The organism is Paraburkholderia sp. BR10872 (assembly GCF_040965835.1).
Lineage (GTDB): Bacteria > Pseudomonadota > Gammaproteobacteria > Burkholderiales > Burkholderiaceae > Paraburkholderia > Paraburkholderia nodosa_A.
The window spans coordinates 1-43,220 of sequence record NZ_JBFRCN010000064.1; the positions used below are offsets into that span (position 1 = coordinate 1).

Here is a 43,220-nt window from a genome sequence, read left to right on the forward strand (position 1 = left end):
CACGAGCTCGCCCACCGAGAACGAGAGCCAGCAGGCAATGCTGGCCACCGTGAAGAGCGCGATGCCGCCGAGCAGCACGGGGCGGCGGCCGTAAGCGTCGGAAACCGGGCCGTAGAGCAGCATGCCGATCGAAAAGCCGGCCATGAAGCTCGTGAGCGTCGAGGCCGCAGCGGCAGCGCTCACGCCGAACGACTGCGCGATGGCGGGCAGGCTCGGCAGATACATGTCGGTGGCGAGCGGGCCGCAGGCGGCGAGTGCGCCGAGCAACAGAATCAGCCGGCCATCGGGCCGGCGGCGCGGGGAATGGGACATGGTGTGTGTGGCGGCGAAACTCGCGCGGCTCGCGCGGTCTCGATGTCAGGGGCCGATTCATCCGTCGCTGCAGGAGCGGACGAAAGCGGACAAAAACAGCAACGGAGTGCCGCCGAATTGTACCTGACACCCCTTGCCCCCCATCTGCCGCCCTACATGCGGCGGCGGCGCGGCTTTGCGCTAAGCTGCCCGCTTTCGCTCAACTTGCCGCGTTGCCGACATGACCGCCTTCCTGCTCATCTGGAGCCCCAAGAAGTGGCCCTGGCCCGAACTGCCCGACTTCGCGCGCCGTGTGCGCGCCGGGGAAGCCGTCGCCGACACCTGGGGATGCGGCTTCGCACGCGGCATCCTGCCGGGCGACCGGGTGTTCCTGCATCGTGTGGCTGCCGAGCCGCGCGGGCTGTTCGGTTCCGGCTACGTCACGCGTGCACCCTACGAAGTGCCGGACGCCGCGTACAAGCGCGGCTACCGGCTGTGTATCGACTTCGTCTACGACTGGCTCGTCGACGCGGGCGAGGATGTCGTCATCGCGCGCGACGACTTGCGCGTGCACCCGTTTTCGATCCAGACCTGGGACGCACAGAGTTCGGGCACCGTCATCAAGCCGGCGGCCGAAGGCGCGCTGGAAAAACGCTGGGCCGGACTGACCGGGCGGCGGCCCATGCCGGCGCCGGCCGTCGCGGCCATGCAGGCATGGCACGACAATCTGCGCGACACGGCGCCGCACCTCGCGCCGCCAGCCCGCAAAGGCAGAAAGTAGCAGGCAAAAAGGGGCCGTCAGCGCGCTGAATCCGGGCGCGCCGGGGGCCCTCCAGGCCGACCCGGGGCGCCGGCCCGATCCGCGCGACTCCGGTACAATTTCAGGAGAACAGCCCCATCGCCCGCGCCCCTGCGGCGCCGCATGGGTCCGTACGCCAGCCCGTTTCGTCAGCGCCGCGCGCCACACCACTTTCGCAGGTCCAGCACTCATGTCCAACACCCAGTCCAGCACGCAGAACCGCAACGAAGCCCTCTTCGAACGCGCCCAGCGCACCATCCCGGGCGGCGTGAATTCGCCCGTGCGCGCGTTCCGCTCGGTCGGCGGCACGCCGCGCTTCATCGAGCGCGCGCAAGGGCCGTACTTCTGGGACGCCGAAGGCAAGTGCTATATCGACTACATCGGCTCCTGGGGCCCGATGATCGTCGGCCACGTGCATCCGGAAGTGCTGGAAGCCGTGCAGCGCGTGCTCGCGAATGGCTTCTCGTTTGGCGCGCCCACCGAGGCCGAGATCGAGATCGCCGAGGAAATCTGCAAGATCGTCCCGTCGATGGAGCAAGTGCGCATGGTGTCGAGCGGCACCGAGGCGACCATGAGCGCGCTGCGTCTCGCGCGCGGCTTCACGAAGCGCGACCGCATCGTGAAGTTCGAAGGCTGCTACCACGGCCACGCCGACAGCCTGCTCGTGAAGGCCGGCTCGGGGCTGCTCACGTTCGGCAACCCGACGTCGGCGGGCGTGCCGGTGGACATCGCGAAGCACACTACGGTGCTCGAATACAACAACGTCGCGGCGCTCGAAGAAGCATTCAAGGCGTTCGGCGACGAGATCGCCGCCGTGATCGTCGAACCGGTCGCGGGCAACATGAACCTCGTGAAGGCCACGCCCGAGTTCATCGGCGCACTGCGCAGCCTCACGGCGAAGCACGGCAGCGTGCTGATCTTCGACGAAGTGATGTGCGGTTTCCGCGTCGGCCTGCGCGGCGCGCAGGCGCTCTACGGCGTCGAGGCCGACATGGTGTGCCTCGGCAAGGTGATCGGCGGCGGCATGCCGGCGGCTGCCTTCGGCGGCCGTCGCGAGATCATGGATCACCTTGCGCCCAACGGCTCGGTCTATCAGGCAGGCACGCTCTCGGGCAATCCGATCGCGGTCGCGGCGGGCCTGAAAACGCTGCAACTCATCCAGGCGCCCGGCTTCTACGAACAGCTCACCGCGAAGACCGAACGTCTCGCGAAGGGGCTGTCGGCCGCGGCGCGCGAAACGAAGGTGCCGTTCGTGGCGGATTCGGTGGGCGGCATGTTCGGCCTCTATTTCGCCGACAACGTCCCGGGTAGCTTCGCCGAGGTCACGAAGAGCGACATCGCGCGCTTCAACCGCTTCTTCCACCGCATGCTGGACGCGGGCGTCTACTTCGCGCCGTCGGCCTACGAGGCGGGTTTTGTCTCGAGCGCCCACGACGACGCGATCCTCGACGAGACCATCGCCGCGGCGCGCAGCGCGTTTGCAGCGGAAGCCGCGGCGGAAAACGTCACGCAATAAGGCATCACGCCAACGACCGCCGGCGCGGCGCGCGCCTCGCCGGCCCCATCTGACCGCCGCCCGGGAGAAAGCCCGACGATGTTTTCGCAATCCGATTTCGTCCACATGGAGCGTGCGCTCGCGCTCGCCCACCGCGGCCTGTACACGACCGACCCGAACCCGCGCGTCGGCTGCGTGCTGGTGAAGGACGGCGTGGTGATCGGCGAAGGCTTTACGCAGCCGGCCGGCCAGGATCACGCCGAAATCCAGGCGATGAAGGACGCCCGCGCGCGCGGGCACGACCTGCGCGGCGCGACCGCGTATGTGACGCTCGAGCCGTGCAGTCACTTCGGCCGCACGCCGCCCTGCGCGAACGCGCTGATCGAAGCGAAGGTCGCGCGCGTGATTGCAGCGATGGAAGACCCGAACCCGCTCGTGTCGGGGCGCGGGCTTTCGATCTTGCGCGACGCGGGCATCGACGTGCGTTGCGGGCTGCTGGCCAACGAGGCGCGCGAGCTGAACATCGGCTTCGTTTCGCGCATGACGCGCAAGCGTCCGTGGGTGCGCATGAAGGTGGCTGCATCGCTCGACGGCCGCACCGGCCTGCCCTCGGGCGAAAGCCAGTGGATCACGGGCGAAGCCGCGCGCGCCGACGGCCACGCCTGGCGCGCGCGCGCCTCGGCCATCCTCACGGGCATCGGCACGGTGAAGGAAGACGACCCGCGCATGACCGTGCGCGCCGTCGACACCCCGCGCCAGCCCAAACGCGTGCTGATCGACAGCCGGCTCGACGCCTCGCCGCTCGCGCAGATTTTCGTGGGCGCGCCCACGCTCGTGTTCTGCGCGGCGCTCGACGCGAGCAACGAAGAACGCGCCGAAGCGTTGCGCGTGCGCGGCGCCGAAATCGTCGCGCTCGGCAACGAGCAGGGCAAGGTCGATCTGCCGGCCATGCTCACGGAGCTCGCTGCGCGCGGCGTGAACGAACTGCACGTGGAAGCGGGCTACAAGCTCAACGGTTCGCTGCTGCGCGAAGGCTGCGTGGACGAACTGCTCGTGTACGTGGCGCCGTCGCTGCTCGGCACGAATGCGCTCGGCATGATCGACATCGCTGCGCCCGCAACGCTCGACGAGCGCACGCGCCTCGCCTTTCATTCCGTCGATCGTCTCGGCAGCGATCTGCGCATTCTTGCGCGTGTCGTCACGACGCAAGACGCCTGACCCTCACTGAAGCACTGAACACAAGGAACAGCACGATGTTTACCGGAATCGTCGCGGCAGTGGGCCGCATCGAATCGATCAAGCCGCTCGGCACGGGTGCCGACGCAGGCGTGCGCCTCGCCGTCAATGCAGGGAGCCTCGGCCTCGACGACGTGCAGCTCGGCGACAGCATCGCGATCCAGGGCGCGTGCATGACCGTCATCGAGAAGTCGGCAACGGGCTTCGACGTCGATGTTTCGCGCGAAAGCCTGAACCGCACCGTGGGCCTCGCGGCGACGGGCGAAGTGAACCTCGAAAAGGCGCTGCGCGCGAACGACCGCCTGGGCGGCCACATCGTCTCGGGTCACGTGGACGGCCTCGGCACCGTCACGCGCTTCGCGCCCGTGGGCGAGTCGCACGAGCTGCGCATTCTCGCGCCGGCGGATATCGGCCGCTATCTCGCCTACAAGGGCTCGATCACCGTGAACGGCGTGAGCCTCACGGTCAACTCGGTCGACGATCGCACGGACGGCTGCGAATTCTCGATCAACCTGATTCCCCATACCGTGGAAGTCACCACGCTCAAGCATCTTCAGACCGGTACGAAGGTGAATCTCGAAATCGATCTGATCGCGCGCTATGTGGAGCGGATGCTCTCGGCTGAGAAGGCCGCCAATTCGGCCGCGCAGGACTAAGCGCCGCCTGGCCGGCGCCATGCCGGCCCCGCACGCGCGCAAGCACGCGCGCCGGGGCGCTGATAGAATCTAGCCTTTCCCTACGCGCTCGCCGCACGGCGTGCCGCGTTCCCATCACCCGAATCGAACCAGGAGGCACAGTTGGCAACGATTGACACGAGCGCCGCCATGCCGATGGTCCGGGTGATGTTGCACGTTGCGTCGCGTCACGCAGCCGTCCCGCTTCCAGCGCAGCCATAGCGCGTCCCGCGCGGCATGTTTTCAGACGCCGCGCCGTATTCAGCGAATTCGAGGTCAGGCCGTCCGGCAACCGATGCCCGGGCGTGCGAAGCCCGTTTTCGGTCTTAACGCTTCACGCTTGCTTCAGGAGAGTCTTCGGGCATCACGTCCGGAGCATGCTGTCCATGACAGAGCTAAACAACAAACCCGAATCGGGCGGACAAACCTTCCGCAAGGTCCTCGGCTTCACCTTCCGGCACTGGGCGCGCCAACCGGTGCGCGTCACGGCCGTCGCACTCGCCTCGCTCCTCGGCGCGCTCGCCGACGTGCTCACGCCGCACTACGCCGGCCAGCTCGTCGACGCCCTCACGCAAGGCGGCGCAGCCAGCAGCGCCGCCTGGCATGCGGCGGTCGTCGCGTTCTGGGCGCTCACGGCGCTCGGGCTCGGCGGCACGATCATGCGCCAGGCCGCGTACCGCAACATCATCACGCTGACGCTGCGCATGATGAGCGAGATCGCCACGCAAGCCTTTCACCGCGTGCAGCGCTTCTCGACGGACTGGCACGCGAACAGCTTCGCCGGTTCCACGGTGCGCAAGGTCACGCGCGGCATGTGGGCGCTCGATCTGCTCAACGACACGCTGCTCGTCGCCCTCTTCCCGTCGCTCGTCATGCTGGTCGGCTCGACCATCCTGCTCGCGGTGCAGTGGCACGTGATGGGCCTCGTTGTCGGCCTCGGCTCGGCCGTGTATCTGGCGATCACGGTCTCGCTCTCGCTCTTTTACGTCGCGCCCTCGGCCCGGCTCGCGAACCAGTGGGATACGAAGATGGGCGGCGCGCTTGCCGACGCCATTTCGTGCAACGCCGTCGTCAAGGCGTTCGGCGCGGAAACGCGCGAAGAAGCGCGGCTCGCGCGCGTCGTCACGAAGTGGAGCAGCCGCACGCGGCGCACGTGGCAGCGCGGCACGCTCAACGGCGGCGTGCAGGGCGCGCTGCTCGTGGGCATGCAGGCGGCCATCCTCGGCGCGGCGCTGCTGCTCTGGGCGCGCGGTCTCGCAAGCGTCGGCGACATCACGTTCGCGCTCACGCTGTTCTTCCTGCTCAAGGGCTACCTGCGCGATGTGGGCATGCACGTGCGCAACCTGCAGCGCTCGGTCAACGACATGGAAGAACTCGTCGCGCTCGACGCGGCGCCGCTCGGCATCGAGGACCAGCGCGATGCGCCGCCCATCGTGATCGATCAGGGCGACATCCGCTTCGAGAACATGACGTTCCGCTACGGCGATCACGCGGACGCCAGGCCGCTCTACGAGAACCTCACGCTGCGTATCGCGCCTGGCGAGCGCGTGGGCCTCGTCGGCCATTCGGGCTCGGGCAAGACCACGCTGATCAAGCTGATCCAGCGCCTTTACGACGTGTGCGAGGGGCGCATCACGATCGACGGCCAGGATATCGCGCGCGTGCAGCAGGCGTCGCTGCGCTCGCAGATCGCCATCGTGCAGCAGGAGCCGGTGCTGTTCCACCGCTCGCTCGCCGAGAACATCGCTTACGCCCGGCCCGGCGCCACGCACGCCGAAATCGAGCGCGCGGCGAAGCTCGCGAGCGCCCACGACTTCATCACGGCGCTGCCGCACGGCTACGACACGCTCGTGGGCGAGCGCGGCGTGAAGCTCTCGGGCGGCGAGCGCCAGCGCGTGGCGATCGCGCGCGCGTTCCTCGCGAATGCGCCGATCCTGATCTTCGACGAAGCGACCTCGAGCCTCGACAGTGAAAGCGAGGTGCTGATCCAGCAGGCCATGGAGCGGCTCATGGAAGGCCGCACGACCGTGGTCGTCGCACACCGGCTCTCGACCGTGCGCGCGCTCGACCGGCTGCTGGTGCTCGAGCGCGGACGCGTGGCGGAGGAAGGCACGCACGACGCGCTCGTGCGCCGCGAAAACGGCCTGTACCGGCGCCTGTTCGAGCGCCAGGCGCTGGAACTGACGAAGGGACTCGCCGACGATGTGATCCTGCGCTGACGCCTCGCCCGTTCGTGCCCCCTCGCGGCCGCGCCCTCCCGCCGCAAGCCGGCTCAGGCGGGAGCCGCGCCCGCGTGCGGCGCAATGCGCGCGAGCACGCGAGATGAACCACGAATAGGAACGTTTCACCCGAATGACGCATGGCGTTACTAGCGTGAAACAGACGCGATTCGCGCCTTCCCGCGTTCTGGGCGACGCGCCCGCCCGCGTGGCGTAAAATGTGGCCTTTCCAGCCAGAATCCCAACATGACGCTCGCCTCCACCCCTGAGATCATCGCCGAGCTCAAAGCCGGCAAGATGGTCATCCTCGTCGACGAAGAAGACCGGGAAAACGAGGGCGACCTCGTCATCGCTGCGGAGTTCGTCACGCCTGAAGCCATCAACTTCATGGCGAAGTACGGCCGCGGGCTGATCTGCCTCACGCTCACCCAGGAACGCTGCAAGCTGCTCAACCTGCCGCTCATGACCTACCGCAACGGCACGCAGTACGGCACGGCGTTCACGGTCAGCATCGAGGCCGCCGAAGGCGTTACGACCGGCATTTCCGCCGCCGACCGCGCCCGCACGATCAAGGCGGCCGTCGCGCACGACGCGCGCGCCGAGCACATCGTGCAGCCCGGCCACGTGTTCCCGATCATGGCGCAGCCAGGCGGCGTGCTCGTGCGCGCGGGCCACACCGAAGCGGGCTGCGACTTCACGGCGCTTGCCGGCCTCACGCCGGCCTCGGTGATCTGCGAGGTCATCAAGGACGACGGCACGATGGCGCGCCTGCCCGACCTCATGGAGTTCGCGCAGGAGCACGGCCTGAAGGTCGGCACCATCGCGGACCTGATCCACTACCGCAGCCGCACCGAATCGATCGTCGAGCGCGTGGCGGAACGCACCATGCAAACCGCGCACGGCCAGTTCCGCGCGATCATGTACGTCGATCACCCCACGCGCACGCCGCACATCGCCCTCGTGCGCGGCACGCCGAAACCCGACGTCGATACGCCCGTGCGCGTGCACGAACCGCTTTCGGTGCTGGATCTGCTCGAAACGGGTTCGTCCACGCACTCGTGGACGCTCGACGCCGCCATGCGCGAAATCGCCTCGCGCGACGTGGGCGTGATCGTCATGCTCAATTGCGGCGAACCCAAGGAACATCTGATCGACGTCTTCAAGGCGTTCGACCAGAAAGAGCGCGCGGAGGCGCTCGCCCGCCGGCCCGTGGACTTCAAGACTTACGGCATCGGCGCGCAGATCCTGCGCGAACTCGGCGTGGGCCGCATGCAGGTGCTCTCGAAGCCACGCCGCCTCGGCAGCATGTCGGGCTACGGTCTGGAGGTCACCGGCTTCGTGCCGATGCCTGGCGGGGACGCGCAAGCGCCCTGCCCGCCTGAAGCCGCTGACCCAGCCTCGTCGCGCGCCTGAAGTCGCATCGCGCTCTTTTCACGCGTCACCACGCTCAACCGAACTTACGGACACCACATGGAAATCGGACAATACCAACCGAACCTCGACGGCGACGGACTGCGCATCGGCATCGTCCAGTCGCGCTTTAACGAACCCGTCTGCAACGGCCTCGCCGACGCCTGCATCGAAGAACTCGAACGCCTTGGCGTGACGGGCGAAGACGTGCTGCTCGTCACCGTGCCGGGCGCACTCGAAATCCCGCTGGCGCTGCAAAAGCTCGCCGAAAGCGGCCAGTTCGACGCCCTGATCGCGCTCGGCGCGGTCGTGCGCGGCGAGACGTACCACTTCGAGCTCGTCTCGAACGAGAGCGGCGCGGGCATCTCGCGCGTTTCGCTCGACTTCAACGTGCCGATCGCGAACGCCGTGCTCACCACCGAGAGCGACGAGCAGGCCGTGGCCCGCATGACCGAGAAGGGTCGTGACGCCGCTCGCGTCGCCGTGGAAATGGCGAACCTGACGGTGGCGTTGGAGCAGCTCGACGGCGGCGACGACGACGAAGAAGACGAGGAAGACGAAGAGGAACAGCAATGAAGAGCGCGCGCCGCCGCTCCCGCGAACTGGCCACGCAGGGGTTGTATCAGTGGCTGCTGTCGGGTGTGCCCGCCGGCGAGATCGACGCGCAGTTGCGCGGTTCGCAGGGCTACGACAAGGCCGATCACGAGCATCTGGACGCGATCCTGCACGGCGTCATCCGCGAGTCGGACGAACTGTCCGCCGCCATCACGCCGTGCCTCGACCGTCCGATCGAGCAGCTTTCGCCCGTCGAACGCGCGGTGCTGCTCGTCGCGACCTACGAGTTCAAGCATCACGTCGACATTCCGTACCGCGTCGTGATCAACGAGGCGGTCGAGCTCACGAAGACCTTCGGCGGCTCGGACGGCTACAAGTACGTGAACGGCGTGCTCGACAAGCTCGCGGCGCAACTGCGCGCCACCGAAGCGCAAAACGCCCGCAAGTCGTAAGAACGCGAGCCGCCGGGGCGAGCGGGTGCGCCTGAGCGCCCGGCCCCGCGCGCCGCGTGATCTGTCAGTATTGGAAAGACCCGCATGAACACCGTTGCCGAACCGCTGCTGCGGCTAGCCGCGCGCGTCGACGAGATCCAGCCTTTCTACGTCATGGAATTGGCGAAGGAAGCCGCGAAGCTCGAACGCGCTGGACGCGACATCATCCACATGGGGATCGGCGAGCCGGACTTCACGGCGCCCGAGCCCGTCGTCGAGGCGGCCGCCGCCGCGCTGCGCCGCGGCGTCACCCAATACACGAGCGCGCTCGGCATCCACGCGCTGCGCGAGGCGATCGCCGCGCACTACCAGCACGCGTACGGCCTCACGGTCGACCCCGCGCGCATCGTCGTGACGGCCGGCGCCTCGGCGGCGCTCCTGCTCGCCTGCACCGCGCTCGTCGACCGCGACGACGAAGTGCTGATGCCCGACCCCTGCTATCCGTGCAACCGCCACTTCGTGGCCGCCGCGGAAGGCAAGCCGGTGCTCGTGCCGAGCGGCCCGCAAGCGCGCTTCTAGCTCACCGCCGCCGATGTCGAGCGCCTGTGGTCGCCGCGCACGCGCGGCGTGCTGCTCGCCTCGCCGTCGAACCCGACCGGCACCTCGATCGAGCCCGACGAACTCAAGCGCATCGTGCAAAGCGTGCGTGCGCGCGGCGGCTTCACGATCGTCGACGAAATCTATCAAGGCCTGTCGTACGACACGCCGCCCGTCTCCGCGCTGTCGTACGGCGACGACGTAGTGACCGTCAACAGCTTCTCGAAGTACTTCAACATGACCGGCTGGCGTCTGGGCTGGCTCGTGGTGCCGCCTTCGCTGGTCGGCGCATTCGAAAAGCTCGCGCAGAACCTGTTCATCTGCGCGTCCGCGCTCGCGCAGCATGCCGCGCTCGCCTGCTTCGACCCGGACACGCTGAAGCTCTACGAAGGCCGCCGGCTCGAATTCAAGCGCCGCCGCGACTTCATCGCGCCAGCGCTCGAGTCGCTCGGCTTCACGGTGCCCGTGATGCCCGACGGCGCGTTCTACGTCTACGCCGACTGCTCGAACGTTGCGCACCCTGCCGCCGGCGACAGCGACGCGCTCACCCGCGCAATGCTGCACGACGCGGGCACGGTGATGGTGCCCGGCATGGACTTCGGCGTCGCCGCGCCGCATCAGTACGTGCGGCTCTCGTATGCCACGGCGTACGAGCGCCTCGAGGAAGCGGTCGAGCGGCTGCATACGTTCTTCGGACGCTAATGCGCTAGTGGTCGAGAAATGGAAAAAGGCACCCGCGGGTGCCTTTTTGTTTGGTCCGGTCTTTCAGCTCTAGCTGCTCAGGCACCCAGTTCGGACGAAGCGTGCTTCTGGGCCGTCGTGCTGGTGCTGGCGTCGTCCTGAGCGGAACCGCTGTTCGCGGACGACGACTTCTCGACGATCGCGTGGGCGTTGTCGAGCGTCACGTGCACGCGCTTCTCGCCGTTGATGCTCGCCACCTTCTGCGCAGACGTGCTGGCCGTGGTGGTGACGGGCGCCTGCGGCGCGTTGATCGGCACGTTGCGGCCGCGTGCGACGTCACGCAGACGCCCGCGCTCGGCCATCACCTTGGCGCCGTAGCCGCCGTCGTCCGGCGACGTCGAACCGACGTAGAGACGCAGGCCGCCCGGCAGCGAACCGCCGCGTGCGATGCAATCCTTGAGCACCAGCGCGCCGACCTTGATGTTGGCGAGCGGATCGAGCGCCGCGCGCTGACCGCCGAAGTACTGGAACTTGTCCGAGTGCACCTTCGACATGACCTGCATGAGGCCCTGCGCGCCCACGCCACTCTCGGCGTACGGGTTGAAGCCCGATTCGATCGCCATCACGGCGAGCAGCAGCAGCGGATCGAGCCCCACTTCACGGCCGGTGTCGAACGCCGCCTTCACGAGTTCGCCGACCGGCTCCTGTGCGACCCGGTAGCGGCGCGCCAGATAGGTGGCGACGAGCGCCTGTTCACGCGCCGAAACGAGCACGCGGTCATCGCGAGCGTCGGGCGTGACGCGCTGGGGCGGAATCATGCGCGCGAGCGAGCCGACGCTGGTCGGCAGCGCACGCGGATCGAGGCCGTTGAGCGTGACGGCATCGAGCGTGGCGATGCCGCCGTTCGACACCGAGCTCGCGACCTTCGCGACCGTGCCGTTGGAGCCTGCGGGCGAAATGCCCGTGGCGCCGGCGGCGGCAGTGACGCCGGCAGCACCGGCATCGGGCGCGAGCGCCGTGGGCAGCATCGCGCCGTCGGCGTTGTCGTCGTTGTTCGTCACGCCGGGGGGCGCGAACGAGGGCAGCGGGTTGCCTTGCAGCAGACGTGCCGGGCCGGCCTGCACCGCCGCCGAGACGAACGGCATCACGCGAGCGGCGAGCGTGCCACGCAGCGTGGGCATGAGCCAGACGGCAACAGCGAACAGAACGGCACAGCCGCCAACAATGCTGAACAGGTGATGGCTAAGACGCGTGCCACGACGCAGCAGCGCACGCAGGCCAAGCGCTACACGCTCGTCGGCGCGCCACCACGATAACCAGGTATTCATCTACAGATCTCCCATGTTGCATGATCCAGCGGGAGGGTCGGCGCGAAGCAGACGACCAATCGCAGGATCAAGACACCGCGCGCCCTGGCTGGTGCGGCAGCGGCGTCGGGAAAACGGCAAGTCGCCGTGGGTGGAACTCCTTTTGTACGACCAGGCACGCAGTGTGCGCGCGCGGAGTTCTCACGCGAAAAGCCAGCGCGAAGAGGCGCTGACGAGAACAGCCAATCTAAACCGTGGACAGCCGTGCAGGGATGCGGCTAAACGGCGACGCGTTGCGTCTGAAGGACCGGGAAGGTGGCTAAAAATTTCAAAACCTGCAACCAATGTGGACGGATTCTAGCAGCGTTTTATAGATCGTCAATACTATAGAATCCCGAAAACATAACCAATAGTAATAATAAACACTGTTCAATCGGGCGGAATCCGCGTCGCACGCGCGTCCGCGGGCGCTTATGCAGATTGGCACCCAGCGTGCGCTAGCCAACGCAGGTAAAATCGACAATCGTTACACCGCGTCTGCCCGGCCAGATGTCTGATACGTCTTGATACGTCTGATACATCTGATACGGCGCCCGCGGAACCCGTGCCGCCGCCCCATGCGGCCCCCAAGCCGGCCATCCCCGTTGGCCACGATTGGTTCCCGATGAAATACAAAGACCTGCGCGACTTCGTTGGTCGCCTGGAGACGCTCGGCGAATTGCGCCGCGTCCCACAAGCTGTCTCTCCGGTGCTGGAAATGACCGAGCTGTGCGACCGCGTCCTGCGCGCCGGCGGCCCGGCCCTACTCTTTGAGAACCGTTCGACGCACGCGTTCCCGGTGCTCGGCAATCTGTTCGGCACGCCCCGGCGCGTCGCGCTCGGCATGGGCATCGACGCGCCGGAAAGCGGCGGCGACGGCGCCGCGCTCGAGTCGCTGCGCGACGTGGGTCGGCTGCTCTCGGCGCTGAAAGAGCCCGAGCCGCCGCGCGGCCTGAAGGATGCGGGCAAGCTCCTCACGCTCGCCAAGGCCGTCTGGGACATGGCACCGAAGACCGTGAACGCGCCGCCCTGCCAGGAGATCGTCTGGGAAGGCAACGATGTCGATCTCGCGAAGCTGCCGATTCAGACCTGCTGGCCCGGCGACGCCGGCCCGCTCGTCACCTGGGGCCTCACCGTCACGCGCGGTCCCAACAAGACGCGCCAGAATCTCGGCATCTACCGCCAGCAGCTGATTGGCCGCAACCAGCTCATCATGCGCTGGCTCGCGCATCGCGGCGGCGCGCTCGACTTCCGCGAGTTCGCGCTGAAGAACCCCGGCAAGCCTTACCCGGTGGCGGTCGTGCTCGGCGCCGACCCGGCGACGATTCTCGGCGCCGTCACGCCGGTGCCCGACACGCTCTCCGAATACCAGTTTGCGGGCCTGTTGCGCGGCGCCCGCACCGAGCTCGCGAAGTGCCTGACACCCGGCGTCGACACGCTGCAGGTGCCCGCGCGCGCCGAGATCGTGCTCGAGGGCTTCATCTACCCGCAGGCGGGCGAGCCCGGCCCGGCCCCCGCTGGCGCGCCGCCCCGCCCCGCCAAGGGCGCGAGCGCCGCGTACGAACACGCGCTCGAAGGCCCCTACGGCGACCACACGGGCTACTACAACGAACAGGAGTGGTTCCCCGTCTTCACGGTCGAGCGCATCACCATGCGCCGCGATGCGATCTACCATTCGACATACACGGGCAAGCCGCCCGACGAGCCTGCGGTGCTCGGCGTGGCGCTCAACGAAGTGTTCGTGCCGCTCTTGCAGAAGCAGTTTGCCGAGATCACCGACTTCTATCTGCCGCCAGAGGGGTGCAGCTATCGCATGGCGATCGTGCAGATGAAGAAGAGCTACCCCGGGCACGCAAAACGCGTGATGTTTGGGGTATGGAGCTTCCTGCGCCAGTTCATGTATACAAAGTTCATTGTCGTGGTCGACGATGACGTGGACATCCGCGACTGGAAGGAAGTGATCTGGGCGATCACCACGCGTATCGATCCGGCGCGCGACACCGTGCTCGTCGAGAACACGCCGATCGACTATCTTGACTTCGCTTCGCCGGTGGCCGGCCTCGGCTCGAAAATGGGGCTCGACGCCACCAACAAGTGGCCCGGCGAGACGGACCGCGAATGGGGCCGCGCAATCGAGATGGACGCGGCCGTGAAGACGCGCGTCGACCGTCTCTACGACGAGCTAGGCTTTAGCCGCAGCTAGCGCAACCCGGCGCAGCGCCCTCGGCGCCACGCCGGCCGATCCATCCGCGACGCCTTTTCGCGACGCCGCGCTTACCGCGTCACGCCTCGTGCATGGCATGAGCCGCGGCGCCAGTGAACCTGAAGGAGACTCGAGGATGATGCCCGCATCGGAGCGCCTGACGCAACTGAACGACCCCGCCCTCTTCAAGACCCGCGCGTACATCGACGGCGAATGGAGCGGCGGTGCGGCCACGTTCGCCGTGCTCGACCCCGCCGACAACGCCGAGATCGCGAGCGTGCCCGACTTTGGCGCCGACGAGGCGCATCGCGCGATTGCCGCCGCGAACGCCGCGTTGCCGGCGTGGCGCGCGAAGACGGGCAAGGAGCGCGCAGCCATCCTGCGGCGATGGTTCGATCTCGTGATCGAGCACGCCGACGACCTCGCCGCGATCATGACCGCAGAGCAAGGCAAGCCGCTCGCCGAGGCGCGCGGCGAAGTGATCTATGGCGCGTCCTTCCTGGAATGGTTTGCCGAAGAGGCCAAGCGAGTGAACGGCGACGTCCTCGCGAGCCCCGCCAGCGACCGCAAGCTCGTCGTGCTCAAGCAGCCGATCGGCGTGTGCGCCTCGATCACCCCCTGGAATTTCCCGATCGCGATGATCACACGCAAGGTCGCGCCGGCCATCGCCGCGGGCTGCACGATCGTCGTGAAGCCCGCCGAGCAAACGCCGCTTTGCGCGCTCGCGCTCGCCGAACTGGCGCAGCGCGCAGGCGTACCCAAGGGCGTGTTCAACGTGCTCACCGCCGACTCCGCGAACTCCATCGCAATCGGCAAGGCGCTGTGCGAGAGCGACATCGTGCGCCATCTCTCGTTTACGGGATCGACGCCGGTGGGCCGCATCCTCATGCAGCAGTGCGCGCCGACGGTCAAGAAAATCGCCCTCGAACTGGGTGGGCACGCCCCCTTCATCGTGTTCGACGACGCCGACATCGACGCCGCCGTGGAAGGCGCGATGATCTCGAAGTACCGCAACGCAGGCCAAACCTGCGTCTGCACGAACCGCTTCTATGTGCACGACAAGGTGTACGACGTTTTCGTCGAGAAGCTCGCCGCCGCCTCACGCAAGATCAAGGTGGGCAACGGCTTCGAGGATGGCGTGAACCAGGGGCCGTTGATCGACGACGCGGCCGTCGCCAAGGTCGCGCAGCACATCAGCGATGCGACCGCCCAGGGCGCGAGAGTCGTCGCGGGCGGCAAGGTCAGCTCGGGACGCTATGTCGAGCCCACCGTGCTCGCAGACGTCACGCGCGACATGCTGATCGCGCGCGAGGAAACCTTCGGCCCGGTCGCGGCGGTGTTCCGCTTCAACGACGAAGCCGAAGTCGTCGGCCTCGCCAACGACACCGAATTCGGCCTCGCCTCGTACTTCTACAGCCGCGACATCGGCCGCGTCTGGCGTGTGGCCGAAGCGCTCGAGTACGGCATGGTCGGGGTCAACACCGGACTCATTTCGAACGAAGTCGCGCCGTTTGGCGGCGTGAAGCAGTCGGGTCTCGGGCGCGAAGGTTCGAAGTACGGCATCGACGAATATGTCGAACTGAAGTACCTGTGCATCGGCGTTTGAAGCACGCCTGAAGCTGATTTGAGCCGCGACGCCCGCTTGCTCACAGGCGGGCGTGTGCGGTGCGCAGTCCATACCAACAAGAAATCGTTTTCATGTCTCACGTTTCCCTGCTTTCCGACGGCTTTTTTCTGTCGCTTTCGCTTTGCCTCGACATCGGTCTCGTCAACGTCGCCATCATCTCGCTCACACTCACGCACGGCTTCCGCCCGGGCTTCTGGCTGGGGCTCGGCTCGTGTTTCGGCGACCTCATCTACGCCGCGCTCGCGCTTGCGGGCATGGCCGCGCTGCTGCAGTTCTCGGCCGTACGCTGGGTCGTGTGGATCGGCGGCTCGGCCCTGCTGCTCATGCTCACGTGGAAGATGGCGCGCGAAGCGCTCAATCCAGCATTGGCGCCGCCCGTGGAAGGCGAAGCCGATAACGCCGCGCCGCTGCCCAACCCGTGGCGCAGCTTCATGCGCGGCGTGCTGCTTGCCCTCTCTTCGCCGAGTGCGATTCTCTGGTTCGCGGCTGTCGGTGGCGCGCTCATCGCCAAGTCGGGGGCGACGAGCGCCGGCGCGGCCTCGCTCTTCCTGCTGGGCTTTTTTGCGGGCGGTCTCGGCTGGACCTTTTTCCTTTGCGGACTGGCCAGCCATGGCCGCAAACGCGCCGGCACCGGTCTGCTGCGCGCCTGCCACGTGCTTTCGGCGCTGCTATTCGCGTATTTCTCGTACAGCGTGGTCGTGCACGGCTATCGCGAACTGATCCTGCAGGGCGCGGGCGCGTCGTAATCCATGTCGGGCGCAGGTGCGCCTATGGACCGCTCCGCGCGCATCGATCTAGCATGCCATGCACGCGGCGAAAGCGAGCGCCAAAAACAAACAGCGCAACGCGGCGTGAGCCGGCGTTGCGCCGTTCGTGAAAACGCAGCCGGGCGGCGTGCGCCCCCGTCACACTCAATGACGGTAGTAGCCGCGGCCGTAGTAGCCGTGGCCGTAGTAGCCGTGATGCCAGTACGGACGGCCGTAGTAGCCGTAGCCACCGTAGCCGCCTACGACGACGGCGGGCGGCGGCGCGTACACCACCGGCGGCGGCGCATAGACCACGGGCGGGGGCGGCGGTGCGTAGACCGGCGCAGCATAGACGGGATAAGCCGGGGCCACCGGAATGCCAATGCCGATACCCACCGAGACGTGCGCCTGGGCCGCGCTGACGAACCCCACACCCAGCGCCGCGGCAACGATGAACGATACGGTCTTTTTCACTTCTCTTCTCCTGGCGGCCGCCAGCGGCGACGCGCATATGACGGGCAGTGCCCACGCATTCAATGTATCGAAAACGGCGGCCGCCATTGGTAGCCATTTGTTTCGAATTGCAATCCTGTTTTGGGGGCGCTTAATAGCGCGTCAAGCCCGGTGGGCGCGGCAGCCGCGAAAAATCGCCGCACGCGCGCCCGAATACGCCGACATTGGTTACAAAAACCAGGGCACTGTCATTGTTACCTGCGCGAGGGCATCGGGGGGCCAATCTCCCGGTAATGTTTGATTACAAATTGGTTCACCGGACTACGTACGGCCTGCGGTCGCCACGCGCGACGAGGCTGTAAACGACGATGCCCGGTCATGGAACCGGGCATCTCATCCGACCCAGCCGGCGGCACACGAATCGCCGGCCAGACAAGGCAAACTCTCCGCTATCCGACCTTCACGTAGGTGAACTCGCGCGTGACGTTCGGTGGGACATAAGCGCCGCTGATGCGCACACGTGGCGTCAGGCGCTTCTTCTGATCCCACCAGCGGCGACGCTGAAAGGGCGTGAGAAACCGCAGATGCTTTCGGTAAGCGAAGATGCTCATGGTGAACTCCCCGAATCGGACTACCGACAGGAACAAACCCAATTGCACGACTGCAACGACGAAACCGAAACGATGAAAAGTATTGTGCTCAGATTTCTAGACAAAAATGGCAGTGTTGCGAGATAGCCTCACAGGCGCCGTATATGCATTGCGCACTGTTCGTTACGGCTTCCGCGTGCTGGGTTTGAGTTGCGGCGCATAAATGCGCCGCGAGCCAACAGCAGAAATCGTGCCGCGTCAGGCTATTGGCGCGGCGCCGCGGCCAACCCCCTCATTTGTAGTCGCACCATCGGCGCGTGATCGGTACGAAGGCGAACACTTCGTGCGCCGCGCGGCTGTGGCGCAACACTCGCGCCGTCCGGCGCCTTCCCTGCGGTGCCTGTCAGAATCACTGTAGCCGTTCGCCGAAAAGCCTGCCGTGAGCGCAGCCATTTTGCGCGGCGCGCGCGCCGCGAGCACCGGCCGCCGCATCGCGCAAGGCCCTCGCGGCGGCATCGCTCGCGGATACTGGCGAGGCGTAAGCCGTGTTAATGTGGCGACGGCGCGCATCCCAGCGGCAGGCAACGCGCGCCCATGGGACTCACCGACGAGCACGCACAATGATCAAGGTCAGCATCCTCTATCCCTATCGCGAGAACGGGCGTTTCGACAGCGGGTACTACTGCACGCACCACATGCCGCTCGCGGCGAAGCTCTTCGGCGAATCGCTCAAGGGCTGGTCGGTCGACATCGGCATCAACGCCGGGCCGCCGGGCACGCCGCCGCCGTACGTCGCGGCCGGACACTTCCTGTTCGAGACGGTCGATGCGTTCTACGCGGTGTTTCAGCCGCATGCCGACACCCTCCTCGACGACATTCCCAACTACACCGACGGCGGAAATGGCACCATTCTGATCAGCGAGGTCAAGGTGTCCGTCTGACGTGCTCCGCGTGGTTGAACGGGGCAAACGGAACCCCAACTGACCTTTTATCGGCCGCCACCCACACAAGAAGGAAACAACACCGATGTTCGGCGATATCGCCCGCTTTCTGCTCAATACGGTCTTCACGCTGTTCGGCGCCGCCCTGCTGCTGCGCGCCTGGCTCCAGTACGTGCGTGTGCCGCCGTACAACCCCGTGACCCATGCGATCCAGCAGGTGACCAACTGGCTGGTGCTGCCGCTGCGGCACGTGATTCCCGGCGTACGCGGCATCGACTGGGCAAGCGTGGTCGGCGCGCTGATCGCGGCCATTGCCTACGTGCTGCTGATGGTATGGATCGCAGGCGTGGACCCATTGGGTCTTTTGCCGACACTGCTGATCGTCGCGTTGCTCACGCTCGTGAAATGGGCGCTCAACCTGCTGATCTGGCTGACGATCCTGATGGCGCTGCTCTCGTGGCTCAATCCGCGCTCGGCGGCAATGCCCGTGCTGTTCCAGCTGACGGCGCCGTTCCTCAACCCGCTGCGCCGAATCCTGCCGAACCTGGGCGGCCTCGATCTCTCGCCGATCCTGCTCTTCGTGATCGTGCAGGTGCTGCTGATGATCGTCACCCGCGCGGCGGTTTCGCTCACGCTGTTCGGGATTTGAGGGCATCGGCAAACGGTCTGATGCATCTGGCGGCGCGCCTGGCGCGCCGCGTCTCTTGAGCGCGTCATTGCGCAAGAAGGCCAAAAACGCGTAAAATAGCGCGCTCTGCGGGCGTCGTATAATGGCCATTACCTCAGCTTCCCAAGCTGATGACGTGGGTTCGATTCCCATCGCCCGCTCCACGTCGGCTTACCGACCTCTCTTCGAGGCTTGGGCTTCCAGACAGCGCTCCTGCCGGGACACCCTCGGGACGCCAAGCCCGCCCGACCGGCACACGCCGGGCACGACCTGAATTCCTTCGTTGCACAATGCACTCCGGCGCTCCTCGGGTCCTCCCGCACGCGCCGCGAGCTGGTCCGCCGACACGTATTTCGCACGACTTCGTCGTTTCAGCCGATTGAGGCACGGACCGTAGCCTCGCGAGGTACTGCCGCGCCGCCTCAGCCGCCAGAGCCGTGCAAGCGCGCTGATATAATGCGCGACGGCTTCGGAGCCGCTGGGCTTCGAGCGCGCCGCGCCCGCCTGCCGGGCCCAAGGCCGTCGCCGATTCCGCCGAACGCGAAAGCGGCCAACGAGGCGTCCGGCCACGCCGGCCCGCGTAGCCTCCGGCACCGCGTCGCCGCGTATGGCCCGACATGCCTCGCACCGAGCCGAAGGCGCAGCCCGCCCCCATTATCGACAGCCGCGACATCCGCCGCTCTCATACCACCTGCGAAGATGAATCACGATCCCAACGACGACGCCCGTCCCGACTCCACGCAGTCCGACGCACAAGACGCCGCCTCCGACACGAACGCGCACGGCGACGCGCTGCACCACCGCCGCATCCGCAGCTTCGTGACGCGCGCCGGCCGCGTCTCGACGGGCCAGCGCCGCGCGCTCGACGAACTGGGCCCGCGCTTCGTCGTGCCCTACGCGCCCGAAGCCGCCGACTGGGACGCCGTGTTTGAACGGCACGCACCGCGCATTCTGGAGATCGGTTTCGGGATGGGCGCAAGCACAGCGGAAATCGCCGCCTTGCGCCGAGAGGACGACTTCCTCGGCGTCGAGGTCCACGAGCCTGGCGTTGGCGCGCTGCTCAAACTGATCGGCGAGCAGAATCTGGAGAACATCCGCATCATCCAGCACGACGCCGTGGAAGTGCTCGAGCACATGATCGCGCCGGCGAGCCTCGACGGCGTGCACATCTTTTTCCCCGATCCGTGGCACAAGGCCCGCCATCACAAGCGCCGCCTGATTCAGCCGAAGTTCGTCGCGCATCTCGTCTCGCGCATGAAGCCGGGCGCGTACCTGCACTGCGCGACGGACTGGCAGAACTACGCCGAGCAGATGCTCGAAGTGCTCAGCGCGGAGCCCGCGCTCGAGAATACGGCCGCCGACTACGCGCCGCGCCCCGACTACCGGCCGGTGACGAAGTTCGAGCGCCGCGGCCTGCGGCTCGGTCACGGCGTGTGGGATCTCGTGTTCCGCCGCCGCGCGGACTAAAACCGCAACCGTGAAGAAGAACGGGCGCCGTGATGTCACGCGGGGCCCGTTGCGTTTTCAGTCGTCCCAGCCTAGCCCGCCGCCATAACCGAACAGCAGGACCACGAGACCGAAAGCGATCCGGTACCAGGCGAAGGCGGTGAAATCGTGCGAAGCCACGAAGCGCAGGAGCCAGCGCACACACGCGAACGCGCTGACGAACGCTGCGACGAAGCCGATGCCGAAGAGCCCGAGCCAGTCCATGGAAAGCTCGTGCCAGCTCTTGTACAGCTCATAAACGGTCGCGCCGAAGATCACGGGAATCGCAAGGAAAAACGAGAACTCGGTCGCGACGCGCCGCTCGAGGCCGAACAGCATCGCCCCGATGATGGTCGAGCCCGAACGCGACATGCCCGGAATCAGCGCGAAGCACTGCGCGCAGCCCACCTTGAAGGCGTCGAGCGGCGTGATCGCGTCAATCGACTTCACGCGCGCGCCGCGCTGTTCGGCGACCGGCAGCCCCTTCGGGCCACGCAGGCGATTCTCGACCCACAGGATGACGAGGCCGCCGCCAACAAGGGCGAACGCCACCGGCACCGGCGCGAAGAGCACCGACTTGATCGTCTTTTCGAACATCAGACCGAGCACGACTGCCGGAATGGTGGCGACGATCACGTTGAGGGTGAAGCGCCGCGCATCGGGCCGCGAGGGCAACCCTGTGACCACTTCGCCGATCTTGCGGCGGAACTCCCAGCACACGGCGAGAATCGCGCCAAACTGGATCACCACGTAGAAGGTCTTGGCATAGGCGCCGTCGAAATTGAGCAAGCTGCCGGCGACGATCAGATGCCCCGTGCTCGACACGGGAAGAAACTCCGTCAGCCCTTCGACGATGCCGAGAATCAAGGCCTTGCAGGTCAACATCCAGTCCATCCCTTTTATCCCTCTTCTTTGAGCGTGGGGGACGGCGCACGCCGCGCCACGCGACCGACAACGGCCGCGTGCGCCGGACGGCGTCTCGTCGGTTTACTTCTCGACGATCTGCACGCGTATGCCGTTTGTAAGGATGGTGATTGTACCGGGTTCGTAGTTGACGCCGGCAAATCGGAGCTGGTCGGGCTTGAACGTATAGACGGGGTAATTGTTGAGCAGCTGGGTGGCGACGAGCGCGGCGACCGCGCTCACCTGCGGCGCGTAGGCGGCGGCGTTGCCCGCCATGTCGACGCCATCCACCGAAGGCGAGCGCAGCACCACGGCGCGGCTCGTGCTGTCGTACGCGAGTTCGCTCGACACCGTAAACGCGCCGCTCACGGGTTGCTGCATCAACGGGCTTTCGAGGTGTGCGTCGAGGCGCACGGCCACGCGATTGCGATCGGGCTGCAGCGTGACGACCGGGTTCGTGAGCGAGACGTCGAAGATCTGCTGCATCGAGCGGTGATAGGGAAACTTGCGCTGCACCGCATCCTGCACTTGCTGCTGTGAAAACGTGTAGTGATCGGGAATGAACGGGAAGATCCCCGTCGCACACGCGCCAAGCGACATCGCCGTACCCGCCGCAGCGCAGGCTGAGAACAGGAAGGCGCGCCGGGAAACGCGCGTTGCGGTGTGGGCCATGCGAAATCTCCTTGTTGGGCCGGGACTGGCGCGCCGTCATTCTGGCGCATGGCTGCCGACCGACGCAGTTTGCGCCGGGTTCAGCGCGCGGCTGGCGCTTGTGGCTGGGTTTGCGCCTCGAGACGCGTGAGCCAGAACATGGCCTCCTCGCGCGACTCGCCGCACATCTCGAGCTGCGGCTGCAGCCCCGAGCAGCACGCCGGCCGCAACGGCGAGCCGAAGATCATGCAGCGCAGGTCCTCGCCGAGTTGAACACAGCGCACGCCGGCCGGCTTGCCTTCAGGCATGCCCGGAATCGGGCTCGTAATGGACGGCGCGATGCAGCACGCGCCGCAACCGGGACGGCAGGCGTGCACTGAGGCATCGGCGGGAAAATCGGTACTCACTTCGGTTTCCTGGAACGCTGACAAATCGTGTCCACGCGGCAGCGGACCAGACGGCATTGTGCCATCGCTCGCGTGCGACCTTTTTACACAATCGCTTCTTCCTACGCGCTCGTACACTTTGTCCATCTGGCGCTGTAGGACAAGGGACAGGCCACCTGTGCGCGGCGTTCCGCGGCACCGAACGCTGCCCACCCGTGCGCCGCCCTTCCCAGTGAGCTTTGCATGAGCGACGCCGACCTGCTCTTTCGCCCCGACCTGCTTGCCAAATACGGCGCCAACGGCCCGCGCTACACGTCCTACCCCACCGCCCTGCAGTTCCGCGACGACTTCGATCCCGCCGACTACCGGCGCGCGGCGGCCGATCCGGGCGCGAGCGAAACCGATCTCTCGCTGTACTTCCACATCCCGTTCTGCGACACCGTCTGTTTCTATTGCGGCTGCAACAAGGTCATTACGAAGAACCGCGGCCGCGCGAAACCGTATCTCGCGCAGATGATCCGCGAAGTGCAGTTGCAGGCCGCGCTCTTCGACACGAAGCGCCCCGTTTCGCAGCTGCATTGGGGCGGCGGCACGCCCACTTTTCTCTCGCTGGACGAAATGGGCACGCTCATGGCCGCCACGCGCGAACACTTCGCGCTGCAGCCCGACGACGCCGGCGAATACTCGATCGAGATCGACCCGCGCGAAGCCACGGCGCAGACCATTGCGCATCTGCGTTCGCTCGGCTTCAACCGGCTGAGCCTGGGCGTTCAGGACTTCGATCCGGTCGTGCAGAAGGCGGTCAACCGCATGCAGCCGCTCGAACTGACCGTCGACGTCATGAACGCCGCGCGCGCGAACGGCTTCGAGTCGATCAGCGTCGATCTGATCTACGGCTTGCCGTACCAGAACGTCAAAGCATTCGGCCGCACGCTCGAGACGATGCTGCTGCTCGCGCCCGATCGGATCTCGGTGTTCGGCTACGCGCACATGCCGCATCTCTTCAAGATGCAGCGCCAGATGGACGAAGCCACCTTGCCCACGCCTGCGGAGCGCATGGCGCTGCTCAGGCTCGTGATCGAGCAGCTCACCGAGGCGGGCTACGTCTACATCGGCATGGACCATTTCGCACTGCCCACCGACGAACTCGCGCGCGCCCAGGCGCAGCGCACGCTGCACCGCAATTTCCAGGGCTACAGCACGCGCGCCGACTGCGATCTGATCGGCTTTGGCGCCTCGGCCATCGGCAAGGTCGGCGACGTCTACGCGCAGAACACGAAGGATCTGATCGGCTACGGTGCGGCCATCGGCGCGGGCAAGCTCGCGACTGCGAAAGGCGTGCGCCTCACCGCCGACGACCGTCTGCGCCGCGACATCATCACGGAACTCATGTGCAATCTCGAACTGCGCTACGACGAGTTCGAGGCCGCCTACGGCATTCGTTTTCCGGCGACTTTTGCGACCGAACTCGAACGCCTGCGCGAGTTCGAACACGACGGGCTCGTTGCGCGCAGCGCCGACCGCCTCGAGGTGCTGTCCGCTGGACGCATGCTGGTGCGCAATATTGCGATGGTGTTTGACCGCTACCTTGGCGCACAGCAGCCCGAGCGGTTCTCGCGGACGATTTGACGGCTTTCCGGCGCCGCACAGTTGCCTAGGCGGGCGATTTGCGTCATAATCACCGGCTACTTCGAGCGCTTGCATGTTTGCTCGAGTGCGAGAAACTCGCAAAAACACACGCCTCGGTGGTGAAATTGGTAGACGCGCCGGACTCAAAATCCGGTTCCGAAAGGAGTGCCGGTTCGATTCCGGCCCGAGGCACCAGAATGCTTTCCGGCAATGGCCGCCGGAGTCCTGAAACCCGCGAAAGCTCGGCGCTTCGCGGGTTTTTTGTTGCCGGTCCGAATCCAGCACACCCTTCTTTGGACGAATATCAAGCGTCCTGCGGATGCCGCGCGGCGTGCCGCGCCCCGCTGCTATCGTTGTCGATGTTATTGAGATAGCAAACCGGGAGCGCACGATGGACCGCATTTTCATGACGCGAGAGGAAGCCATTCGCATCCTCATCGAGGCCCACGAGTCCGTCTCCGGACGCACCGCCGCCACGTTGATCCGCTCGAGCGCAGACAGATCCGCGAGGCTCGAAGCGCTGGACCGGCTGCTGCTCGACGTGCGCGCGGGCCGCGTCGATGAATTTCGCACCTGGCCAGAGGACAGCACCTGCGTCTCGATCACTGACTGACGCAGGTCTGCAGCACGAACCTCAGCGCAAATTCGTCTGCGCCAGCTCCACCACTTCGTCTCCGCGCCCGCTCAGCACCGCACGCAACATGTAGAGGCTGAACCCTTTCGCCTGCGCCCACTGCAGCTTCGGCGGCATGGCCAGTTCGTGCTTCGTCGTCACCACGTCGACGAGCGCCGGCCCTGCGTGAGAGAACGCCGCGCGCAACGCCTCATCGAGCGCTTCGGACGTCTCCACGCGCACGCTGAAAAGTCCCGCGCCTTGCGCGATATCCGCGAAGTTGGTGGCCGCCAGATCGGTGCCAGTCTCCACGTAGCCGCCGGCCTTCATCTCCATGGCGACGAAACCGAGCGAGCTGTTATTCAGGACAACGATCTTGATCGGCAGATCGAGCTGGCGCGCCGTGAGAATGTCGCCGAGCAGCATCGAAAGACCGCCGTCGCCGGAGAGCGAGACGACCTGGCGCCCGGCGTGGGCTGCCTGCGCGCCGAGCGCCTGCGGCATGGCGTTCGCCATCGAGCCATGGTTGAACGAGCCGTGCAGGCGGCGCCGGCCATTCATCGTCAGATAGCGCGCGGCCCAGAGCGTGGGCGTGCCAACGTCGACCGCGAAGATTGCATCGTCCTCGGCGAGCGCGTCGAGACGCGCCACCACATACTGCGGATGCAGCGGCTTGCCCGCGGCCGCCGGGCGCGCAAGTTCGTCGAGTCCCTTGCGCGCGTTCGCGTAGTGCTCGCGCGCATGCTCGATAAAGCGCCGGTCGGTCTTGCGCGTGAGCTTCGGCGTGAGCGCGCGCAATGTTTCGCGTACGTCGCCGATGAGTCCGAGCGTGAGCGGCGCGCGTTTGCCGAGCGCGGCCGCGTCGCGGTCGATCTGCACGATATTCGCATGCTGCGGATAGAAGTTGCGATACGGGAAGTCGGTGCCGAGCATGACGAGCGTGTCGCACGACATCATCGCGTGGTAGCCCGAGCTGAAGCCGATCAGCCCGGTCATGCCCACGTCGAATGGGTTATCCCATTCGACGTACTGCTTGCCGCGCAGCGCATGCACCGTCGGCGCGCCGAGCGCGTCCGCGAAAGCCACCATTTCGTCGTGCGAGCCCTTGCAGCCGCTGCCGCACAGCAGCGTCACCGCTTCGGAGCGATTGAGCAGTTCGGCGAGCCGGTCGATATCCGCCGACGAAGGCAAGGTCGCCGGACGCGCCGCCTGAGCCCATGCGGGCTCCTCGTCGGACGCGTCCAGAAGCGCCACGTCGCCGGGCAGCACGATCACGGCGACGCCCTTCTGGTCGATCGCGGTGCGCAGCGCGGTGTCGAGCACGCGCGGAAACTGCGAGGCGTTCGTCACCAGCTCCACGTAGTGGCTGCACTCGCGGAACAGTTCGGTCGGGTGCGTCTCCTGAAAATAGCCGAGGCCGATTTCCGTCGAGGGAATATGAGCCGCGATCGCGAGCACCGGCGAGCGGTTGCGATGGCAGTCGTAGAGACCGTTGATGAGATGCAGATTGCCAGGCCCGCAACTGCCCGCGCACACCGCGAGCCGGCCGGTTGCCGCCGCTTCGGCACCCGCCGCGAAGGCGGCGACTTCCTCGTGCCGCGTGTGCATCCAGCGGATCGTGCCGAGCTTGCGCAGGCTCGCCGACAGCCCGTTCAGGCTGTCGCCGGTCACGCCCCAGATACGCTCGATGCCGACTGCCTCGAGCGTTTTCGCCAAATGATCCGCTATTGTCTTCGCCATGGTGTTCTCCACGTGAGCCGAATGGCGCAGCGCGCGCTCCGAGACCGGGCGCTGCGCGAGAAGAAAATTGGGGGGCAATTTCGTACGTGTCCAGGCGGTGCGAGCCGGCCGGACCTGCCGATACCTTGCGCTACGTTACGCCATCCGCCCGAAAAACGCGGTCAAGCCGTGCGAAGCGCACAGGCGGCGGGCACGGCGGCGCGGACCACGTCGCCGCGGATAAAATAGCCGGCTCTACGCTGTCAGCCGTCCGTCATGAATCTCGAAAGCATCCTCTTCACTCAGGGTTTCGGCTCACGCCGCCAATGCCGCGCGCTCATCGCCGACGCGCGGGTCGCCGTCGCGGGCGAGCCCTGCAACGACCCCCTCGCAACGTTCGACACGGCAGGCCTCGTCTTCAGCGTGGACGGCACGCCGTGGCCGTTTCACGAGCGCGCCTACCTTGCGCTCAACAAGCCCGCGGGCTACGAGTGCTCGCGCGATCCGCAGCATCACCTGAGCGTGTTTCATCTGCTGCCGCCGCAGTTCGGAGAGCGCAACGTGCAGTGCGTGGGCCGCCTCGATCAGGATACGACCGGCCTCCTGCTGCTTTCCGACGATGGCCAGTTCGTCCACGCCTTCACGTCGCCCAAGCGCAAGGTGCCGAAGGTCTACGTGGCGAGCACGCGCCATCCGCTCGACGAGGTCCAGCTCAATGCCCTGCGTGCAGGCGTGCTGCTGCACGGCGAGCGCGAGCCGATTGCCGCCGTCGCCGCCTGCGCACGTTCAGATCACGAGCTGGAGTTGACCGTGCTCGAAGGCAAATATCATCAGGTCAAACGGATGGTGGCCGCGGCCGGCAACCGCGTCGAGGCGCTCCACCGCGAGCGCATTGGCGGCTTTTCCCTGCCCGCCGGTCTGGCGCCGGGCGCCTGGCAATGGCTCGACGCCGCGGCGCTCGACGCGTTGCGCAACAACGGGTAAACCACCACCGGGCGGCGCGGGCGCCTGCCGCTCAGTGGGTTGACGCACCGATGCTTGCAAACAGGCATCGTTTTCGCCGCGCCGCAGCATGTCCTTGCCGGGCTTCCGCCCTATACTCGTCTCAAGAACGATTACAAGTTGCAAGGAGGGGCATCATGATCATCAACGGCTCATTCGAAATCTCATTCGTGTTGATGGCCTTCATGGCGCTAGGGGCGGTTCTGATTGGTGGCCTGCTCGCGTCGATGCATATGCGACATCAGTATCATCCGAACCTCATCGGGGCGCTCATCGGAGCGCTATTGTGCTTCCTCCTGCTCGAAGCGCTGCCGGCCATCACGTGAACGGCACGCTTTGCGCCGCGCCGCCCGCCCGGAGTCACGGGTGCGGCGGCAGCGTGCGCAAGAACGCATCTACGTCGGGATAACGCAAACGCACGCGCAGTTCGCGCTTGAGGCGCGTATTGGCGAGCCGTCTCGACTCCCGCATGAACGACAGCAAGACCGGCTCGAGTTCGCGCTCGGCCTCGGCGCGGCTCACGCGCGGGGCGCGCGCGAGGCCGAAGGCATCGGCCACGCGGTCGAAGTACTCGCCCATCTTCAGTTCGCTGTCGTCCGTCGCGTGGATCGTGCGCCCCGGGCGGCCGTGCGTCGCGAGGCGCAGGAGAATCGCCGCGAGGTCGTCTGCGTGGATGTGGCTCGTGTAGACGTCGTCGCTCGCTACGAGCGCTGGCGTGCGCTTTTCTAGCCGGGCGAGCGGGAGACGGTTCGCGGCATAAATGCCGGGAATGCGCGCGATCGTGGCGCTGAGCGCGCCGCGCGCCGTCGCGCGGCGCAGTTGCCGTTCGGCAGACACCCGGCGAATGGCGCGGGCGTTGGCGGGCTGCACCGTGCGTGTTTCGTCGATGCGCGCGCCGCCGCAATCCCCGTACACCCCCGTCGTGCTCGCGTAGACGAGCCTCGGGCGTTCGAGCCGCTTGCGCCGGGCGCCGGAAAACCGCCGGATGCGCTCGGGTACAATGACGGATGCTCCAAAGGCTGCGGCTTGGCCGACAGCGCTGCGGCGCGTGCGGTCCACGAGGCAATGCAATGGGGGCCGCAAGGCGCGCGGCGCGGCGCCTGCCAGCGCAGGCCGCGACACCGCGCGACGCCGCGCCGCCAGCGCCGCGATCAGGCGGCGCGTGCGCAGGTCGTCGTCGCCGGATTGTTGCGGTGGCGCGAGGTGCAGGACGGTGCGAGCCAAGCCCGCGATCCGCGCGAGACTCCTGCGGGAATCGAGGTCGCCGCGCACCGGCGTGGCTCCCGCGGCCCGTACGACGTCTGCGCGCTCGGCACGGCGCGCGAGCGCGAATACGCGCGCGCGGTCTGGCCGCTCGCGCAACTGGGTGACGCCGCGCAGGCCGACGTCGCCGCAACCGACAATCAGGATGCGCGCACGGCGCAAGGTTCGTGTGGCGATCATGGTGGAACCATTTTAGCGGCCCGGGCCTCGCGGCGAAGGCCGGCAAGAAAGCGCGGCAACTTACCCAAAGCGACCCGCGCCCGGAATCAACCCTCGGATACAGACTTACGCTTCCCTGAATATGGCTTTCAACGTAACGCTCAAGCAAAGCGGCCGGCAATTCCAGGTCGAGCCCGACGAACCCATTCTCAACGCGGCCCTGCGTCAGGGCATCGGCCTGCCGTATGGCTGCAAGAACGGCGCGTGCGGCTCGTGCAAGGGCACGGTCTGCCACGGCGAAGTCGAGCAGCGCGCCCACGCGGCTTCGGCGCTTTCCAATGACGAAAGAACGCGCGGCATGGCCCTCTTCTGCTGTGCGACGGCGCAAACCGACCTCGAAATCGACATCCGCGAAGTGGCGGGCGTGGGCGACGTGCAGGTGCGCAAGCTGCCTACCCGCATCGCCGCCATCGAGCGCCGCGCCGACGACGTCGTCGTCCTCAAGCTGCAACTGCCCGCCAACGAGCGCCTGCAGTATCTCGCCGGCCAGTACCTCGAATTCATCCTCAAGGACGGCACGCGCCGCAGCTACTCCATGGCGAGCGCGCCGCACGAGCAAGGCCCGATCGAGCTGCACATCCGCCACATGCCGGGCGGCAAGTTCACCGACCACGTCTTCTCGCAGATGAAGGAGCGCGACATCCTGCGCTTCGAAGCGCCGCTCGGCACCTTCTTCCTGCGCGAGGAATCCGATAAGCCCATCGTGCTGCTGGCCTCCGGCACCGGCTTCGCGCCGCTCAAGGCGATCGTCGAGCACGCGGTCCACAAGAACCTGAACCGCCCGATGACGCTCTACTGGGGCGCGCGCCAGAAGAAGGACCTGTACCTGATGGAACTCGCCGAACAATGGGCGAAGGAGATTCCGAACTTCCGCTTCGTGCCGGTGCTCTCCGAGCCCGCCGCCGGCGACGACTGGACCGGCCGCACGGGCTTCGTGCACCGCGCCGTGATCGAGGATCTGCCCGATCTTTCGGCCCACCAGGTCTATGCGTGCGGCGCGCCGGTGATGGTGGAGTCCGCGCAGCGCGACTTCACGCAGCACCACGGTCTGCCCGAAGCGGAGTTCTACGCGGACTCGTTCACGAGCGCCGCCGACCTCGCGAACGCCGTCTGAAGCTCGCCCGAGCGGGTCGTTGCGTGTGCAATGCATCGACCCGCCGGGCAGTCGTCACGAAAAATTCTTCGGCCGCCTGGAAAAATTCGGCACATTGATGGTTTACATCGCCATTCGGCTTGTCGTATTCTTGCGCCCATGAACTGCATCCTGTCCGCCCTCCGACGTCGCCGCTCGCCCCATCTTTAGGGCCTGGCTACTCGCGGACGCGCGTTGTACATCTCAACGCACAGCAAGTTCGAATCACGAAAGCCACGGCCAGTCCGTGGCTTTTTGTTTTTCCGCCGTATCTTCTTCAACCCTTGTGCAGCCCCAACGCGGAGCCCGTTGCCATGAATTATTCCGAATACCCGATCGAGTCGCTGATGTACATCACCAACCGGCCCGAAATCGTTTTCACGCATGGCAAGGGGTCGTGGCTCTACGACAACGAGGGCAAGCGATACCTGGACTTCATCCAGGGTTGGGCCGTCAACAGCCTCGGGCATTGCAACGACGGCATGATCGAGGCGCTGGAGCAGCAGTCGCGCCTGCTCATCAACCCGTCGCCGGCCTTCTACAACGAGCCGATGGCGAAGCTCGCGGGCCTGCTCACCGAGCACAGCTGCTTCGACAAGGTGTTCTTCGCCAACAGCGGCGCCGAAGCCAACGAAGGCGCGATCAAGCTCGCGCGCAAGTGGGGCAAGAAGCATCGTGACGGCGCCTACGAGATCATCACGTTCGACCACAGCTTCCACGGCCGCACGATCGCGACGATGTCGGCGAGCGGCAAGCCGGGCTGGGACACGATCTACGCACCGCAAGTGCCGGGCTTCCCGAAGGCCGATCTGAACGACATCGCCTCGGTCGAGAAGCTCATCACCGCGAAGACCGTCGCCGTGATGCTCGAGCCGATCCAGGGCGAAGGCGGCGTGATTCCCGCCACGCGCGAATTCATGCAGCAACTGCGCGCGCTCACGAAGAAGCACGGCATCCTGCTGATCGTCGACGAAGTGCAGAGCGGCTGCGGCCGTGCGGGCACCCTCTTCGCCTACGAACTCTCGGACATCGAGCCGGACATCATGACGCTCGGCAAGGGCATCGGCGGCGGCGTGCCGCTCGCGGCACTGCTCGCGAAGAAGGAAATCTCCGTGTTCGAAGCGGGCGACCAGGGCGGCACCTACAACGGCAACCCGCTGATGACCGCCGTGGGCTATTCGGTGATCTCGCAACTGGTTGCGCCCGGCTTCCTCGAAGGCGTGCGTGAGCGCAGCGAGTATCTGCGCGAAAAGCTGCTCGAGCTTTCGGCCGAACGCGGCTTCCAGGGCGAGCGTGGCGAAGGCTTGCTGCGCGCGTTGCTGCTCGGCAAGGACATCGGGCCGGAGATCGTCGAGAAGGCGCGTCTCATGCAGCCGGACGGCCTGCTGCTCAACGCCGCGCGCCCGAACCTGCTGCGCTTCATGCCGGCGCTGAACGTGACGACGCAGGAAATCGACCAGATGATGGCGATGCTGCGCACGATCCTCGACTCGCTGTAATTCGAGGGGAGCACGAGCGATGTCCGTCACGATCCGCGTGTTCAGCGAAGCCGACACCGAAGCGGTGATCGCGCTCTGGCTGCAGGCGTTTCCCGAGTACAACGATGCGAGCCGGCCGCATCGCAATCCGCGTCTGTCGATCGCGAACAAGCTCGGCACCCAGCCGGAGCTGTTCTTCGTTGCGGTTCGCGACGGTGGCGACGTCGACGGCGCGCTCATCGGCACGGCCATGGCCGGTTACGACGGGCATCGCGGCTGGCTCTATTCGGTCGCCGTCGCGCCCGATGCGCGGCGCCACGGCCTCGGCACGCGGCTCGTGCGCCATGCGGAAAACGCGCTCGCCGCGCTGGGTTGCCTCAAGCTCAACCTTCAGGTGCTCACCGACAAAGCCGAGGTGCTCGCGTTCTACGAGCAGCTTGGCTATCGCACCGATGCCGTGGTGAGTCTCGGCAAGCGCCTCGCCGTGCAGGAGTCCGAAGCGCTCGTCTGAGCCTCGTCGACCAGCGCCATGAAAAAAGCCGCATGGGGTCGCACCCATGCGGCTTTTGTTTTGATGCGGCCGCGCGGACCGCAATGCCATGCAGCTTACTCGCCCAGGTACGCTGCGCGCACCTTCGGATCGTCGAGCATCTGCTTGGCCTCGCCTTCCATCGTCACGAGGCCCGAGTCCATCACGTAGCCGCGATTGGCCGCCTGCAGCGCGAGGCGCGCGTTCTGCTCCACGAGCAGCACCGTGATGCCTTCCGACGAGATCGTGCGCACTACTTCGAAGATCTTCTCCACCATGATCGGCGAGAGACCCATCGACGGTTCGTCGAGCAGCAGAAGCTTCGGCTTGCTGATGATCGCGCGCGCCATGGCGAGCATCTGCTGCTCGCCGCCCGAGAGCGTGCCTGCGAGCTGCGTGGCGCGTTCCTTCAGGCGCGGGAAGAAGCCGAACATACGCTCGACGTCCTTCTGGATGCCTTCGTTGTCGCTGCGCAGGTACGCGCCCATCTGCATGTTTTCGAGAATCGACATGCGCGCGAAGATGCCGCGGCCTTCCGGCACCATCGCGAGGCCACGCTTGAGCAGTTCATACGCGGGCACGCCCTTGATCGACTGGCCCATGTACTCGATGTCGCCAGCCGAGTACGGCTTCAGACCCGTGATGGCCTTCATCGTCGTGGTCTTGCCCGCGCCGTTCGCGCCGATCAGCGTGACGAGTTCGCCCCGGCGAACTTCCATGTCCACGCCCTTGACTGCCTGGATCCCGCCGTAGTTGACCTGCAGACCCTTGATTTTCAGAACCGATGTCGACATCAGTGAACCCCCGCACCCAGATATGCCTCGATCACCTTCGGGTCCTTCTGCACGTCTTGCGGCAGCCCTTCGGAGATCACCTTGCCATAGTCGAGCACTGTCATCCGGTTGCACAGGCCCATCACCAGTTTCACGTCGTGCTCGATCAGCAGGATGGTCTTGCCATCGGCGCGGATCTTGTCGAGCAGGCGCGTGAGTTCGACCTTCTCGGTCGCGTTCATGCCGGCTGCCGGCTCGTCGAGCGCGAGCAGCTTCGGATCGGTCGCGAGCGCACGCGCGATTTCCAGACGGCGCTGGTGGCCGTACGAGAGGTTGCGCGAGGTGTAGTCCGCGTATTGCGCGATGCCCACGTATTCGAGCAGCTCGATCGCACGTTCCTTGATCTCGCGCTCTTCCTGACGCTCCGAGGGAGTCTGGAACACGGCGCCGAGCAGGCCGTGCTTCGTGCGCACGTGGCGGCCGACCATCACGTTCTCGAGCGCGGTCATACCGCCGAACAGACGGATGTTCTGGAACGTACGCGCAATGCCGGCCTGCGCCACCTGATAAACGGCGGTCGGCGTATAAGCCGTGCCGTCGAGCTTGAATTCGCCCGAATCGGGCGTGTAGAGGCCGGTAATCACGTTGAAGAACGTCGTCTTGCCGGCGCCGTTCGGGCCGATCAGGCCGTAGATCGTGCCTTCCTCGATCTGCAGGCCGACGTCGGACAGCGCCTGCAGGCCGCCGAAGCGCTTGTTCACGCCCTTCACGGACAGGCGGATAGCTTTGTTGCTCATATTCTGTTCTCCCCGTTATGCGCGAACCGGCTTCTTGCTGGCACGCTTGGCGATCTTCGCGATCTTGTCTTCGTGCTTCGCCGCCGGCCACAGGCCTTCGGAGCGATACAGCATGATGACGACCATGGCGAGGCCGTAGAGCAGCTGACGAATGACTTCCGTATCGACGACTTCGTGGCCGAACAGCATGTGCTGGAGCGGGCCCATCGTCGAGCGCAGGAACTCGGGGAAAATGGCGAGCAGCACGGCGCCGAGAATCACGCCGGGGATGTGGCCCATGCCGCCGAGCACCACGCAGGCGAGCACGACGACCGACTCCCAGAAGGTGAACGATTCCGGCGACACGAAGCCCTGGAACGCACCGAACATCGCGCCCGACAGGCCGCCGAACGACGCGCCCATCGCGAACGCGAGCAGCTTGACGTTACGGGTATTGATGCCCATGGCCTTGGCGGCGATTTCGTCTTCGCGGATCGCGGCCCATGCGCGGCCGATACGCGAGTGCTGCAGCCGCGTACACACCCAGATCACGAGCAGCGCGCAGATCACGAACACGTAGTAGTACATGTAGACCGACGTGAACGTGAAGCCGAGGATCTCGTGCGGCTGCGCGAGATTGAAGCCGAACACCTGCAGCGGCGCGACGCCGGTAATGCCCTGCGGCCCGTTGGTGATGTTCACCGGACGGTCGAGGTTGTTCATGAAGATACGAACGATTTCCCCGAAGCCCAGCGTCACGATAGCGAGGTAGTCGCCGCGCAGGCGCAGCGTCGGCGCACCGAGCAGCACGCCGAACAGCGCGGCGAGCGCCATGGCGCACGGAATCACGATCCAGTACGGCGTATGCATGCCGCCCGGGAACATGTTGGCGATCCACGTGAACTGCGTGGTCAGGTGCGGCGAAGTCAGCAGCGCGGCGACGTAGGCGCCCACCGCGTAGAACGCGATGTAGCCCAGGTCCAGCAGGCCGGCGAAGCCCACCACCACGTTCAGGCCCAGCGCAAGCATCACGTACAGCATCGCGAAGTCGAGCACGCGCACCCAGTAGTTGCCGCCCGCGGCGCCCACCACGAAGGGAAGCGCTGCCACGACGATGGCCGTCACGATGCCGACCGTGAGGGTCTTCGTCATGTTCTTTTCGGGGATGAGCGTCGTCGACGGCTCGATCGGTTGAATTGAAGTCATGTTGTGTTACTCCCTCTTATGCGCGGTCCGCGACACGTTCGCCCAGCAGCCCCGACGGACGGAACACGAGCACGACGATCAGCACGATGAATGCGAAGACGTCCTGATAGTTACTGCCGAACACCCCGCCGGTCAGGTTGCCGATGTAGCCTGCGCCGAGCTGCTCGATCAGACCGAGCACCACGCCGCCGACCATCGCGCCGCCGAGGTTGCCGATACCGCCCAGCACCGCGGCCGTGAAGGCCTTCATGCCGGGGATAAAGCCCATGTAGAAGTGAGCGTTGCCGTATTCCGAGGCGATCATCACGCCGGCCAGCGCGGCGAGCGCCGAGCCGATCATGAACGTGGCCGAGATCACGAAGTTCGGGTTCACGCCCATCAGCGAAGCATTGTTCGGATTCTCGGCGATGGCGCGCATGGCGCGGCCGAGCTTGGTCTTGTGCACGAGGAGCAGGAGCCCCGCCATCACGACGAACGCGACGACGATGATGACGATTTCCGTCATCGAGATCACGGCGCCGACACCGGTTTCAGTCGGCTTGATGACGTTGATCGGGTCGGTCGAGATGAGCTGGGGAAACGCGAGCGGATTGCGGCCCCAGATGATCATGGCGAGCGTCTGCAGCAGGATCGACACACCGATCGCGGTGATCAGCGGCGCGAGGCGCGGCGCGCGGCGCAGCGGCCGGTACGCGACCTTTTCGATCGTGTACCCGACGACCGCACACACGAGCGCGGCAACCGCGAGCGCAATGCACAGCGTGGGGATGTTCCCGAGGCCCGGGAAATGATTGTGGAGCACGTTGATCGCGGAGAGCGCGACCATGGCGCCCACCATGAGCACGTCGCCATGCGCGAAATTGATGATGCCCAGAATCCCGTACACCATGGTGTAGCCCAGTGCGATGATGGCGTAGATGCTGCCAAGCACCAGCCCATTCAGGATCTGCTGGATGAAAATATCCATTTAATGCTCCTTAGCCCGTGCAACCGGATTCGCGCTCGTCATCGGCCGGTGGGCGATGTTTTACGGAACCGCAACGACACTTTCGGGTATTGAAGTAAAAACCGGTAACGGTTGGCCGCCCCGGTTCGCGTTGCCGCTGTGTTGCAGCGGCAGGCTCGCCAAAAGCGGATGCAAAAACGGCACCGTCGGATGGTTCGGTGCCGTCGGGTTCAATCAACTACGCGTCATATTCACGTTGGCGTATTCGCGGCGAGCCTTGCGGCCGGCAAGCGCGAATGCGTCAAACGCCATGACTCCCACTCCCCGGCCGCCCGCGCACTGCGGGATCTCGGCTGCGAGACCCGTCGCACCCAGGCGGCGAACCGGCATGACAACGCCGCTGCATGCAAAAGCAATCTGCATGCCAGAAATGATCGATGTTGTGCTCGTGCCCGTCTCGACATTGCGGCTAAGCCACGCATTGCGCGGCGCAACCGCATTTGCCGATGACGCGGCAAAAGCCGACTTGAATTGCATTAATCAGGTCTCCTGCGCCTTCCGAAATGCTTGTCTGATGGCCTTCGCACGGAATGTCCAGCCTTCAGAACGCGCGCATTGTAACGCCAATTATGCGACGGGCAATATTGTTGAACCGGCAGGGTTTTCCTGCATTGCAACCATATTTTTAGATAACCGCATGGGGTGGGTTGCACCACAGGTTGCGCCGCATTTTCGTGCACCAGTTGCACCAAAAATCGACGCGCTTCGCATCATGTGTTGCGAATAATGGCCGCAATGCCTTGTCGCGCGGGCATTGGATCAAATGAAGGGTATTTAAGGGAGAGCATAATAATGCCGCCCCGGCGCGGTGCATCCGTATCGAAAGCATGTCAATTGCCCCCTATATTATGGGGTCACACCACGTAATTCGGTCCCGCGCTCTAGAGAAAACACTGATAAGAACACCCGCCGAATGTGAGGTTAACCTGCCTTTCCCCATCATACGACCCTTATTACTCGCGCGCCGTATGTGTCGCGGGCATAAAAAAACGCGCCACATGGGCGCGCTCGTGTGGAGTGCGGCAGGCGTCAGACGGGTTGACCGAGTCCGCGCGGCAACGGGAATGCAATGTTCTCCTCGATGCCTTCGAGCGCACGCACGTTGCGCGCACCAAGTTCGTGCAGGCGGCGAATGATTTCCTGCGCGAGCGCCTCGGGAGCCGACGCTCCAGCCGTCAGGCCGATCCGGCGCTTGCCGGCGAGCCACTGGGGGTCGATCTGCTCGGGCGCATCCACCATATAGGCAGGAATGCCGCGTTTCTCGGCCACTTCGCGCAACCGGTTCGAATTGGAGCTGTTCGGGCTGCCCACCACGATCACGACGTCGCACTGCGGCGCCATGAACTTGACGGCGTCCTGGCGATTCTGCGTGGCGTAGCAGATGTCCTGCTTCTTCGGCTCGCGAATGGCGGGAAAGCGCGCCTTGAGCGCCGCGATGATTTCCGCGGCGTCGTCCACCGAGAGCGTGGTTTGCGTGACGAATGCCACACGCTGCGGGTCGCGCAGCTTGAGCGCCTCGACATCGGCAATGTCTTCGACGAGATACATGCCCTCGGCCACCTGCCCCATGGTGCCTTCCACTTCCGGATGGCCCTTGTGCCCGATCATGACGATGTCGAGCCCTTCGTCGCGCATCTTCGCGACTTCCACGTGCACCTTTGTGACGAGCGGGCAGGTCGCGTCGTAGACACGCAGGCCGCGCGCCTCGGCGTCGGCGCGCACCGACTTGGAGACGCCGTGCGCGCTGAAGATCACCGTGTTGCCGGACGGGACCTCTTCGAGCTGCTCGATGAAGATCGCCCCCTTCTTGCGCAGGTCTTCGACGACATAGGCGTTGTGAACGATCTCGTGACGCACGTAGATCGGTGCGCCGTGGAGCTGGATGGCGCGCTCGACGATCTCGATGGCCCGATCGACGCCGGCGCAGAAGCCGCGCGGCTGGGCGAGCAGGATTTCCGCGTCGGCCAGTTCTGCGATGAGGGACGTGTCCGTGTTGGTCATGGGCTTTAAAGGATTCCGATGATTTGCACTTCGAACGCAACCGCCTGGCCTGCGAGCGGGTGGTTGAAATCGAACAGGGCGGAGGTCTCGTTCACTTCCTTGAGCACACCCGCGTAGCGCCCGCCGTTCGGGGCATTGAATTCGATCAGGTCGCCCGGGCTGAATTCCTCGCCGATCATGCCGTTCTCGCGCAGGGTCTTGAGCGAAACGCGCTGGATCAGGTCGGGGTTGCGCTGGCCGAATGCGACGCCGGGTTCTAGCTGAAAGGTCGAGTGGTGACCCACCTTCAGGCCCTGCAAAATCTCTTCCAGCGGCGGCGCAAGCTGGCCGGCGCCCATCAGCAGAGTGGCGGGACGGTCGACAAAGGTATTGACGATTTCGGTGCCATCGGCGAGTGAAAGCCGGTAATTCAGCGTCACGTGGGAACCGGATTTCACTTCGGAGATGTCGATGATGCTCATGCGTAACTCATTTCGTCGTAACGCGCGCTTCGCGCGTGCGCGCCGCAGGGCGCCGGTCCGGCCTGCCTCGGGCGGCAGGAAAGCATCTATTGTAAGCCACTTGGCCGAGGCGGTCGCGGCACGATTGTGCACTGCCAACGCTCGCGCTCGCGCGCGCCGGGCATGCCTTATTTGTCTGTGGAGAATGCCATGACGGAACGCGCCTGCATCCTGGACACGGCGCCCGATGCCGTCGGCGGCGCCCTCCCCGCGCCGGCAGCGCCTGCGGTTTCGAGCCCCGAGAGCGCGGCGCCTGCGGCGCCACGCCGCGACATGCCTCGCGAGCGACTGCGCACGGCCGGCGCCAGCGCGCTTTCGGACGTAGAGCTGCTCGCGATCCTGCTCGGCTTCGGCTTGCCGGGCCACGATGTCTTCGAAGTCGCCCGCACGCTGCTGGCCCAATTCGGCTCGCTGCGCGCCATGCTCGATGCGCCGCCAGAAGAATTCGAGGCCCTGCGCGGCATCGGGCCCGCAAAAGCCGCGATGCTGCAAGCGGTGACGGAACTCGCTCGCCGGGCGCTTGCGCAAGCGCTCGACGACAAACCGCTCGTCGATTCACCCGGTGCGGTCGAAGACTACTTGCGCCTGCTGATCGGCGGGCGGCCGCACGAGGTGTTCGTTTGCCTCTTCCTGGATGCGCGCCATCGGCTGATCCGCCTGGAGGAAAGTTCGCGCGGATCACTTACTCGCATGGCGGTGTACCCGCGTGAAATCGTGCGGCGCGCGCTGACGCTCAATGCCGCGAGCCTGATCGTCGCCCATAATCACCCTTCGGGCGCGGTACAGCCGAGCGCGAGCGACCGGCGCCTCACACGGGTGTTGCGGGAAACGCTGGCACTCGTGGAGGTTCAACTCATCGATCACCTGGTCATCGGCACCCGGGACACGTTTTCCTTCGCGCGCCATGGCTGGAGCTGAGGCGACACAGCGCCAGACGCGACGGCACACAACAATTGTGCAAATCGGGTTTGATTTTCCAGGCTTTTTCCTGCTAGAATTGTGGTTTGCCTATTTCCAACCCTGTTCCGAAGCCCATCGAGGCGTTCCAGGGGAAATATGGCCTGGGTTCGAGGTTGTCTCTCATCCATACGTGAGCGCGCTCTTATTCCGGCCATTTCTCGCCTGGGAAACCTAAGCGGCTCTCGAACTCAGAATTTCCGTAGGAGTGTCTCATGGCACGTGTATGCCAAGTCACTGGGAAAGCGCCGATGAGCGGCAACAACGTTTCCCACGCTAACAACAAAACCAAGCGCCGTTTCCTCCCGAATCTGCAAAACCGCCGTTTCTGGGTTGAAAGCGAAAACCGTTGGGTGCGTCTGCGCATCTCGAACGCAGGCCTGCGCCTGATCGACAAGAACGGCATCGATTCCGTGCTCGCAGACCTGCGTGCACGCGGCGAACTGTAAGGAGTAAATCATGGCCAAGGGCGTCCGCGACAAGATCAAGCTGGAATCGACCGCAGGTACGGGTCACTTCTACACGACCACGAAGAACAAGCGCAACATGCCGGAAAAAATGTCGATCAAGAAGTTCGACCCGGTTGTTCGCAAGCACGTCGAGTACAAGGAAACCAAGATCAAGTAATTGATCGGGTTTCCAGCCTGACGAAGACGGAAAAACCCCGCTTTTTAGCGGGGTTTTTCTTTTGGCTCGCCCGCCCCGCCTCGGTTCGCGCCCGGCAACGGTGTTTTAACGGCAGCGCCCAAACTGGCGCTATCCGTTCGCTCCTCTCTCGGAGTATGCTTCCCGCTTTATACCGGCTGCCACACGCGTGTCATATGGCATCACAGCGGGCATGACAGCGGCCATGACAGCGCAGCCCCGCGGCAAATGCGGCGGCCGGAAAGCGCAGAACAAGAGAGACGGAGAAGCAGGATCATGAATTTCGATGTAGCGATCGTCGGCAGCGGCCTCGCAGGACTGAGCGTCGCGCTGAATCTCGCCGGTTCGCGCCGCGTCGTGATCATCGCCAAGCGCGCGATGACCGAAGGCGCGAGCGACCGCGCGCAAGGCGGCATTGCCGCCGTGCTCGATTCGGCCGACAGCGTGGAGAACCACGTGGACGATACGCTCGTCGCCGGCGGCGGCCTGTGCGACGAGGCAGCCACGCGCTACATCGTCGAGCATGGCCGCGAGGCCATCGAATGGCTGATCGCCCAGGACGTCCCGTTCACGAAGGACGCCGCCGCCGAACTCGGCTTTCACCTCACGCGCGAAGGCGGCCACAGCCATCGCCGCATCATCCACGCCGCCGACGCCACCGGCCACGCAGTCGTGCAGACGCTGCTCGAGCGTGCGCGCTCGCACCCGAACATCACGATCCTCGAGGACCATCAGGCGATCGACGTCATCACGTCCGACCGGCTGGGCCTGCCTGGCCGTCGTTGTCACGGCCTCTATGCGCTCGATCTGAAGAATGACCGCACGGTGACGATCCAGGCGCCGCACACGGTGCTCGCCACGGGCGGCGCCGGCAAGGTCTACCTGTACACGACGAACCCCGACACGGCCACCGGCGACGGCATCGCCATGGCGTGGCGCGCCGGCTGCCGGGTGGCGAACATGGAGTTCATCCAGTTCCACCCCACCTGCCTCTTCCACCCGCACGCCAAGTCGTTCCTGATTTCGGAAGCCGTGCGCGGCGAAGGCGGCGTGCTACGCCTGCCCGACGGCACCCGCTTCATGCCCTCGCACGACGCGCGCGCCGAACTGGCCCCGCGTGACATCGTCGCCCGCGCGATCGACTTCGAGATCAAGAAACACGGCATCGACTGCGTGCATCTCGACATCAGCCATCAGCCGCCGGCGTTTCTCGAAGAGCATTTCCCGACCATCCTCGCGCGCTGCCGCGAGTTCGGCATCGACATCACGAAGGCGCCGATTCCCGTGGTACCCGCCGCGCACTACACCTGCGGCGGCGTCGTCACCGACCTGGCTGGGCGCACCGACCTCGCGGGCCTCTACGCCGTGGGCGAGACCTCGTACACGGGCCTGCACGGCGCGAACCGCCTCGCAAGCAACTCGCTGCTCGAGTGCCTCGTGATCGGCCGCTCGGCAGCCGAGGCGATCGAGGCGGAAGGCTTCAGCGCGGGGGCGCATGCGCCGCTGCCCGACTGGGACGAAAGCCGCGTCTCCGATTCCGACGAGGAAGTGGTCGTCGCCCACAACTGGGACGAGCTGCGCCGGCTGATGTGGAACTACGTCGGCATCGTGCGCACCGACAAGCGGCTCGCGCGCGCGCAACATCGCCTCGCCCTGCTGCGCGACGAAATTCTCGAGTACTACGCGAATTTCCGCGTCACGCGCGACCTGCTGGAATTGCGCAACCTCGTCGAAGTCGCTTCGCTGATCGTGGAAAGTGCGCGCTCGCGCCGCGAGAGCCGTGGCCTGCACTACAGCCGCGACTGGCCGAACTCGCTGCCCAAGGCGCTGCCGACCGTGCTCGCGCCGGAGCGCGTACGCAATCGCACGGTTTCATGAGTCGAGCGAACTGAAAGCGCCGCAAAAAACAATCTATGGTCAGCCTGATTTTTGCAAGCGAGGCGGTGTTGGCATAAATTGGACGTGCGCAAATCTATCCGGGGTCATGATGGGAACAGGTTCCCGCCCCATGATGAGAGCCGCGCCGGGCAAACCTATAAAAGGCCTCAGCGTCTGGCGCTGTTGTTTTTACCAGGTTGCTTGCCCGGCCGTTGAGTCGTTTGTGCCTTCACGTATCTCGCGTCGCAAAACCAGGAAGGGGTTGAGTACAACGTGATAAGCGACGCCGCGTCAGGCTGCTGTCACAGCCTGTTCGCCCAGGTAGCGCGTGCCTCTGGCGAGGACAGCCCAGGCGATCCTCGCCAATTTATTGGCCAATGCACAGGCCACCACGTTGGAATGCCGTCGCGTCAGCAGGCTGCGGACCCAGCAGCCGAGCCGGTCGGGGCGTCGCTCGATCTGCTGCATGACGGCGCGCGCGCCTTGCACCAGAAGCCGCCTCAGATTCTTGTCGCCACGCTTGCTGATCCCCAGCAGTGTCGGCTTGCCGCCGGTGCTGTATTGGCGCGGGACCAGTCCGATCGACGCCGCGAACTGGCGCGCCGAAGCGAACTGCCCGGCATCACCCAGTTCGGTCGCCAGCACGCTGGCCGTCACGGGGCCGATGCCCGGAATCTCCAGCAGACGCTGACTACGTTCGTCCTCGCGAAGTTGCTGCATCAATTCGCGCTCGACCGCGCTCACCTGCTCATCCAGATACTTGAAGTGCGCCTGCAGGCGTTCGAGCAAGGCGATCAACCGCGGCGGTAAATCATGCGCGGCCAGGATGGCGGGCAACCGCCGGATGACCGCGATCCCCTTGGGCAGGCTTATGCCAAATTCCAGTAGGAAAGCGTGGATCTGGTTGATCGTGCCGGTGCGATCGCGTATCAGGCTCTCGCGCACACGGTGCATTGCCGAGAGGGTCTGTTGAGTCTCGTTGCGCGGACTGACGAACCGCATGCCGGGACGCGACGCCGCCTCGCAGATCGCCTGCGCATCGGCGAAATCGTTCTTGTTGCCTAGCAGGAACGGTTTGACGAACTGCGGGGAAATCAGTTTGGCCTGGTGCCCCAGTACCTCCACACGTCTTGCAACCCAGTGCGCACCTGCGCACGCTTCCATGACTACCGTACAGCGCGGAAGATTGCCCAGCAGCGTCAGCATCTGGCTGCGCGTGAGCTTCTTGCGGAACACCATACGGCCCGATGCGGACTGTGCGTGCAGGTGGAAGCAATGCTTACCCAGATCGATTCCGATCAACGAGATGGTGTCCATGACGATCTCCCAAAAAGGAAACAGCCCGATCAGCGTAAGCCGATCGGGCTGTTTCGGGTCAGGCTGACCATCTTGTATCTTTCTGCTCACGGACGGCGGTCATGCAGCCTGATAACCATCATGGGCCTGAAAGCCCGTTAATGAGCATTCGGCGTATGACCGCTACCGTTCTTCGATAAGCCCGAACAGTT

42 protein-coding genes, 2 tRNA genes and 1 pseudogene are annotated in these 43,220 nt (G+C 65.5%); 29 read left to right on the top strand and 16 right to left on the bottom strand.

Annotated elements, in window-relative coordinates; translation table 11 throughout:
* On the bottom strand, window positions 1-312 hold a 312-nt coding region (locus AB4Y43_RS34465; RefSeq protein ID WP_368729823.1), incomplete at its 3' end, for an MFS transporter.
* Between the two features lie 220 nt (window positions 313-532).
* On the opposite strand from AB4Y43_RS34465, the gene AB4Y43_RS34470 reads away from it, so the two are divergent.
* The 9 genes and pseudogenes from AB4Y43_RS34470 to AB4Y43_RS34510 all read left to right on the top strand — a co-directional run bounded on the left by AB4Y43_RS34470 (window position 533) and on the right by AB4Y43_RS34510 (window position 10,409).
* Window positions 533-1,072: a hypothetical protein gene (locus tag AB4Y43_RS34470; RefSeq protein WP_368729824.1), complete on the top strand. Its 540-nt coding sequence runs from the start codon at window positions 533-535 to the stop codon at window positions 1,070-1,072.
* Window positions 1,073-1,280: 208 nt separating this feature from the next.
* Window positions 1,281-2,606, top strand: a complete 1,326-nt coding sequence (gene hemL, locus AB4Y43_RS34475) for a glutamate-1-semialdehyde 2,1-aminomutase (RefSeq protein ID WP_368729825.1) — start codon at window positions 1,281-1,283, stop codon at window positions 2,604-2,606.
* Between the two features lie 78 nt (window positions 2,607-2,684).
* Complete coding sequence (ribD, locus tag AB4Y43_RS34480; protein WP_254352049.1) at window positions 2,685-3,803, top strand: bifunctional diaminohydroxyphosphoribosylaminopyrimidine deaminase/5-amino-6-(5-phosphoribosylamino)uracil reductase RibD; 1,119 nt, start codon at window positions 2,685-2,687, stop codon at window positions 3,801-3,803.
* Between the two features lie 35 nt (window positions 3,804-3,838).
* Entirely contained in the window at window positions 3,839-4,477 is a 639-nt protein-coding gene (locus AB4Y43_RS34485; protein WP_342948523.1) for a riboflavin synthase, read from the top strand.
* Between the two features lie 404 nt (window positions 4,478-4,881).
* Window positions 4,882-6,714, top strand: a complete 1,833-nt coding sequence (locus AB4Y43_RS34490; RefSeq protein ID WP_368729826.1) for an ABC transporter ATP-binding protein — start codon at window positions 4,882-4,884, stop codon at window positions 6,712-6,714.
* 246 nt (window positions 6,715-6,960) lie between these two features.
* A complete protein-coding gene (gene ribBA, locus AB4Y43_RS34495; protein WP_069262725.1) occupies window positions 6,961-8,127 on the top strand; it encodes a bifunctional 3,4-dihydroxy-2-butanone-4-phosphate synthase/GTP cyclohydrolase II in 1,167 nt (388 codons plus the stop codon).
* Window positions 8,128-8,184: 57 nt separating this feature from the next.
* Window positions 8,185-8,700 (top strand): 6,7-dimethyl-8-ribityllumazine synthase, encoded by a 516-nt coding sequence (gene ribH / locus AB4Y43_RS34500; protein WP_069262726.1) that lies wholly within the window; start codon window positions 8,185-8,187, stop codon window positions 8,698-8,700.
* Window positions 8,697-9,131, top strand: coding sequence for a transcription antitermination factor NusB (gene nusB, locus AB4Y43_RS34505; RefSeq protein WP_042260852.1), 435 nt, complete (start codon window positions 8,697-8,699; stop codon window positions 9,129-9,131). Before ribH ends, nusB begins: the two co-directional genes overlap by 4 nt.
* 84 nt (window positions 9,132-9,215) lie before the next feature.
* Window positions 9,216-10,409, top strand: a pseudogene (locus AB4Y43_RS34510) (pyridoxal phosphate-dependent aminotransferase).
* A 77-nt stretch (window positions 10,410-10,486) separates the two neighbouring features.
* On the opposite strand, the gene AB4Y43_RS34515 reads toward AB4Y43_RS34510, so the two are convergent.
* Window positions 10,487-11,716: a lytic transglycosylase domain-containing protein gene (locus AB4Y43_RS34515; protein ID WP_342948520.1), complete on the bottom strand. Its 1,230-nt coding sequence runs from the start codon at window positions 11,714-11,716 to the stop codon at window positions 10,487-10,489.
* A gap of 643 nt (window positions 11,717-12,359) precedes the next feature.
* On the opposite strand from AB4Y43_RS34515, the gene AB4Y43_RS34520 reads away from it, so the two are divergent.
* The 3 genes from AB4Y43_RS34520 (at window position 12,360) to AB4Y43_RS34530 (ending at window position 16,310) form a co-directional block, all read left to right on the top strand.
* A complete protein-coding gene (locus AB4Y43_RS34520) occupies window positions 12,360-13,937 on the top strand; it encodes a UbiD family decarboxylase (RefSeq protein ID WP_069262729.1) in 1,578 nt (525 codons plus the stop codon).
* Window positions 13,938-14,073: 136 nt separating this feature from the next.
* Window positions 14,074-15,543 (top strand): NAD-dependent succinate-semialdehyde dehydrogenase, encoded by a 1,470-nt coding sequence (locus AB4Y43_RS34525; protein WP_368729827.1) that lies wholly within the window; start codon window positions 14,074-14,076, stop codon window positions 15,541-15,543.
* A 92-nt stretch (window positions 15,544-15,635) separates the two neighbouring features.
* Window positions 15,636-16,310 carry a LysE family translocator gene (locus AB4Y43_RS34530; protein WP_069262731.1) on the top strand — a complete coding sequence of 225 codons (675 nt, stop codon included), beginning with the start codon at window positions 15,636-15,638 and terminating at the stop codon, window positions 16,308-16,310.
* A 165-nt stretch (window positions 16,311-16,475) separates the two neighbouring features.
* Here the strand turns inward: AB4Y43_RS34530 and AB4Y43_RS34535 are convergent, their stop codons facing one another.
* Complete coding sequence (locus AB4Y43_RS34535; RefSeq protein ID WP_069262732.1) at window positions 16,476-16,784, bottom strand: hypothetical protein; 309 nt, start codon at window positions 16,782-16,784, stop codon at window positions 16,476-16,478.
* 428 nt (window positions 16,785-17,212) lie between these two features.
* Complete coding sequence (locus AB4Y43_RS34540) at window positions 17,213-17,374, bottom strand: hypothetical protein (RefSeq protein WP_165822777.1); 162 nt, start codon at window positions 17,372-17,374, stop codon at window positions 17,213-17,215.
* A 599-nt stretch (window positions 17,375-17,973) separates the two neighbouring features.
* Between AB4Y43_RS34540 and AB4Y43_RS34545 the strand changes: the two genes are divergently transcribed.
* From AB4Y43_RS34545 to trmB, 4 genes are all read left to right on the top strand, one after another.
* Window positions 17,974-18,294, top strand: coding sequence for an EthD family reductase (locus AB4Y43_RS34545; RefSeq protein ID WP_069262733.1), 321 nt, complete (start codon window positions 17,974-17,976; stop codon window positions 18,292-18,294).
* Between the two features lie 85 nt (window positions 18,295-18,379).
* Window positions 18,380-18,943, top strand: a complete 564-nt coding sequence (locus AB4Y43_RS34550; protein ID WP_069262734.1) for a YggT family protein — start codon at window positions 18,380-18,382, stop codon at window positions 18,941-18,943.
* A gap of 107 nt (window positions 18,944-19,050) precedes the next feature.
* Window positions 19,051-19,125: transfer RNA gene (locus AB4Y43_RS34555), tRNA-Gly, on the top strand.
* Window positions 19,126-19,660: 535 nt separating this feature from the next.
* Complete coding sequence (trmB, locus tag AB4Y43_RS34560) at window positions 19,661-20,428, top strand: tRNA (guanosine(46)-N7)-methyltransferase TrmB (RefSeq protein WP_069262735.1); 768 nt, start codon at window positions 19,661-19,663, stop codon at window positions 20,426-20,428.
* Between the two features lie 57 nt (window positions 20,429-20,485).
* On the opposite strand, the gene AB4Y43_RS34565 is transcribed toward trmB, so the two are convergent.
* The 3 genes from AB4Y43_RS34565 to AB4Y43_RS34575 all read right to left on the bottom strand — a co-directional run bounded on the left by AB4Y43_RS34565 (window position 20,486) and on the right by AB4Y43_RS34575 (window position 22,407).
* Entirely contained in the window at window positions 20,486-21,340 is an 855-nt protein-coding gene (locus AB4Y43_RS34565) for an undecaprenyl-diphosphate phosphatase (protein ID WP_368729828.1), read from the bottom strand.
* Window positions 21,341-21,433: 93 nt separating this feature from the next.
* The gene (locus AB4Y43_RS34570) at window positions 21,434-22,021 is read right to left on the bottom strand and encodes a DUF1439 domain-containing protein (RefSeq protein WP_368682186.1); all 588 of its coding nucleotides are present in this window, start codon (window positions 22,019-22,021) and stop codon (window positions 21,434-21,436) included.
* A gap of 80 nt (window positions 22,022-22,101) precedes the next feature.
* A complete protein-coding gene (locus AB4Y43_RS34575) occupies window positions 22,102-22,407 on the bottom strand; it encodes a YkgJ family cysteine cluster protein (RefSeq protein ID WP_368604012.1) in 306 nt (101 codons plus the stop codon).
* 222 nt (window positions 22,408-22,629) lie between these two features.
* Here AB4Y43_RS34575 and hemN point away from each other — a divergent pair, with 222 nt between their 5' ends.
* From hemN to AB4Y43_RS34590, 3 genes are all read left to right on the top strand, one after another.
* On the top strand, window positions 22,630-24,015 hold the full coding sequence (gene hemN, locus AB4Y43_RS34580) for an oxygen-independent coproporphyrinogen III oxidase (protein ID WP_368729829.1): 1,386 nt from the start codon (window positions 22,630-22,632) through the stop codon (window positions 24,013-24,015).
* Window positions 24,016-24,125: 110 nt separating this feature from the next.
* Window positions 24,126-24,210 (top strand) — tRNA-Leu (locus tag AB4Y43_RS34585).
* Window positions 24,211-24,406: 196 nt separating this feature from the next.
* Complete coding sequence (locus tag AB4Y43_RS34590) at window positions 24,407-24,628, top strand: hypothetical protein (protein WP_133185797.1); 222 nt, start codon at window positions 24,407-24,409, stop codon at window positions 24,626-24,628.
* Between the two features lie 21 nt (window positions 24,629-24,649).
* Here AB4Y43_RS34590 and poxB read toward each other — a convergent pair whose 3' ends face one another.
* On the bottom strand, window positions 24,650-26,368 hold the full coding sequence (gene poxB / locus AB4Y43_RS34595) for a ubiquinone-dependent pyruvate dehydrogenase (protein ID WP_368729830.1): 1,719 nt from the start codon (window positions 26,366-26,368) through the stop codon (window positions 24,650-24,652).
* A gap of 255 nt (window positions 26,369-26,623) precedes the next feature.
* Here poxB and AB4Y43_RS34600 point away from each other — a divergent pair, with 255 nt between their 5' ends.
* Entirely contained in the window at window positions 26,624-27,331 is a 708-nt protein-coding gene (locus AB4Y43_RS34600; RefSeq protein ID WP_069262741.1) for a pseudouridine synthase, read from the top strand.
* A gap of 155 nt (window positions 27,332-27,486) precedes the next feature.
* Window positions 27,487-27,675 (top strand): hypothetical protein, encoded by a 189-nt coding sequence (locus AB4Y43_RS34605; RefSeq protein WP_042260822.1) that lies wholly within the window; start codon window positions 27,487-27,489, stop codon window positions 27,673-27,675.
* Between the two features lie 34 nt (window positions 27,676-27,709).
* Here AB4Y43_RS34605 and AB4Y43_RS34610 read toward each other — a convergent pair whose 3' ends face one another.
* Window positions 27,710-28,792 (bottom strand): NAD-dependent epimerase/dehydratase family protein, encoded by a 1,083-nt coding sequence (locus AB4Y43_RS34610; RefSeq protein ID WP_368729831.1) that lies wholly within the window; start codon window positions 28,790-28,792, stop codon window positions 27,710-27,712.
* A gap of 121 nt (window positions 28,793-28,913) precedes the next feature.
* On the opposite strand from AB4Y43_RS34610, the gene AB4Y43_RS34615 reads away from it, so the two are divergent.
* The 3 genes from AB4Y43_RS34615 (at window position 28,914) to AB4Y43_RS34625 (ending at window position 31,952) form a co-directional block, all read left to right on the top strand.
* Complete coding sequence (locus AB4Y43_RS34615; RefSeq protein ID WP_368729832.1) at window positions 28,914-29,945, top strand: CDP-6-deoxy-delta-3,4-glucoseen reductase; 1,032 nt, start codon at window positions 28,914-28,916, stop codon at window positions 29,943-29,945.
* A 332-nt stretch (window positions 29,946-30,277) separates the two neighbouring features.
* Window positions 30,278-31,462 carry an acetylornithine transaminase gene (locus AB4Y43_RS34620; RefSeq protein WP_368682189.1) on the top strand — a complete coding sequence of 395 codons (1,185 nt, stop codon included), beginning with the start codon at window positions 30,278-30,280 and terminating at the stop codon, window positions 31,460-31,462.
* 19 nt (window positions 31,463-31,481) lie between these two features.
* The gene (locus AB4Y43_RS34625) at window positions 31,482-31,952 is read left to right on the top strand and encodes a GNAT family acetyltransferase (RefSeq protein WP_069262745.1); all 471 of its coding nucleotides are present in this window, start codon (window positions 31,482-31,484) and stop codon (window positions 31,950-31,952) included.
* A 95-nt stretch (window positions 31,953-32,047) separates the two neighbouring features.
* On the opposite strand, the gene AB4Y43_RS34630 is transcribed toward AB4Y43_RS34625, so the two are convergent.
* Genes AB4Y43_RS34630 through AB4Y43_RS34645 form a run of 4 tightly spaced genes read right to left on the bottom strand, consistent with a single transcriptional unit; the run spans window position 32,048 to window position 35,692 of the window.
* Complete coding sequence (locus AB4Y43_RS34630) at window positions 32,048-32,764, bottom strand: ABC transporter ATP-binding protein (protein WP_368729833.1); 717 nt, start codon at window positions 32,762-32,764, stop codon at window positions 32,048-32,050.
* A complete protein-coding gene (locus tag AB4Y43_RS34635) occupies window positions 32,764-33,540 on the bottom strand; it encodes an ABC transporter ATP-binding protein (RefSeq protein WP_069262747.1) in 777 nt (258 codons plus the stop codon). Before AB4Y43_RS34635 ends, AB4Y43_RS34630 begins: the two co-directional genes overlap by 1 nt.
* 15 nt (window positions 33,541-33,555) lie before the next feature.
* On the bottom strand, window positions 33,556-34,725 hold the full coding sequence (locus tag AB4Y43_RS34640) for an ABC transporter ATP-binding protein (RefSeq protein WP_069262748.1): 1,170 nt from the start codon (window positions 34,723-34,725) through the stop codon (window positions 33,556-33,558).
* Between the two features lie 16 nt (window positions 34,726-34,741).
* Window positions 34,742-35,692, bottom strand: coding sequence for a branched-chain amino acid ABC transporter permease (locus AB4Y43_RS34645; protein ID WP_069262749.1), 951 nt, complete (start codon window positions 35,690-35,692; stop codon window positions 34,742-34,744).
* 367 nt (window positions 35,693-36,059) lie between these two features.
* On the opposite strand from AB4Y43_RS34645, the gene AB4Y43_RS34650 reads away from it, so the two are divergent.
* Entirely contained in the window at window positions 36,060-36,458 is a 399-nt protein-coding gene (locus tag AB4Y43_RS34650) for a hypothetical protein (RefSeq protein WP_368729834.1), read from the top strand.
* Window positions 36,459-36,760: 302 nt separating this feature from the next.
* Here AB4Y43_RS34650 and ispH read toward each other — a convergent pair whose 3' ends face one another.
* A complete protein-coding gene (gene ispH, locus AB4Y43_RS34655) occupies window positions 36,761-37,732 on the bottom strand; it encodes a 4-hydroxy-3-methylbut-2-enyl diphosphate reductase (protein WP_042271909.1) in 972 nt (323 codons plus the stop codon).
* 5 nt (window positions 37,733-37,737) lie between these two features.
* Entirely contained in the window at window positions 37,738-38,193 is a 456-nt protein-coding gene (locus AB4Y43_RS34660) for a peptidylprolyl isomerase (protein WP_028205261.1), read from the bottom strand.
* 189 nt (window positions 38,194-38,382) lie between these two features.
* On the opposite strand from AB4Y43_RS34660, the gene radC reads away from it, so the two are divergent.
* The 4 genes from radC (at window position 38,383) to nadB (ending at window position 41,712) form a co-directional block, all read left to right on the top strand.
* Window positions 38,383-39,150 carry a DNA repair protein RadC gene (radC, locus tag AB4Y43_RS34665; RefSeq protein WP_069262751.1) on the top strand — a complete coding sequence of 256 codons (768 nt, stop codon included), beginning with the start codon at window positions 38,383-38,385 and terminating at the stop codon, window positions 39,148-39,150.
* A gap of 254 nt (window positions 39,151-39,404) precedes the next feature.
* A complete protein-coding gene (gene rpmB / locus AB4Y43_RS34670; protein WP_027794135.1) occupies window positions 39,405-39,638 on the top strand; it encodes a 50S ribosomal protein L28 in 234 nt (77 codons plus the stop codon).
* 10 nt (window positions 39,639-39,648) lie between these two features.
* Window positions 39,649-39,816: a 50S ribosomal protein L33 gene (gene rpmG, locus AB4Y43_RS34675; protein WP_027794136.1), complete on the top strand. Its 168-nt coding sequence runs from the start codon at window positions 39,649-39,651 to the stop codon at window positions 39,814-39,816.
* 294 nt (window positions 39,817-40,110) lie between these two features.
* Window positions 40,111-41,712, top strand: a complete 1,602-nt coding sequence (gene nadB / locus AB4Y43_RS34680; protein ID WP_368729835.1) for an L-aspartate oxidase — start codon at window positions 40,111-40,113, stop codon at window positions 41,710-41,712.
* 291 nt (window positions 41,713-42,003) lie between these two features.
* Here nadB and AB4Y43_RS34685 read toward each other — a convergent pair whose 3' ends face one another.
* Window positions 42,004-43,029: an IS110 family transposase gene (locus AB4Y43_RS34685; RefSeq protein WP_069267820.1), complete on the bottom strand. Its 1,026-nt coding sequence runs from the start codon at window positions 43,027-43,029 to the stop codon at window positions 42,004-42,006.
* Between the last annotated feature and the right edge of the window lie 191 nt (window positions 43,030-43,220).

Coding starts and splice junctions, on each gene's coding strand:
- AB4Y43_RS34470 (WP_368729824.1), top strand. CDS start 533: ATGACCGCCTTCCTGCTCATCTGGAGCCCCAAGAAGTGGCCCTGGCCC.
- hemL (WP_368729825.1), top strand. CDS start 1,281: ATGTCCAACACCCAGTCCAGCACGCAGAACCGCAACGAAGCCCTCTTC.
- ribD (WP_254352049.1), top strand. CDS start 2,685: ATGTTTTCGCAATCCGATTTCGTCCACATGGAGCGTGCGCTCGCGCTC.
- AB4Y43_RS34485 (WP_342948523.1), top strand. CDS start 3,839: ATGTTTACCGGAATCGTCGCGGCAGTGGGCCGCATCGAATCGATCAAG.
- AB4Y43_RS34490 (WP_368729826.1), top strand. CDS start 4,882: ATGACAGAGCTAAACAACAAACCCGAATCGGGCGGACAAACCTTCCGC.
- ribBA (WP_069262725.1), top strand. CDS start 6,961: ATGACGCTCGCCTCCACCCCTGAGATCATCGCCGAGCTCAAAGCCGGC.
- ribH (WP_069262726.1), top strand. CDS start 8,185: ATGGAAATCGGACAATACCAACCGAACCTCGACGGCGACGGACTGCGC.
- nusB (WP_042260852.1), top strand. CDS start 8,697: ATGAAGAGCGCGCGCCGCCGCTCCCGCGAACTGGCCACGCAGGGGTTG.
- AB4Y43_RS34515 (WP_342948520.1), bottom strand. CDS start 11,716: ATGAATACCTGGTTATCGTGGTGGCGCGCCGACGAGCGTGTAGCGCTT.
- AB4Y43_RS34520 (WP_069262729.1), top strand. CDS start 12,360: ATGAAATACAAAGACCTGCGCGACTTCGTTGGTCGCCTGGAGACGCTC.
- AB4Y43_RS34525 (WP_368729827.1), top strand. CDS start 14,074: ATGATGCCCGCATCGGAGCGCCTGACGCAACTGAACGACCCCGCCCTC.
- AB4Y43_RS34530 (WP_069262731.1), top strand. CDS start 15,636: ATGTCTCACGTTTCCCTGCTTTCCGACGGCTTTTTTCTGTCGCTTTCG.
- AB4Y43_RS34540 (WP_165822777.1), bottom strand. CDS start 17,374: ATGAGCATCTTCGCTTACCGAAAGCATCTGCGGTTTCTCACGCCCTTT.
- AB4Y43_RS34545 (WP_069262733.1), top strand. CDS start 17,974: ATGATCAAGGTCAGCATCCTCTATCCCTATCGCGAGAACGGGCGTTTC.
- AB4Y43_RS34550 (WP_069262734.1), top strand. CDS start 18,380: ATGTTCGGCGATATCGCCCGCTTTCTGCTCAATACGGTCTTCACGCTG.
- trmB (WP_069262735.1), top strand. CDS start 19,661: ATGAATCACGATCCCAACGACGACGCCCGTCCCGACTCCACGCAGTCC.
- AB4Y43_RS34565 (WP_368729828.1), bottom strand. CDS start 21,340: ATGGACTGGATGTTGACCTGCAAGGCCTTGATTCTCGGCATCGTCGAA.
- AB4Y43_RS34570 (WP_368682186.1), bottom strand. CDS start 22,021: ATGGCCCACACCGCAACGCGCGTTTCCCGGCGCGCCTTCCTGTTCTCA.
- hemN (WP_368729829.1), top strand. CDS start 22,630: ATGAGCGACGCCGACCTGCTCTTTCGCCCCGACCTGCTTGCCAAATAC.
- AB4Y43_RS34590 (WP_133185797.1), top strand. CDS start 24,407: ATGGACCGCATTTTCATGACGCGAGAGGAAGCCATTCGCATCCTCATC.
- poxB (WP_368729830.1), bottom strand. CDS start 26,368: ATGGCGAAGACAATAGCGGATCATTTGGCGAAAACGCTCGAGGCAGTC.
- AB4Y43_RS34600 (WP_069262741.1), top strand. CDS start 26,624: ATGAATCTCGAAAGCATCCTCTTCACTCAGGGTTTCGGCTCACGCCGC.
- AB4Y43_RS34605 (WP_042260822.1), top strand. CDS start 27,487: ATGATCATCAACGGCTCATTCGAAATCTCATTCGTGTTGATGGCCTTC.
- AB4Y43_RS34610 (WP_368729831.1), bottom strand. CDS start 28,792: ATGATCGCCACACGAACCTTGCGCCGTGCGCGCATCCTGATTGTCGGT.
- AB4Y43_RS34615 (WP_368729832.1), top strand. CDS start 28,914: ATGGCTTTCAACGTAACGCTCAAGCAAAGCGGCCGGCAATTCCAGGTC.
- AB4Y43_RS34620 (WP_368682189.1), top strand. CDS start 30,278: ATGAATTATTCCGAATACCCGATCGAGTCGCTGATGTACATCACCAAC.
- AB4Y43_RS34625 (WP_069262745.1), top strand. CDS start 31,482: ATGTCCGTCACGATCCGCGTGTTCAGCGAAGCCGACACCGAAGCGGTG.
- AB4Y43_RS34630 (WP_368729833.1), bottom strand. CDS start 32,764: ATGTCGACATCGGTTCTGAAAATCAAGGGTCTGCAGGTCAACTACGGC.
- AB4Y43_RS34635 (WP_069262747.1), bottom strand. CDS start 33,540: ATGAGCAACAAAGCTATCCGCCTGTCCGTGAAGGGCGTGAACAAGCGC.
- AB4Y43_RS34640 (WP_069262748.1), bottom strand. CDS start 34,725: ATGACTTCAATTCAACCGATCGAGCCGTCGACGACGCTCATCCCCGAA.
- AB4Y43_RS34645 (WP_069262749.1), bottom strand. CDS start 35,692: ATGGATATTTTCATCCAGCAGATCCTGAATGGGCTGGTGCTTGGCAGC.
- AB4Y43_RS34650 (WP_368729834.1), top strand. CDS start 36,060: ATGACAACGCCGCTGCATGCAAAAGCAATCTGCATGCCAGAAATGATC.
- ispH (WP_042271909.1), bottom strand. CDS start 37,732: ATGACCAACACGGACACGTCCCTCATCGCAGAACTGGCCGACGCGGAA.
- AB4Y43_RS34660 (WP_028205261.1), bottom strand. CDS start 38,193: ATGAGCATCATCGACATCTCCGAAGTGAAATCCGGTTCCCACGTGACG.
- radC (WP_069262751.1), top strand. CDS start 38,383: ATGACGGAACGCGCCTGCATCCTGGACACGGCGCCCGATGCCGTCGGC.
- rpmB (WP_027794135.1), top strand. CDS start 39,405: ATGGCACGTGTATGCCAAGTCACTGGGAAAGCGCCGATGAGCGGCAAC.
- rpmG (WP_027794136.1), top strand. CDS start 39,649: ATGGCCAAGGGCGTCCGCGACAAGATCAAGCTGGAATCGACCGCAGGT.
- nadB (WP_368729835.1), top strand. CDS start 40,111: ATGAATTTCGATGTAGCGATCGTCGGCAGCGGCCTCGCAGGACTGAGC.
- AB4Y43_RS34685 (WP_069267820.1), bottom strand. CDS start 43,029: ATGGACACCATCTCGTTGATCGGAATCGATCTGGGTAAGCATTGCTTC.